We start from the raw sequence: 55,919 nt of genomic DNA, 5'->3' as shown, positions 1-55,919 counted from the left end.
CACGACGACGCGGCCCCCCGTCGCGACACCCTGGCCCGACTCCTCGACGGCGCCCGCCAGGCGGACGTGGTGGTGCCCAAGCTGCTGCAGCCCAAGCGGCGCAACTATCCCGACACGCTGTCTGAGGTGGGCCAGGCGATCACGCCTGGAGGGCTGCGTGTACCGCTGGTGGAGGAGGGCGATGTCGATCAGCAACAGACGGAATCGCGCGACGTGCTGGGCGGCTCCACCGCCGGCCTGCTCGTGCGCGGCGACGTGTGGCGCGAGGTCGGCGGGCTCGCTCCGGAGGTGGAGCGGCACCGCGACGGCGTGGAGTTCGGCTGGCGGGCCAACGCCGTCGGTTACCGGGTCCTCGCCTGGCCGGCGGCCGCCCTCGTGCACCGGCACGCCGGGCGTTCCGGTGAGCGCCCCGCGGAACGCCACCCGCACGAGGTGGACCGCCTGGCCGCCCTCCGCGTCGCCGGGTCCCGCGGCGCGTCCCGCGTCGGCGTCGTCCTGGCGTCGCTGGTCCGGGCGCTCGGGTTCATGCTGGCGAAATCGCCCGCGCACGCCGGGGCGGAGGTCGCCGCGATGCGGCGCTACCTGGCCACGGCCGGCCTGACCGCAGCGCTCGCCGCACGAATGCCCGCCGAGGACCTGACCCCCGACGAGTTGCTGCCGAACCGGTTCTGGCCGGTTCGGCATGCCGTGGACAAGCTGGGCTCCGGCGTGGCGGAGAAGTTCCGCGACCTGCGGGAGGCCGACACCACGCTGGATGATCTCACCGGCGACGACTTCGCCGGCGGCACCGTGCAGGGCCGCGTCCTGTCCCCGGTCACGGTGCTGCTGGTGGTGCTCGTGGTCGCGGCCGCAGCGGCCGGTCGCACCCTGCTCGGCCTGGGCGCCGTCTCCGGCGGCGGGCTCCTCCCGGCCCCCGCGTCGATCGGCGCCGCCTGGCAGGGCTATCTGACCGGCGACGCGCCGTGGATGGGCGTCGCGACCCTCGCATCCCTGGCCGGGCTGGGGAGCCCCGGCTGGTTCGCGTTCCTGGCGTTGCTGGCCACGCCCGCCCTGGCGGGGCTGTCCGCCCTCGCACTGCTGCGCCGCCTGGCGGTGGCCCCCGGTGTCGCGGCAGCGGTCTCGGCAGCCTGGGCGGGCGCGACGATCCTGCTCGGTGTCGTGACCGCGGGCGACGTCAGCGGCATGGTGCTGGCCGTCGTAGCGCCCCTGCTGGCCCGCGCGATGTATGCGGTGGTGCGCAACGAGGCCGCCGGCGCCGAGCGGCTGCGCGCCCCGGCCGGCGCCGCGTTCTGGCTGATCATCGCCTCGCTGGTGTGGCCCGTGCTGCTCGTCGCGCTGACCCTGGCCGGGGTCGTGTGGGCGCTGCGCGCCCGTGATCGGGTCACCGACTCCGCCGTCGTGATCCTGCCCTCGTGGGCGTTCGTGGCGCCGTGGATCCCGCAGCTGTTCGCGCACCCTGGTCGGCTGCTCACCGGCGTGGACCCGCTCGCCTGGCCGGACTTCCCGCCCGCCTCGTTCGCGCTGGTGGTGGGCCGCATCCTGCCCTCCGGTCTTCCCCTGTGGGCCAACGTCGCCTTCTTCGCGCTCCTGGCACTGGTCTCCGTCGCGGCGCTGGCCCGGCTCACCGGGCCGGCCTGGCGGTGGGCCCTCATCGGCATCGCTGCGCCGCTGCTGATCGGCACGCTGCTGTCGCGGCTGGTGGTCACGGTCGACGGGGGGACCGCGCGCGTGCTGCTGTCACCGTGGGCGCTGCTCGTGGTGGCGGCGCTCCTCGCCCCGGTGGTGGCCGCCGAGCGAGCCGGGATCGCCCTCACGCGCTCGGCGCTGGCGCTCGGCCTGAGCGGACTGCTCGCGGCCGGTGTGTGGGGGGTCGTGGGCTTCGCCGGCCCGGTGACCGAACGGGCCTCGGCGCTGCCCGGGTACGTGCGTGACGTCCTGGACTCGAGCCGCGACACCCGGGCCCTCATGATCCAACGGACCACCGACGAGACACTCGGGTGGAACGTGGTGGACTCCCGCCAGCCGCAGTGGGGCACCGGTGAGCGGAACCCGGCGGGCGACTTCTCGGCCGAGTTCCATGCCCTGGTGCAGGCGTTCTCCACCGGCGCGCTCCCGGACGACGTGGCCGGTCAGCTGCGCGGTCTGGGGGTGTCGCACGTGTGGCTGCGCGGTTTCGACCCCGAGCTTCGGGCGCAGCTGGACAACGCCGCCGGCCTCACCAGCGCCGCCGCTGACTCCGACACCGTCGTGTGGACGGTCGTCGGGCTCGTGTCGCGGATCCAGGTAGTCGACGGCGAGGTCGCCGAGCCGCTGCTGCGCGGCACCGTCGAGGCCGGATCCCAGTCGCGCCGCCTCGTCGTGGCGGAGCCGTCCGACGCGCGCTGGGAGGCCACCGTCGACGGGCGTGCGCTGACCCGGATCGACGGCGGCGAACGCCTCACCTTCCAGCTGGGCGCAGAGGCGGGCGAGGTGGTCGTGCGGCCCCGTCCACTGCCCTGGCGGGTCGCGGCGCAACTCGCCGTGGCAGCCATCCTGGCGCTGCTGGCCGCGCCCACGCTGGGCGCCTCCACCGTCGCGCGAAGGGGGCAGGAATGATCCGCAGAGCCGCCATGTCCCTGGCCGCGCTCGCCCTGATCGTGGCAGTAGCCGTCGGCCTGGCGCTCATCAGCCCGCTGCGCAAGCCGCCCACGGACGCGATCGAGCTGCCGCGAAGCACCCGCCTCACCTGCATCCCGGCCGGGTCCGCCCTCATCGGCGGTTCCGGCCCAGTCACGGTCACGGGCCTCGACGGCGCGCAGCGCACGGTGTCCGCGCCGGTGTCCGAGCCGCTGTCCGGGCCGGCGGGGTTGAGCGCGGACGAACGGATCTCCGGCGGCGTCCTGGTCGAGGCGCCACAGCGCGCCCACGCCGCCTGCGCCGTGCCCAGCACGGCCGGCATGGTCCTCGTCCCGGACCCCGCCGCGGTGGAGCTGGTGCTGGTCAACACCGACTCCACCGAGGCGGCAGTGGACCTGACGCTGCTCGGCCCGGACGGCGAAGTCGCGGCGGTGGGCGCCCGCGGCATCGCGCTGGCGCCCGGCGTGAGCCGCAGGGTGGCGCTGTCGGTGCTGGCCCCTGCGGGCCCCGTCGGCGTGGCGTTCACCACCAGCCTGGGCCGGGTGGCCCTGCTGGCAACCGGTGTCGAGGGGCGCCCCACCCAGTTCGCGCCACCCACCACCATCGCCACCGAACACCTGCTCGCCGGCGCCCCCACGGGTGCCACCTCGACGAGGTTGCTGATCAGCAACCCGCACGAGGACCGCGTGGACGTGACGCTGGAGGGCATGGGCCCGGCAGGGCCGTACGTGCCTGCGGTGGCGGAGTCGCTGTCCGTGCCCGCCATGACCACCGTGGCGGTGGACCTCACCCAGCCACTGTCCGGGGAGGCCACCGCGGTGCGCGTCACCGCGCCCGAGGCGGTGGGTGCCTCCCTCGTCACCGGTGCCGGTGGGGCGAAGGCCTCCGTCGTCGCGGCCGAGGCCGGTACTGATCTCGCCGCCCTGGTTCCCGGGGCGGGTCAGCTGCAATTGAGCAACCCTGGCCGCTCAGAGTCCGTCACGGTGGACGTGACGCTGACCCCCGTCGGCGGGGTGGCGGACAGCCGACAGGTGGAGGTGCCGCCCGGCTACACGGTCTCCGTGCCGATCCCGGCGGGGGACCCGGTGGTGGTCTCGGTCAGCGCCACAGGCGACGTGTTGGCCGCCGCCGCGTCCGTAGCCGACGCGGGGACCGTGCTGGTGCCCGTCGGCCCGGCCGCCGACGCGCCGGTGCAGACGCTGCCCGCAGAGCAGCTGCCCGGGCTGCGCTGAACGCGGCGTCAGTCCTCGTCGTCCCAGGGGGCGCCGCCCAGCAGCTCGTCCAGGCTGCGGCCGGTCAGCGTGGAGAGCTGCTCGACGATGGTGCGGTGCACGAGCCGGCGCAGCTGGCTGCGCGACGACGCGCGGTGCTCCAGCGGCCGTTCGAAGATGACGATCTGGGCGGCGCGGCCGCGGCCGGGCTCCAGCGCCGCCGACAGCGGCACGCGGTCCCCGGACCAGGCGACGTTGAGGTGCGGCACTTCCTCCACGCCCACGACGATGCCGTTGAGCGCATCGGGTGCCACCGCTGCGATGTCCGCCATCGCCGAGGTGACGCAGTCGTTGAAGTAGTCCACCCGCGACGGCCGGGTCAGCGGCACCGGCCGCCCCGTCAACGGGTTCGGGGCTGCCAGGGGGCCGCGAATCCCGCGGCCGTGCCGGTCTCGTCTGCGTGGCATGCGGCCACCCTAGCCCTCGTCCGGTACGGTCAGGGCGTGCGCAGATGTTCCCGTACCGCGTGCGTGGCCACCGCCGTCGCCACGCTCACCTACGTCTACGCCGATTCGATGGCCGTCCTCGGGCCCCTTGCGCTCGCCGCAGAGCCGGGCTCCTACGATCTGTGCTCCGTGCACGCCGAGCGGACGAGCGTGCCGAAAGGCTGGGAAGTGATCCGGCTCCCACTGGACGGCCACACGCCCGCGCCGTCGGCCCCCTCGGACGACCTCATGGCGCTGGCGGACGCCGTGCGCGCCATCGGGCTGCGCCACGACGACCCGGTTCCGGACCCGCTTCCCGCGCACGTCACGCCCCAGCCGGGTGCCCGGGGCGGGCACCTCCGGCTGGTCCCCACCGTCGACTGAGCGCGGGCAGGGAAGGCGATACGCTGGCCAGGTGCTAGCACCGCAGATCTTCAAGGCCAACGACATCCGCGGCATCGTCGTGGGGGAGGACCCCGAATGGGACCTCGACGGTGCCCGCGCGCTGGGTGCCGCCTTCGTCGAGCTGATGGGCCCGGTCGAATTCGTCCTCGGCCGCGACATGCGGATACTGGGCCGCGAGCTGTCGCTCGCCTTCGCCGACGGCGCCCGTCGCGCCGGCGCCTCCGTTGTGGATATCGGGCTCAGCTCCACCGATGAGCTGTGGTTCGCCTCGGGCTGGCTCAGCCTCCCCGGCGTCCAGTTCACGGCCAGCCACAATCCGGCCTCCTACAACGGGCTCAAGTTCTGCCTCACCGATGCCAGGCCGGTCCCTGCGGACTTCATGACCAGGCTGCGCGACGCGGCGGCCGGCGTCGAGCTCGGCGCCGAACCCACGGGCGGGTACCGCGAGCTGGACGCGCTCGACGCGTACGCGGACAAGCTCGGGGACCTGGTGCCGGTCACGGGGGAGCGCGAACTCACCGTCGTGGTCGACGCCGGCAACGGCATGGCCGGCCACACGGCCCTCACGGCCCTCGCCGGCCGGGGGCTCGACGTCGTGGGGCTCTACCTCGAGCTCGACGGCACGTTTCCCAATCATCCGGCCAACCCGCTGGAGCCGGAGAACCTCGTCGATGCGCAGGCCGCTGTGCTCGAACACGGCGCGGACCTGGGCCTGGTGTTCGACGGCGACGCGGACCGTTGCTTCATCATCGACGAGCTCGGTGGCGTGGTGGACCCGTCGGTGGTCACCGCGATGATCGCGGTGGCGGAGCTGGCGAAGCACCCTGGCTCGACCATCGTGACCAACACCATCACGTCGTGGTGCGTCGGGGAGGCGGTGGAGGGCCGTGGGGGCCGCGTGGTGCAGTCCACCGTCGGCCACACCTACGTCAAGGCCCTCATGGCTCAGACGGGCGCCGTGTTCGGCGGAGAGCACTCGGCCCACTACTACTTCCGCGACTTCTGGTCTGCGGACACGGGCATGCTCGCCGCCCTGCATGTCGTCGAGCTGGTGCGCCGGGCGGACCGCCCACTGTCCCAGCTGGCCGCCGTCTACGACGGGTACCACCGCTCCGGCGAGCTGAACTCCACCGTCGACGACGCGGACCTGTGCATGGACCGGGTGGCGCGGGAGCTCGAGGGTCGCGGCGAGGCGGACCGGGGCGACGGGCTGACGGTGCGCAACCGGGCCGAGGGATGGTGGATCAACCTGCGGCCCAGCAACACCGAACCGCTGCTGCGCCTCAATGTAGAGTCCCGCGACGAGGCCACCATGCGGGCGCTGCGTGACGAGGTGCTCGGCCTCGTACGGGCCGGGTAGATTCTTTCTTCACAGACTCGAGGAGGTCGACGATGGCAGACAAGACGATGGAGCTCTCGCCCGAATTCATGGCGGTGGCGGCGTGCCCGGCGTGCCACGCGAAGTTCGCCGTGGATTACGACGCGCAGGAGCTGGTGTGCACCAACCAGGCCTGCGGCCTGGCCTACCCGGTGCGCGACGACATCCCGGTGCTCCTGATCGACCAGGCTCGCAGCACGTTGTGAACGGCCAGCTCTTCGACGACTCGCGGCTGGAGGCCCCGGGCCTTGACGCGCATGAGGGCCTGAGGTGGCTGGCAATGACCGGAGCCCGGATCCGCCGCGCGGCGCTCACCGAGCCCGTGGGCCATCTGGAGCGGGCCGACAGGCCGCGCGGCATCCTCGCACTCGGCACGGAGGCGCGCCTGGTACGGGCCGTGCTGGAGGTGGCCTGTCCGGTGCCGTTCATGGCCTGGCCGGGCCCCGGCCTGCCGGCGTGGGTGGGTCCCCTGGACCTCACCGTCGTGCTGGGAGACGACGACACCCCGGAGTGGGTGCTGCAGTGTGCCGTGGAGGCCATGCGGCGCGGCTCCTCGATGATCGTGGCCGCGCCGGAGCATTCGCGTCTGGCGCAGGAGACGGCCTCGCCTGCCACCACCCTGATCCCCACCGTCGAGGCGGACTCGCTGTCGGCGGCCGTGGCAGTCCTGTCGCTGCTGGGTGACCTGGGGCTCGGCCCGTCGGTGCACACCGGTCACGTGGCGGACGCCGCGGACCTGGTGGCGGAGGCGTGCGCGCCCGGCCGGGACCTCTCGGACAATCCCGGCAAGGAGCTGGCGCTCTGCCTGGCGGACACGCTTCCGCTGATCTGGGGCGGTACCGTGCTCGCGGGCCGGGCCTCGCGACGCGTCGCCGAGTCGGTGCGCCGCGCGTGCGGACGCCCGGCCCTCGCCGCCGACGCCGCGGAACTGGACACCCTGCTGTGCGCCGTGAAGCCGCGTGATCCCTTCGCGGACCCCGTCGACGGGCCCACGGACATCCAGCCCTGCCTGGTGCTGCTCGACGACGACAAGCTCACCGACAGGCTCAGCGGGGTCGCGGAGCGGCTGGCGCGGAGGGCGGACTCCGTCGGCGCGCGGGTGGCGCGGGTGTCCTCAGGTGATAAGGACCTGGCGCTGAGCGACGTGGAACGCTACGTCACCCTGCTGCAGCGCGGCCTCTACGGCGCCGCCTACCTTGAGATCGGGCTCGCCGCAGAGTAGGGCCACGGCTGGCAGACTAGGCCGCATGCGCAAGGTCTTCGTCCTCAACGGTCCCAACCTCGGCCGGCTCGGCACCCGCCAGCCGGAGGTCTACGGCGCCACGACCCACGCGGACCTGGCCGAGCACCTCGTCGGTACCGGGCACGGCCTGGGCCTGGAGGTCGAGGTGAGGCAGACCGAACACGAGGGTGAGATGATCGGCTGGCTGCACGAGGCCGCCGATGCCGGCGCTGCCGTGGTGATCAACGCTGGGGCCTGGACGCACTACTCCTACGCCGTCGCCGACGCCGCCGCGCTGGTGCCCAGCTACGTCGAGGTGCACATCTCCAACGTGCACGGCCGCGAGGAGTTCCGGCAGCACAGCGTGTTGTCGGCCAAGGCGCAGGGCATCATCATCGGCTGCGGCGTCGACGGCTACGACCTCGCACTGGCCCACATCGCCGCGTCCGGCAAGACGCCGCCGGCCGGGTAGAGTGGCCGCGTGGATTTTCGCGTAGCTGACCTGTCCCTTGCCGAGTTCGGCCGCAGGGAGATCACCCTCGCCGAGCACGAGATGCCCGGCCTCATGGCCATGCGGGAGCGCTACGGCACCTCCAAGCCGCTGACCGGGGCCAGGATCGCCGGCTCCCTGCACATGACCATCCAGACGGCGGTGCTCATCGAGACCCTCGTGGCCCTCGGCGCCGAGGTGCGCTGGGCGTCGTGCAACATCTTCTCCACCCAGGACCATGCCGCCGCCGCCATCGCCGCCGCCGGCATCCCGGTGTTCGCGTGGAAGGGCGAGACGCTCGAGGAGTACTGGTGGTGCACCCGGCAGATCCTGGCATGGCCGGACGGGGGTCAGCCCAACATGATCCTCGACGACGGCGGCGACGCCACGCTGCTGGTTCACCAGGGTGTCGCGGCTCAGCGCGCCGGGGTCGTGCCCGAGGCGGCCGACGGCGACTCGCACGAGTGGCGCGTCATCCTCGACACGCTGCGCGAAACCCAGGGCGTCGTGGACTGGGAGGCGCTGGCGGCCTCCGTCCAGGGGGTCACCGAGGAGACCACCACGGGCGTGCACCGCCTCTACGAGATGGCCCGCCAGGGCTCGCTGCTCTTCCCGGCGATCAACGTCAACGATTCGGTCACCAAGTCGAAGTTCGACAACAAGTACGGCTGCCGCCATTCGCTCATCGACGGCATCAACCGGGCCACCGACGTGCTGATCGGCGGCAAGGTCGCCGTGGTCTGCGGCTACGGCGACGTGGGCAAGGGCTGCGCGGAGTCGTTGCGCGGCCAGGGCGCCCGCGTCATCGTCACCGAGGTGGACCCCATCTGCGCGCTGCAGGCGGCCATGGACGGCTATCAGGTGGCCGCGCTGGACTCGGTGGTGGACCGCGCGGACATCTTCATCACCGCCACCGGCTGCTGCGATGTCATCACCGCCGACGACATGGCCCGGATGAAGCACCAGGCCATCGTCGGCAACATCGGGCACTTCGACAACGAGATCGACATGGCCGGACTCGAGACCCGGGCCGGCGTCGAGAAGATCGAGATCAAGCCCCAGGTGCATGAGTGGCGCTTCGAGGACGGACACTCGGTCCTCGTGCTCAGTGAGGGACGGCTGCTCAACCTCGGCAACGCCACCGGCCACCCGTCGTTCGTGATGAGCAACTCGTTCACCAACCAGGTGCTCGCCCAGATCGAGCTGTTCACCAGGGCCGATGAGTACCCCGTGGGCGTGCACACGCTGCCGAAGGCACTCGACGAGGAGGTGGCCCGGCTGCACCTGGCCGCCCTCGGCGTCGAACTGTCCACCCTCACGCCCAAGCAGGCCGGCTACCTGGGTGTGGACCCCTCCGGCCCGTACAAGCCGGACAGCTACCGCTACTGAACCTGGCTCATCCGTCCGGGTTCATGGAGTGCCAGACCTCTTTGCACTCCGGGCACACCGGGTACTTCTCGGGGTTCTTGGTGGGCACCCACACCTTCCCGCAGAGCGCGACGACGGGGGTGCCGTTGACCATGGCGGCCACCAGCTTGTCCTTGGGCACGTAGTGGGAGAAGCGGTCCTGGTCGCCGTCCTCGAACGTTTCCGTGCGCTCCTGAGTGACGGTCTGGGATCCGGGGGCGAGCTCAGTCATGCGGCCCATGGTAGTGCTGGTGGAACAATGACGGACGGAGGTGGGGGCATGGCGGGTCCGGGGAGACGGCTGCTCATCGTCGGCATCATGCTGGCGGTGTTCTCGGTGGCATTCCAGTCCATCGGGCTGGCCACGGCCGTCCCCACCATCATGGAGTCCTTCGACGCCTCGCACCTGTACCCGTGGGCGTTCACCACGATGATCTCGGGGATGCTGCTGGCCACCATCATCAGCGGCCGGGTCGCGGACACGCGGGGACCCGCCGCCCCGATGTATGCGGGGTTCGTGCTGTTCGCCGTCGGCCTGCTGCTCGGTTGGTCCGCCGCGTCGGTGTGGATGGTGCTGGCGGCCCGGCTGGTGCAGGGCCTGGGAGCCGGCGCCCTCAACCTCACGCTCGCGGTCACGGTGGCCCACGGATTCGAGCCGCGGGAGCGGCCGCGCGTGATGGCGCTGGTGTCGTTCTGCTGGCTGCTGCCGGCGTTCATCGGACCGCCGTTCGCGGCTTGGCTGACCGGGTACGACTGGCGGCTGGTGTTCGCCACGATGCTGCCGCTGGTGGCCGTGGCGCTGCTGATGACTCTTCCGGGGCTGCGCGGGGTCCAGGCACGCTTCCGGGCAGGTGAGGGCGAGGTGGCGCCCGTCGCGGTCTGGCCCACGGTCGCCGTCACGCTGGGGCCCTCGCTCATCCTGGTGGGCGGCCAGAACCTGGGCTGGTTGAGCGCCGCGTCCGCCGTCGTGGGCGTCGGCGCGCTGCTGTGGGGGCTGCCGCGGATCCTCGCGCCCGGCACCCTGGGCATCGGAGCCGGCATCCCCAGCGTGGTCCTGTCCCGTGCCCTTCAGGCGGGGACGTTCTTCGCCGCCGAGACCATCCTGCTGGTCACCCTGCAACAGTTGCGTGGGCTCAGCCCATTCGAGGTGGGACTGGCGCTCACCGTCGGCAGTGTCGGCTGGTCGGCCGGATCGTGGCTGCAGTCGCAGGCATGGGTGCGCCTGCACCGCGACACCTACGTCACGCTGGGGGCCTCCTTCTCGACGGCGGGCATCGTGGCCATCACCGCGTTCGCCTGGTGGCCGGTGATCCCGCTCTGGGTGGGGTTGGGCGCGTGGATCCTGGGTGGCCTCGGGATGGGCCTGACCATGCCCAGCTCCGCGGTGGCCGTGATGAGCCTGTCGTCGGCGTTCGAGCAGGGGCGCAACCAGTCCTCCATGCAGGTGGCCGAATCCGTGGGCAATTCCGTCATCACGGCCGTGGCGGGGGGACTCTACACAGCGCTGCTGGTGGTGCCGCCGGAGAAGCTCAGCTACTCGGTCGCGCTCGGGGCGCTCAGCGTCGCCTCCGTGGCCGCGATCGTGGTCAGCCGCCGGATCGGGCGCATTCCCAACGAGCTACTCATGGCATCCTTGGACCCATGAGCTACTCCCCGCAGCAGCCGCCCGCAGGGTGGTACCCAGACCCGGCCGGCTCCGACGGCGAGCGCTACTGGGACGGGCTCGCGTGGTCGCAGTCCACTCGGGATCCGCACGTGCCGCCGCCCATGGCCCCTCAGCAGGGCTACGGCGCACCGATGGGCGACCCCCGGTTCCAGCCGCAGTCCGGCCGGCCCTACGCCGGATTCGGCTGGCGCGTGCTGGGTTTCATCATCGACTCCATCCTGCTGGGCATCGTCACCCAGCTCGTCGCGGGTGTCCTGGGACTCACGGTCGCCATCGACACGGCCATGGCCCGCTGGCAGCGCGACGTCATGGTCTACGCGGACAATCCCGTGGGCGAGATCCCCGTCCCGGGAGCGGACCTCTGGACCGCTCTGCTCTACAGCGGCATCGTCGGCGCCGTCCTGATGGCCGCCTACCGCACCGTCCTGTACGGCACCATGAGCGCCACCGTCGGCCAGCTGTTGCTGGGGATGCGGGTGGTCAAGGCCGGCGCACCGGCCGATTCGAAGCTGGACTGGACCACGGCCGCCGTCCGCGGCATCGCCAGCGCCATCCTCTACGAGGTCATCTGGGTGTTCAACGGCCTGTTCGCCGCGTTCACGCGCGAGAAGCAGACTCTGGGTGACATGATCGCCAAGACCCACGTCCTCAAGATCCGCTAGGGCTCTTCATCGTGACTGACCTCAACCACGGCCTGATCCAGCTGGCCGAACGCTTCGGCATAGCCCGGGAGTTCTGGGACTGGAAGGGGCGCCATGTGCCCATTCCCGCCGAGACGATCATCGGCGTCCTGGCCGCGTTCGATGTGGATGCGAGCACCCCCGAGGCCGCGGATGCGTCGCTGACCCGGCTCGAGGACGAGCGCTGGCGCCGCGTGGTGCCCTCGTGCACCGTCCTCGAGGAGGGACAGGGCGCGCACGTGCCCATCCATCTGCCCGCCGGCACCGAGGTGGACGTTCACATCGGCCTCGAATCCGGGGAGACGCGGCGCACCTGGCAGAGCGAGAACGTCGCGCCGGACCGGTGGGTCGACGGCGAGGCCATCGGCGAGGCGTCGTTCTGGGTGGGCGACGACCTGCCCACCGGCTACCACCACATCGTGGCCCGAACGGCTACCGGCGTGCACACGGGCATGCTCATCGTCACGCCATCGGTCGTCGGCTTCCCGGCGGCGATGCGGAACCAGCGGATCTGGGGTTACGGCACGCAGCTGTATTCGGTGACCTCGCGCCAGTCGTGGGGAATCGGGGACCTGGCGGACCTCGCGGACCTCATCACGTGGTCCGGCACCAAGCAGTTCGCCGGTTACGTGCTGATCAACCCCCTGCACGCGGCCCAGCCCGTGCCCCCCATGGAGCCCTCGCCCTACCTCCCGGCCAGCCGCCGCTTCATCAACCCCAGCTACATCCGCCCGGAGGCCATCCCCGAGTACGCCACCCTGGGCCGTGCCGAGCGGCTCCGGATCAAGGCGCTGCGTCGCCAGGCGCAGGCCGCGGCGGACACCTCTGGCATCGTGGACCGCAACGCCATCTGGCCGCTGAAGATCGAGGCGCTGCGTCTCATCCACGAATCGGGCATGCGCTCGGCCCGCCGGATCGCCTACGAGGACTTCCGCCGTCGCGAGGGCATCGGGCTGCGCAACTTCGCGCTCTGGTCCTGCCTGTCGCTCACCCACGGCCAGCTGTGGACGGAATGGCCGGAGGAGCTGCGCCGGCCGTCGTCGCCCGCGGTGGCGGCCTACGCGGAGGAGCACGCAGGGGACGTGGACTTCTTCGAGTGGCTGCAGTGGATCGCACAGACTCAGATCTCCGCCGCCCAGACGGTGGCCGCGGAGGTGAACATGCCGGTGGGCATCGTCACGGATCTCGCCGTCGGCGTGCACCGCCAGGGCGCCGAGACCTGGATGATGCCTGAGGTGTTCGCCTCCGGCATGAGCGTGGGGGCCCCGCCGGACCAGTACAACCAGGCGGGGCAGGACTGGGGTCAGCCCCCGTGGCGCCCGGACAAGCTCGAGGAGCTCGCCTACTCGCCGTTCCGGGCCATGGTGTCGGCCGCGCTGCGGCGGGTGGGCGGCGTACGGATCGACCACATCATCGGCCTCTTCCGGCTGTGGTGGGTGCCGATCGGTGCGGGGCCCACCAACGGGACCTACGTGCGCAACAACCACGAGGCGCTCGTCGGGATCCTGGCGCTGGAGGCGCAGCGGGCCCAGGCACTCATCGTCGGCGAGGACCTCGGCACCGTCGAGCCGTGGGTGCGCGACTATCTGTCCCGCCGGGGCATCCTCGGCACCTCGGTGCTGTGGTTCGAGGCGGGGATGCAGGGCGAGCCGCTGGATGCCCAGTGGTGGCGCCAGTACTGCATGGCCTCGGTCACCACCCACGATCTGCCGCCGACGCTTGGTTACCTCGCTGGGGACCACGTGCGGCTGCGCGACGACCTCGGCCTGCTCACCGAGCCGCTCCAGGAGGAACTCGACGCTGCGCAACGCGAACAGGCCGGCTGGCTGGCCAAGCTCGTCGACGAGGGGCTGCTCGCCGAGGATCAGCGTGATGAGCCCGTCGAGGTGATGCTGGCGCTCCACAAGTTCCTGCTGCGCACCCCGTCGAAGGTGTTGCTCGCGGCGCTCACGGACGCAGTGGGGGAGCGCCGGGCGCAGAACCAGCCGGGCACCGTGGACGAGTACCCAAACTGGCGGGTGCCGCTGGCGGACATGCGTGGCAAGCGGATCTCGCTGGAGGAGATCTTCAAGGCGCCGCTTCCGCGCCGCCTTGCCGCGGTGATGAACGGGCTCGACGAGCAGCCCGAATCCCGCTGGGACCGCTGACGAACGCCGGCGATGGCCACACTCCTGGCCCGGCATCGTGGGCGGCGCTCCTGGGCGAGCGGCCTGTTGCCGCCGCCCGGATCCTAGGCCCCGGGCGGTCCTGACTTGCCAGGTGGACCTGCATCCGCCGCGTCGGCGAGATCACCGGCTTCCGGGTGACCGGATCGAACGTGACTGTCCATTGATCGGCGTCGGCGTTGAATCGTTGGGGCTCGATGACCGCGTGATGATGTGCACAGAGCAGGACCATGTTTCCCAGCGACGTGGGCCCGTCGAGATACCACGGAATCACGTGATGTGCTTCGCACGCCGAATCCGGTGCGGTGCAGTTGGGGAATGCGCAGCCGCCGTCGCGGAGGGACAGTGCCTTGCGGATGCCGGGGTTCACCAGCCGCTTCGTCTGTCCGATGTCCAGGATCTCCGAGGCAGCGCCCAGGACGGCCGGGGTGAGGTCCGCGTCGCAGCAGAGCCGGCGCAGGTCTCCGGGTGCGATCTCCGCACCCGACGCTAGTAAGCCCAATGCCTCCGCGCGACCCCGTAGGTCCGCCTCGCTGATGGTGATCACGATCCGCGGCCGGTCTCCGGCCGCTGTCGGCGCCCCGCGATGCTCGGCCACGATGGTGGTGAACGCGTCGGCCCTGCGTTGGTCGGGCGTGCGGCCCTGATCGGCTGCAGCGTAGCTCCGGAGCAGCTGCGGCCCGGGGCGCAGGGAGCGGACGCCGGCGAGACGGCCCCGCGCCGCTCGTCGATCCGCCTGCACGTACGCCTCCAGGGTGGCGATCAGCGGCGCCGCGTCCACCTCAGGCAGGGAGCCGCGGAACCACACGGAGCCGTCGCCGTCGTCGCCGTAGCTGAACGACCGCTTGGCCCGCGCCCGGCGCGTCTGCGCCTCGATGTCTGCGACCTGCTCCGCCGCGGTGGGCATCAGTTCCGGCGCGACCTCCGCCAGAACGAGCGCCGCCGCCTGCGCCAGCTTGCGGGGCGTGGCGCTGGCAGCGCGCCCGATGAACACTGCCTGCGCCCGCTCCACCTGCTCGGCACTCAACCCGGCCGGGAGTTGCGCCATGCCCTTGCAGATGGCCACCGCATGTCCGGGCGACACGTCGCCCTCGAGAGCCGCCTGCCGGACCTGCGAGTGTGTGGCGAGGTCCCGGGCCTGGAACACCTGCGCGGCGGCCTCCCTCGTGTCACGTTGCTCGCTGACGGCCAGGAAGGACGTCAGCGGAGTGCCTGCGGACTTCATCGACGCCTGGGCCCGGTTGGCCTCGTCAGTGAGGACAAGTGCGAGCGACTCGATCCGCTCGGCGAGCCGCCTGGCCCGCTGCATCAGACGCAGCCTGGCCGTGGGCTCCAGCCCTTCGCGCTCCGCGTGGTCCACCAGCGACAGCGTGGACTCCAGCGCACCGAGCGCCTGGTCCGTGGTGAGCCGTCGTTGAAGCATGAGTCCAGTATAAATAGAACAGGTGTGCGACGCAAGGCGTGGGTGTGAACTGTTGCCGCACTGTGATACTCGCTCTGACAAGGATTGATAGGCGCCTGGGTGTGCCCATCGCCGCCAGCGGGCCGAAGCAGGAGCCGGCCACCCTCGGCCCCGCGGGCAGGAGTTCACGGCCCGGGATCCCGGGCCTGACTCCCTGATTACTCCCCCGCCCACCGGGGACAGCGCACGTCGGAGCGCCCGGTCAGAGGTTCGGCACCAGCGGCGCGGCCTGATACGGGTTGGTGGACTGGTTGCCGGTCTCGTCGAGGATGAGGGTCTCCAGGGCCGGATCGCCCTTCGAGATCCGGTGGGCGCCCACCGGCAGCTCCGCCAGGGACTCGACGTGCCGGCGGCGCGCGTCGTCGAGGGTGGCGCGGTAGACCAGCTCGCCCCCGCGGAACACGGGGACGAGGAGGTCGCGGTCGTTGCCGTCGTTGGCGGGCGGGGTGCCCATCCCGATCACCTCGGACTCGGCCCTGCCGTCGGCCCCGCGGCGGCGCATGGCGAACTTCCGGCCGCCCAGCGTGTTCTTGCCCTTGGACTTCTTCGCCACCGGCGTCATCGGCGCGTTCGGATCGTCCGAGGCGGCGCGCGCCACGAGCTTGTACACGAACCCGCAGGTTGGGTGCCCGGAGCCGGTGACCAGCGCGGTGCCCACGCCGTAGCCGTCCACGGGGGCGCCCTGCAGCGCGGCGATCTGCCATTCGTCGAGGTCCGAGGTGACCATGATCCGGGTGTGGGTGGCGCCGAGGTCGTCGAGGAGATCACGGGCCTCGCGCGCCACCAGCGCCAGGTCGCCGGAGTCCAGCCTGATCGCTCCCAGCCGCCCGCCCGTGAGCTCCACGCCCAGCCGGATGGCGGCGTCGATGTCGTAGGTGTCCACCAGCAGCGTGGTGGCCTCGCCCAGTGTCGCGAGTTGTGCGCGGAAGGCGTCCTCCTCGGTGTCGTGCAGCAGGGTGAAGGAATGCGCCGCGGTGCCGATGGTCGGCACGCCGTAGGTGCGCCCCGCCTCGAGGTTCGACGTGGAGGCGAATCCTGCCACGTACGCGGCCCGGGCAGCGGCCACGGCCGACCACTCCTGCGTGCGCCTCGACCCCATCTCCGCGCACGGCCGGTCGCCGGCCATGGACGTCATCCGCGACGCAGCGGCGGCGATGGCGGAGTCGTGATTGTAGATGGCCAGCAGCACCGTCTCCAGCAGGCACGCCTCGGCGAAGGTGCCCTCGACGGAGAGCACCGGTGAGCCCGGGAAGTAGACCTCGCCCTCGGGGTAGCCCCAGATGTCTCCCGAGAAGTGGTAGTTCGCCAGCCACTCGGCCAGGTTGTCCTGGATGATCCCGCGCTCCAGAAGCCAGCTCAATTCGGCTTCGTCGAAGCGGAAGCGCTCGATGGCCTCGACGGCGCGCCCCAGCCCCGCCACCACGCCGTAGCGACGCCCCTCCGGCAGGCGGCGCGTGAACAGGTCGAAGAGGCTGCGCCGGTTGGCTGTGCCCGCGTTCATCGCGGCCTGCACCATGGTGAGCTCGTAGTGGTCGGTGAGCAGCGCGGTGGTCATGCACGGCACCCTATCCTGGGGCCATGAGCAGTGCAGGCGATGCCGGAGTCGAGGTCCTCGAGGCCCCCACCGAGGCCCCGGGCACGGTGGGCCAGTGGGTGACCATCGTCTGGGACGACCCGGTCAACCTCATGAGCTACGTCACCTACGTGTTCCAGGAGTACTTCAAGTACCCCCTGGAGAAGGCCGAGGAGCTGATGCTGAAGGTGCACCACGACGGGAAGGCGGTGGTCTCCACCGGCAACCGTGAGGCGATGGAGCGCGACGTGCTGGCGATGCAGGGCTACAACCTGTGGGCCTCGATGGAGCAGGCATGACGCTGGAGAACGAGGACATCGTGTGGGCCTTCGACGGCCGCGACGGCCGCGCCGAGGGGCTGCGCAACATGATCGAGCTCTACACCTCCCAGCTGGCCACCCTGCTGCCGGCCGAGAGCGACGACGCGTTCGAGCAGATCGTGGCGGACCTCTCCGACGACCCCACCAACCGCATGCTCGGCAATCCCCGCCTGATCCGGCTGTTCCCGCCCGCGATGCCGGACGCGAAGGGCGCCGACGACTTCTGGCGCGACTCCATCCACAACCAGGCCCGCGCCCGGACGGCGGCCGCGCGCATCGTCGTGGAGGACCTCGAGGGCTGGGACGAGTTCGTGCCGGTGGCGCTGGGGCGCGCCGACGCCTGGGTGAAGGTGCTCGGTGCGGTGCGGCTGTTCTGGTACACGGAACTGGCCGGCCCCGAGCGCCTCGCGGAACCGGACCCCAACGTCGAGGCCAGCGGGCTGCACGACCTCATCGAATGGCTGGGCTACCTGCTGGAGGACCTGCTCGAGTCACGCGCCACCTGCCTGAGGCTGGACGCCAGCCTGGACCCCATGGACTTCGAGCCGGCCGATGAGTGACCTGATCGAGCGGCCCATCGGCGTCTTCGACTCCGGCTTCGGCGGCCTCACCGTGCTGCGTTCCCTCGTGGAGCAGCTGCCCAACGAGGACTTCGTCTACCTGGGCGACACCGCCCGCGCGCCCTACGGCCCCAGATCCATCGCCGAGGTCCGCCGCTTCGCGCTGCAGGGCCTGGACCACCTCGTCGCGCAGGGGGTCAAGGCCCTCGTGATCGCCTGCAACTCCGCCTCGTCGGCCGTGCTGCGCGACGCGCGGGAGCGCTACGACGTGCCCATCACCGAGGTGGTGCTACCCGCCGCCACCCGTGCGGTCGCGGCCACCCGCAACGGTCGCGTGGCGGTGGTGGCCACGGAGTCGACGGTGAACTCGCGCTCCTACGACGACGCCTTCGCCATCGCTCCCCAGATCACCCTCACCGCGCAGGCGTGCCCCCGGTTCGTGGAATTCGTCGAGGCCGGCATCACGGGCGGTGACGAGTTGCTCGACGTGGCCCGTGAATACCTGGAGCCGGTGATCAAGGCGCACGCGGACACGCTGATCCTCGGATGTACGCACTACCCGCTGCTCAGCGGGGTGATCAGCTATGTGCTGGGCACGGGCGTCTCGCTCGTGTCGTCGGCGGAGGCGTGCGCGCAGTCCACCTACGCCCAGCTCACCCAGGCCGGCCTGCTGCACCACCAGCCGCGTGAGGCCGAGCGCAGGTTCCTCACCACAGGAGACGCCTCGGACTTCCAGGGCATCGGGCGGCGCCTGCTGGGCGGGTTCGTCACGAATGTCGAGCACGTGACGATCGACTAAGTTGGGCGCCATGACGTTTCGCCGTGGCGATGGCCGCGCCCCCGATGAACTGCGCGAGGTGCGCATCACCCGCAACTGGCTGGACCACGCGGAGGGGTCGGTGCTCGTGGAGTTCGGCCGCACCCGGGTCCTGATCGCCGCCTCCGTCACCGTCGGCGTGCCCCGGTGGCGGCAGGGCTCCGGCCTGGGCTGGGTCACCGCCGAGTACGCCATGCTGCCCCGGGCCACGCACACCCGGTCGGACAGGGAGTCCGTCAAGGGCAGGCTCGGCGGCCGCACCCATGAGATCTCGCGCCTGATCGGACGCTCGCTGCGCGCCGTCGTCGACTACAAGGCGCTGGGCGAGAACACCATCGTGCTGGACTGCGACGTGCTCCAGGCCGACGGTGGAACCCGCACCGCGGCCATCACCGGCGCCTATGTGGCACTGGCGGACGCCGTCGAGCACCTGCGGCGCCTCGGGGCGCTCAAGGGCGAGCCGCTGAAGGACTCGGTCGCGGCGATCTCCGTGGGGTTCAACGCCAACGGACACGCACTGCTGGATCTCAACTACGACGAGGACTCCGCGGCGGGCACGGACATGAACATCGTCATGACCGGCTCGGGCACGTTCATCGAGGTGCAGGGCACCGCGGAGGGCACGCCGTTCACCCGCGACGAGCTGGGCACGCTCCTGGATCTGGGCACGGCCGGCTGTGCGGAGTTGACCAGCCTGCAGCGCGAGGCACTGGCATGAGGTTGCCCGAGCGGTTGGTGCTGGCCACCAACAACCCGAAGAAGCTCGCCGAGCTGCGCCGCATCCTGGTGAGCGAGGGCGTGCGGGTCGAGGTGCTGGGGCTCGGCGACGTGGCGCGCTACCCCGAGCCGCCGGAGACGGAGCGCACCTTCGAGGGCAACGCGTTCCTCAAGGCCTCGGCCGCCGCCCGGGAGACGGGGCTGATGGCCGTCGCCGACGACTCGGGCCTGGAGGTGGACGAACTCAACGGCATGCCCGGCGTCCGCTCGGCCAGATGGGCCGGGCCGGCGTGCGACGACGAGGACAACAACCAGCTCCTGCTGGCGCAACTCGACGGCGTGCCGGCCGAGCGCCGCACCGCGCGCTTCGTCTGCGCGCTGGCCATGGTGGCGCCCACCGGTGAGCGGAGGGTCTGGCACGGCACGATGCCCGGCCGCATCGCGGAGGCGCCGGACGGGGAGAACGGCTTCGGCTACGACCCCCTGTTCATCCCCGCCGGCCTGGCCGTCTCGTCGGCCGAGCTGACGGCCGAGGAGAAGGACTCGATCAGCCACCGCGGCAACGCCGTGCGCGCCTTCGTCGATTACCTCAAGAGCCTCGAGGCGGAGGGGGCCGCATGAAGCAGTACCTGGACCTGCTGCGCCATGTCACGGACACCGGCGTGGACAAGCCGGACCGCACCGGCACCGGCACCCGGTCCGTGTTCGGTTACCAGATGCGCTTCGATCTGGCCGAGGGCTTCCCGCTGCTCACCACCAAGAAGGTCCACACCCGGTCGGTGTTCGGCGAGCTGCTGTGGTTCCTCCGAGGCAGTACGAACCTGGCCTGGCTGCACGAGAACAAGATCACCATCTGGGACGAATGGGCCGACGCCGACGGCGACCTGGGCCCCATCTACGGCTACCAGTGGCGCTCCTGGCCCACGCCGGACGGTCGCCACATCGACCAGCTGGCGGCCGTCGTCGAGTCCCTTAAGACCAGGCCGGACTCCCGCCGTCACATCGTCTCCGCGTGGAACGTGGCGGACGTGGACGCCATGGCCCTGCCGCCGTGCCACATGATGTTCCAGTTCTACGTGGCGCCGGCGGACGACGGTGGGCCCTCCCTGCTCAGCTGTCAGCTCTACCAGCGCTCGGCGGACGTCTTCCTCGGCGTGCCGTTCAACATCGCCTCCTATGCTCTGCTGACGCACCTCGTCGCGCAGGTGACGGGGCTGCGCGTGGGGGAGTTCGTGCACACGCTGGGCGACGCGCACATCTACTCCAATCACGTGGACCAGGTGGCCGAGCAGCTGACCCGGCAACCGCGGGCACTCCCGAGGCTGCGGCTCAACCCCGAGGTGACCGAGCTGGACGCGTTCACGCTGGCCGACATCGAGGTGGTCGGCTACGACCCGCACCCCGCCATCAAGGCGCCCATCGCCGTGTAGGCGGGCTACCCTAACCCTCATGAGCGAACTGCGGCCCTCCTTCCAGGAGCGGGACCGGTATCTCGAGCTGCTGTCCACGGCGTACGCGGACGGCCGGCTCGACGAGTCCGAGTTCGAGACGCGCAGCAACGCCGTGCTCGCCGCGGTGACCCACCGCGATGCCATGGCCCAGTTCCAGGGCCTGCCGCAGCCCAACATCGTTCCGGTGACGCCGGCGTTTCCGCGCCCCCAACCTGGGCCGCCGCAGGCGTTCCAGCCCTTGCCGGAGGTGTATCGCGGCGTGCCGTCGAGTGACGTGGGCCGCCGCGTCCTGTTGGGCGTCGGGGCGACCGTCGTGGGGCTGGGGGTTCTGGGGGTGATCGGGTTCTCCGGCATGATGATGAGTGAGTCCGTGACGGGGGGTATGAACCCGATGATGCCGGAGCCCGAGTGGGCCGGGGGATCGCTCGAGTTGGACCCGATGTTCTTCGAGGGCTGGGCCGAGACCTCGGCGCTGCTGCTCGATCACGGCCTGGACTCCCTCGTCGAGTTGCGCATCACGGTCGACGAGATCGCCGGCGTCGGGTCGCAGGCCCGGGCGCCCGGCGAGATCACCACCTTCTCCCGTCTGGGCATGGGGCCCATCGAGATGAGCGGATCCACCGTGGCCGGGCCGGTCAACCTCGCGGAGTTGGATCTGGTCAACGGGCTCGTCCCGAAGGCGCTGGAGACGGCTGCGCTCAATCTCACCGGTTCAGTCACTGAGGTGTTGCTGCTGTGGACGGACGCCGGCGATCCCACGGTGCGGGTCACGGCCGTCGACGGCCGTGAGTCCGGGTCGGTCCAGGTCGACGCCGCCGGCGAGACGATCGATGTCCGGCCGATGGAACCGCGATGAGGATCGTCGCGATCGCGGCCGTGGCCGACAACTGGGTGATTGGCTCCGGCGAGGACATGCTGTGGCACATCCCCGAGGACTTCCGCCGCTTCAAGAAGGTGACCACCGGCAACACGGTGATCTTCGGGCGCCGCACGCACGAGCAGATCGGGTTGCTGCCCAACCGTCGGATCATCGTCGTCACCCGCGACCATGGCTGGAGCGACGACGGCGTCGAGGTGGCGCACTCCATCACCGAGGCGCTGGACCTGGCGGCCGAGACCCCGGAGCGGGTGTGTTACGTAGGCGGCGGCGCCCAGGTCTACGAGGCGGCGTGGCCGTACCTCACCGAGCTGGACATCACCCACGTCCACCAGGACCCCGACGGCGGGGCCCGCTTCCCCATGATCTCGCCGCGGGAATGGACCGAGGTCTCCCGCGAGATCAGGCAGGGGTTCGACTTCGCGCAGTACCGGCCCACCCCGGCCGTCGGCTGACGCCCCGATGGCGCGTCGGATCCTGCACCTCGACCTGGACGCCTTCTTCGCCGCAGTCGAGCAGCGCGACAAGCCCAGCCTTCGCGGCAGGCCGGTCGTGGTGGGCGGCGCCGGGCCTCGCGGGGTGGTGGCGACGGCGTCCTACGAGGCGCGCCGCTTCGGGGTGCGTTCCGCGATGTCCGGGGCGGAGGCGCGGAGACGGGCGCCGAACGCCGCGTTCCTGGGCGGGCGGTTCGCGGCCTACCGCGAGTCGTCGAGGATCGTGATGGAGCTCCTGAGGGAGGTGTCGCCGCTGGTGGAGCCCCTCAGCTTCGACGAGGCGTTCGTGGACCTGGCGCCCACAGGGTGGGGCGAGGCTGAGTTGGCTGAGCGCGTGGCCGCGCTGCGTGCCGAGCTGACCGAGCGGACTGAGGGACTGACGGCCTCCGTCGGGGTGGCCACCTCGAAGTTCCTGGCCAAGCTGGCCTCGGAGGCCGCCAAACCCGACGGTGCCCGGATCCTGGACCCCGGGGAGGAGCTCGGCTTCCTGGCGCCCCTCCCGGTGCGGGCCATCCCCGGCGTCGGGCCGGCGACGGAGCAACGCCTGGTGGCCATCGGGGCCTACACCGTCGAGGACCTGCGCGCCGCCGACCCCGCCGAGCTGATCCGCGAGGTGGGGCAGGCCGCAGGCGAAGGGCTGGCCGCGCTGGCGTGGGGCCGTGACGACCGCGTCGTCCACCCGCAGCGCGACCCCAAATCCATCTCGACGGAGGACACGTTCGCCACCGACCTCACGGACCGCACCCAGCTGGAGATGATCCTCCGCCGCGACGCGGCGTCCGTGGCCGGGCGGCTCACCCGCGCCGGCTACTTCGCCCGGACGGTGACGGTCAAGGTGCGGTTCCCGGACTTCACCACCCGCACCGTCGCGCGCAGCCTCGGCGGGGCCACCGACGCCGTCGACGTGATCACCGCCGCGGGGCTCGACCTGCTGGGCGAGGTGGATGTGCGGGCCGGGGTCCGGCTCCTGGGGATCGGGGTGTCCAACTTCGCCACCTCCGCGCAGGAACGGTTGTTCGGCGACGAGGAGGCGGCAGCCTCGGTCACGGAGATCAGCCATGGCGAGGACGTGGGGTTGAGCGGCGTCAGGGGTCGCGGCTTCCATCCCGGGGCGGATGTGGTGCATGACGAGCACGGTCGCGGCTGGGTGTGGGGATCGGGGCTGGGGCGCGTCACGGTGCGGTTCGAGACCCGCCACTCCGGCCCGGGGCCGATCCGGACGTTCGCGCTCGACGACCCGACCCTCCGCCCGGCCGACATCGATCCGCTGCCGCGCGCCGTCCTCGACGACGAGCGCTAGGACTCAGGCCTGGAACGCCCTTCACCAGCCGCGGACCTTCCCATCCCTGCGCGCGGAGGCGCCTCGGTAGGGTTGGCGGCATGGGAGCGCGCATGTTCACCGCCGTCCTTCCGCCCGCCTCATTGGTCGCGGAACTCGGCGCCCTGCTGGAGCCCCGCCGTGACGTGGATCCCACGCTGCGATGGTCGCGGCCGGAGGGCTGGCACCTGACCACGTCGTTCATGGGCGACGTCCCGGCGGACGCCCTGGACCGGCTGGAGGAGAACCTGGCCGGCGTCGCGGCACGGTCGCGGCCTTTCGGGGTGGGCGTCGGGGGCGGGCTGGCGTTCCCGCACGCGGCGAAGGCGAAGGTGCTGGCGCTGGGAGTCCGTGAGGGCCACGACGAGCTGGCCGCGCTGTCGGCGTCGTGCCGTGCCGCCGCGAGCCGGGCAGGGGTGGAGGCCGACGGCGCCCGCTTCGTCGGGCACCTGACCCTGGCGAGGCACGGCCGCGGCGTGGTGGCGGTCCGATGGCTGGAGGTGCTGGATTCCTTTCCCGGTTGGCGTTGGCTTGCTCAGGAGGTATGCCTGGTGGAGTCCCGGGGTTCGGGGGCGCGCTACGGGGTGGTGTCGCGGTTCCCGCTGGGGGAGGCAGGAAGTTGAGCCGGACACGGCTCTCAACGACGTGCGTGGAGCCGGACACGGCTCTCATCGAAGGTGCATGAGCCTGACTCCAGGGTCGACGTCGGCGGCGCCCCTTTTGAGCGTTCAACTCCTCACGAGATCCAGATCCGGCTCATCGCGACGAACGGCAGGGGGCGCCCCGTCGCGCAAGGGCGCAGCTCAGCGATCGAGTGGTCGAGGCGCCGGTGGGTCGCCTAGACTGGACGGGCCCTCCGGGGCGAGCCGAAGTGGTGGAATTGGTAGACACGCAGGACTTAGGATCCTGTGCCTTCGGGCGTGAGGGTTCAAGTCCCTTCTTCGGTACTTCGGGTAATGGCTCTGACTACCCCGGTCATGGACGATCGACGCCGTTCTCGCGTCTCCGTACCCTCCACGTGCGACAACAACGAGATGCGCGGACTTTTGGATGCCCCCGAAGCTTTCGCTGGACTGGTACAACGGCACGAAGCGGGCCTTCGCCGAGGCGCCCGAGGACTGATGCCACCGGTGGCCGCGCACCGAGCGAGTCACGGGAAGTCGTTGCGGGCCCGGATGATCAGGTCCACCATGTGCGACCCGCCGCTGGCGCCGTTGGTCGTGGCGCTCTGCCAGCTCTGATCCGCGACCACCCTCGGCCAAGGCTCCCCGTCCCACCACCCGAACATCGGCCCACCGGACTGGCCGGGGATGACGTCGGCCTGGTGCATGATGGCCTGCGCCGTCTCCGGCTGTGAGTCGTGTCCGTTGAGGCTGAAGTCGCCGACGAAGCAGGGACGGCTTCCACCGGCGATGTCCTGCGGGTAGCCGATGTGGCTCCAGTAGGCGCCGCCGTCCCAGGAGTCCGAGTAGGTGCGCGATCCCATCCAGCCCGTGAGGGCTCCCATGGGGCGATCGAGCACCACCACCACGTAGTCGTGGCGCTCCTCGGTTCCCTCGATGGTGGGCCCGAAGACCTGCTCCTGCCAGTAGATGTGGATGCCCCAGGCGGTGCCGAACGGGGTGCTGCCGTCGAAGTAGCTGGGCATGAACTTGATCCAGCCGGCCACGTACGGGTCCGGGTTGGTGGTCCAGCCGATGGCGTGGCTGCAGGTGAGGAGGTGGCGGGGGCCCACCATGGCGCCCGAGGCCCACCCTCCGTTCGAGGTCTCGACCCGGCCGGCCGTGCACCAGGGGAAGCCGGTGTCGCTGAAGTCGTAGCGGTCGTCGGTACCGAAGACGGTGGTGGCCCATTTGGCGTCCGGATCATCCAGGCGCGGGATACGTCCCTTGAGACGACGGCGCAGCCTGCGATCGAGCTTCTCCGGCTTGACCCGCAGATCCAGGTGGTCCGGGAGGAAGCCGGTGACCGCGTCGACGTGCTCGTCCTCGGTCAACAGGGTTCGGCGGCCCGAGAGCCTGGTGCTCTGCACACCGGGGCCGAACGAGTGGACCCCGATGGCCTGGCGAGGTATGGCCAGATCCACGCGGAACGTCTTCTCGCCGGTCAGGGAGACCGACGGTTCCACCACCTCGACCTGCCGCACCTCGGGGATGGGTTCCCGGCCGGTGAGGAAGAGCGTCTCAGTCACCCCCTCGTCGGGGGCTTCGGTCAAGGCCTCACGCGTAGCGACGACTCGGGCGAGGCGGGCATAGGGGATAGGTTCGTTGCTCATGATGGTTTCCCTCCCAGAGGGCCGCCGTCCGGCGGTCTCATGGTGCAGGAGGATCGCGGCCGGCTCCTGATACCCAGGCAGTGCCGCGTCTATCCGACCCAGCGTTCGCCCGTGGCGACGGGACTCAGCCGACCCGCGGACATCGTCGCCAGGGCCTCGGCAACCTCGGCCTCCCGACCGGCGGGCACAGCCAGCGAGATGTGCGCGCCGTCGGTCCACTCGACGCCGTCGACCACCACCGGCGCGCCGGACGGCAGCACCAGCCCGCGCAACTGGTCCTCGATCGAGCCCGCATCCGCGAAGGCGACGTCCACGCGCAGGACCCGGCACAGCCGAACCTCGCGCACGCCGATGGTGTCGACGGCGGCCGCGACCGCGTCCGAGTAGGCCCGCACGAGGCCGCCGGCGCCCAGCTTGACACCCCCGAAGTACCTGGACACCACGGCCACCACGTCAGTGAGCGAATTCTTCTGCAGGACCTGGAGTATCGGCACCCCGGCGGTCCCGGCGGGCTCGCCGTCGTCCGAGCTCCGCGCGGTGCGGGACTCCGGACCCAGCACGAACGCCGAGCAGTGATGCCGGGCCTCGAAGTGGACCGAGCGCCGGTCCTCGACGACGGCGCGGGCGGCATCCTCCGTCGCCACCCTGCGCAGCCGCGTCAGGAACCGCGACCGCCTCACCTCCAGTTCGACGTCGACGCCCCCACCGGAGTCCGCGTCGATGGTGCGGAAAACGGTGTCAGGCACCAAGCTCGCGGCGAAGCTTCGCCACGTGCCCCGTGGCCTTCACGTTGTACTGGGCCAGGCGCACGGTCCCGACCCCGGCGTCGTCGACGTCGATGACGAACGTGGAACGCAGGACGCCCTCGATCTCCTTGCCGTACAGCTTGCGCGGTCCGTAGGCGCCGTACAGATCGTGCACCGTCTTCTCCGGGTCCGCCAGGAGGGTGAAGCCCACCTCCGAGCTCTGCTTGAACTTGGCCAGCCGCTCCACCGGATCGGGCGAGCAGCCGAGGACCGTGTAACCGGCAGCCGTGAAGGCGTCCAGGGCGGACGAGAAATCCACCGCCTGCGTCGTACAGCCAGGGGTCATGGCGGCGGGATAGAAGTAGAGGATCACCGCGCGTCCGGCGTGGTCCGCCAGCGAGACGTCGTCGCCGTCCTGGTTGGGAAGCGTGAAGGCGGGGGCGGTGGAGCCGGTGGTGAGGCGTGCGGTCATGCGCCACATTCTAGGGGCCTCGACCGAGAGGTGGTCTGGTTGACTAGGCTGGGGCTGTCAGTGGAGGAGAACCGCATGTCTAATGGCTCACAGCGATCCGTCGATGAGATCCGCGCCGATGTTGCCGCGGCCCGGGCGAAGCTCGCCCAGGCCACGTCGGACGCCGTGGAGTCCGTCAAGCCCCAGAACATCGCCCGCGCAGGCGTGGAGCAGGTGAAGGGGTTCGCGAAGGCCGAGTTCGACGCGGCCGCCTCCCAGGTCCGCGACGAGGAGGGCGGCTGGCGCACGGACCGGTTGATGGCCATCGGCGGTGCCCTGCTGGGGCTCGTCGTCTTCGCGGTGACGATCAACACCATCGCCAAGCGTCGCACGTCGCTCGAGGCGCGTGCCCGCCGGGCGATCACCCGGTGAGTGGGGGTTCCCCGGCCCTCCGCACCTTCCTGACGTGGCTGGCTGTGGTCGCCACGTTCCTGACCGGTTGCTCCGCCCCGTCGGGGGTTCAATCCTCCACGTCCCTACCGTCGAATCCGGAGACCACGCCGGCCGCGACCCCGGCGGCGGGCGTGAGCCCCTCACCGGCTGCCTCCGCGTCCCCCTCCCCGTCGCCTTCTCCCACGCCGGTCGACGTTCTGCCCGCCGGTGTGGTGAACGTGCTCTTCTTCGGCACCGACTCGCGCGAACCGACGTCCCTGCAGGGCAATGCGGACGCGATCGTGGTGGCGCAGCTGTCGGCGGACCGGCGCTCGATGACGCTGGTCTCGATCGCACGCGACACCTACGTGCCGTACGCCGGGGGCGGGCGCGGCAAGATCAACGGCAGCTTCGCGGCGGGTGGGACGGACAACCTCAGCGGCAGCGTCTCGGCCCTGCTCGGCGGTCTTCCCATCCACTACGCCGTGCAGTCCAATTTCACGGGCTTCATCAACATCACCCGCTGGCTCGGCGGCTTCGAGGTCCAGAACCAGAAGGCGACGAGGGTGACCGTGCAGAGCACCGGCCGGACGGTGGTGTTCCCGTCGGGGCCCCTCGCGCTGGGTGGCACCGACGCGCTGATCTACAGCCGTGAGCGCAAGACGATGCCGCTGGGCGACCTCGACCGCGCCGAGCGGCATCGGGCCGTGCTCACCGGGATGCTCGCGCGGCTGCAGTCGCGCGTCGCCGAGGATCCGGCAGGCTTCCTGGACCTGTTGGCCAACCTGGTGGGCAACGTCAAGGTCACCGGGAGTCTGGACCCGGACAACCTCGGCGGCCTGATCCCCGCCATCCAGGCGGTGGGGGCGGGCGGCGTCGTGTCGCTGATGGTGCCGATCACGGGGTTCGACACGGTGGGCGGCGCCTCGGTCAACAGGGTGGATGAGAGGCGGACGCGGGAACTGGCGGCCGCCTTGAAGGCGGGCGACGTCTCCGGTTACGTGGAGCGCTACGGCACCGGATACGCGCCGACGGGGGGCTGAACTCCCCGTCGGCCACGTAGAGCGCCGCAGGTCAGACCGCGGTCGGCAGCAGTTCGCTGATCAACTGTTCGACGCGGCGGCGGATCTCGTCGCGGATGGGGCGCACTGCGTCGACGCCTTGGCCGGCCGGGTCGTCGAGAGTCCAGTCCTCGTAGCGCTTGCCAGGGTAGAAGGGGCAGGTGTCGCCGCAGCCCATCGTGACCACCACGTCGGAGACCTCGACCGCCTCGGTGGTGAGGATCTTGGGCTGCTCGGCGGAGATGTCGATGCCTTCCTCCGCCATGGCGGCGACGGCGGCGGGGTTGATGCTGTCCGCCGGTGCGGATCCGGCGGAGCGGACCTCGATGCGGCCCTCGCCGAGGTGGCGCAGATAACCGGCGGCCATCTGGGAACGGCCGGCGTTGTGGATGCAGACGAAGAGGACGCTGGGCTTGTCGGTCATGGGGTGCGTGCCTTTCAGGTGGTGGGGATGCCCAGCTCGACGAGCAGGGTGCGGAGCTTGGCTGAGATCTGGTCGCGGATGGGGCCGACGTCGTCGGTGGATTGGCCGGCGGGGTCGGGCAGTTCCCAGTCCAGGTAGCGCTTGCCTGGGTAGATGGGGCAGGCATCGCCGCAGCCCATGGTGACGACGACGTCCGCCGCGCGCACCACGTCGTCGGTCAGCGGCTTCGGGAACTCCTGGCCGACCTCGAGGCCCACCTCGGCGAGCGACTCGATGACGGCAGGGTTGATCTCGGAGGCCGGCAGCGAGCCGGCGGAGCGCACGTGCACGCGCCCCGGCGCCATGGCGGTGAGGAGGGCGGCGGCCATCTGGGAGCGTCCCGCGTTGTGGGTGCACACGAAGAGCACCTCGGGAACCGACTTGGCCAGACTGCCCCGCGACTGCGCCAGCGCCGTCAATCGCTCCTGGGCGAAGCGGACGGCCAGTACCGGTACGAAGGTCTTGATCCTGGCCGTGCGGTAGAGGGTCTGGAAGGACTCGTGCACGTAGCGGTCCACCGTCTCGCGGGCGAAGATGCCCGTGAAGCGGTAGGCGAGTTCGTCGACGCCGCGGTTGAGCACGTGCTCGACGGTGCCGTCGGAGGGCAGTTCGAGGTGGTGCGACTCGCGGACGGCGGGTGTGGGGCCCTTCGCGAACGCCTCGAGGGCCCTGGCCAGGTCGTCGAGCGTGGAGGGTACGACCCGGTAGTAGACCGAGGTGCCCTCCTTGCGGCGGGACAGGAGCCCAGCCTCGTGGAGGACCTTGAGGTGGTGGCTGACGGTGGGCTGGGCGAGGTCGATGGAGCCGATGAAGTCGAAGGCGGACGCCTCTCCGCGCGGGTCTGAGGCGATCGCGGCGACCATGCTCAACCGCGCCGGGTCGGACAGTGCCTTGAGGGTGGTGGTCAGCTCAGCGGCACGCTCGGGGCTGATCGGCGCGCGGGCGGCAGCGCGCTCATGGATTGACATACATCAATACTGATGAGCGTCGATGTACTTGTCAAGGGGTGGGATTGGCGGGCCCGAATACACGACCAATCCGTACCCCGGGCCGTCGGGCGCGCCTCGCAGGGAGGTTTGGCGGCGTGTCGTGCACGTCGAGAGTGGGGAGGGCCGCGACGCGACGCCGGATGCGACGGCGGTTCCGGGCAACGTGAAAGGGCCGGATCTGTCGATCCGGCCCTTCGTCCATTGGTACACCGCCAGGGACTTGAACCCTGAACCCGCTGATTAAGAGTCAGCTGCTCTGCCAATTGAGCTAGCGGTGCGCGCGAGGACCAACTGTAGTGGCAACGCTTTGGGGAAGTCCAATCGAGGATCGATCGAACGCGACATCGCCGCCGCTTCGCCGAGTCGATGTGGCCCGAGGCCTGGAAAATGTAGCCGTGATCGTCTTGACTGGGACGATGAGTGAGGATCTGTACGCAGTGGACAAGACAGCTCAGGAACTGGCCGGCCCCGAGGGCGGTTTCCCCGAACAGGAGCAGCAGCCGCCCGGCCTGACTCCGCCGATGGATCCCTACCCGGACCATGGCGAGGAATCATGGTCGGGTCGCGGCCGGCTGAAGGGGCTCAAGGCTCTGGTGACCGGCGGAGATTCCGGGATCGGACGCGCGGTCGCCATCGCCTACGCGCGCGAAGGGGCGGACGTCGCGATCAACTACCTCGACGAGGAACAGTCGGACGCCGAGGAGACGCGGAAGTGGGTCGAGGAGGCAGGGCGGACCTGTCTCCTGCTCCCGGGCGACCTCACGGAGGAGTCCGTCGCGCGGCAGATGGTCGACGACGCCGCGGCCGGTCTGGGCGGCCTGGACATCGTGGTCAACAACGCCGGCTACCAGTGGGCCCGGCGCGAGAACGGCCTGGCCGACGTCAAGACCGAAGAGATGGACCGCGTCTTCAAGACCAACCTGTACGCCCTGTTCTGGGTGAGCCAGCAGGCGTTGAAGTACCTGGGAGCGGGATCGAGCACCATCAACGTCAGCTCCATCCAGGCCTATGACCCCTCGGAATCCCTCATCGACTACGCGGCCACCAAGGCGGCCATCAACAATTTCACGGTCAACCTGGCCGCCGACGTCGGCCCGAAGGGGATCAGGGTCAACGCCGTCGCCCCCGGCCCGATCTGGACCCCACTCCAGCCCGCCACCAAACCAGGGGAGGGCATGCCCACCTTCGGAGGCAACACCCCGCTCGGTCGTGCGGGGCAGCCGGCGGAGCTGGCGGGAGCGTTCGTGTTCCTGGCCAGCCCGGCAGAGGCGTCGTACGTCAGCGGCACGGTGCTCGGTGTGACCGGCGGCCGACCCGTCTTCTGACCGGGGGCTTACCCGAGCAACTCGAGGACGGCTCGCTCCAGCCCCGCCTGCCGGGCCTGGGGGGAGCCGTATCTGCGTCGAACTGCCTCGCCGATGGTGACGCCGGCATCGTAGGCGTCGATCACCCGCGGATCGATATACGACGTGCGCGCCACCGTCGGCGTGTTGCCGAGGTAGCGGGCCACCTCCGCCACAGCCTCCCGGATGGCCCGCTTCCGGGACGTGACGCTGCCGCCCGGCTCGTCCGATTCGGCCAGCACTGTCGCGGCGATCACAGTGGCGTGCCAGGTGCGAAAATCCTTGGCGGTGACTGCGCCCCCGAACAGATCCCGCAGGTACGAGTTGACCGCCGTGCTGGTGAGATCGCGCCAGGTGTGGTCCACCCGATAGGCGAGCAGGCGTGGGCTCTCGTCGCGTCGGCGCCGGAGCCTGTCCAGCACCGCGACGGCCGCAGGATCGTCCACCTCGACGGTGTGCTCCACGCCGGACTTGCCGACGAACCGGAACACCAGCGTGTCCCCCCGGCGCCGGACGTGGCGCCGCTCCAGCGTCGTGAGCCCGAAGGACCCGTGGGCGTCGCTGTAGGCGTCGTTGCCGATCCGGAAGTAGCCCACGTCGAGCAACCGCACGGCCGTGGCCGCCGCCCGCTCCAGGGGCATGCCTTCGCGGGCGAGGTCGCGCGTGATGCGGCGTCTGGCGGCGGGAAGCTCCGCGGCGGCGGCCGCCACGCGCTGAAACTTCGACCGGTCCCGACGACGCCGCCATTCCGGGTGGTAGAGATACTGGCGGCGCCCCGCGTCGTCGGTTCCGACGGCCTGAAGGTGTCCGTTGGGGTGCGGGCAGATCCATACCTCGCCCCACGCAGGGGGGATGGCCAGGGCCCGGATCCGCTCCAGCTGCTCCGGGCCGAGTGCCCGCCCCTCCGCATCGCGGTAGCTGAACCCGGTGCCGCGACGGCGGCGCGTATACCCGGGAACCCGGGGGTCAGCGCGACGGAGACGCATCATGGGGGAATGCTACGCGTCGCCCGGGCTCCGCCGCGGTCGCGCACCGTTCCCGCCGCCGCCACGGTGATGGGCCTACCATTGAGGTGGCCCTCCGCGGACATCCGCTGCGCTAACAGCGGCCCAGCGGAAGGCACATCCTGGTTTACGCAAACCAGGAGCGCGACACGCTCAACGGAGCTGAGATGCACGTCATCGAGACGACCAAGCTGACCAAGTCCTACGGCCGGGCGCGAGGCATCGTCGACGTCGACATGTCCGTGCGGGAGGGCGAGATCTACGGATTCATCGGGCCGAACGGCGCGGGCAAGTCCACCACGATCAGGACGCTGCTCGGGCTCATCCACCCCACCAGCGGCTCGGCGACGGTGTTCGGCAAGGACATCACCACGTCCGGCCCGGAGATCCGGCAGGAGGTGGGTTACCTGCCGTCCGAAGTGTTCTACTACGACGACATGCGGGTCATCGACCTGCTGAAGTACTCGGCCAGCTTCTATGCCAGGGACCGGGCGGTCACGGACGCGAGGATCCGCGAACTCGCCGAGATGTTCGACCTCGACCTGAAGAAGAAGATCGACGACCTGTCCTACGGCAACAAGAAGAAGGTCGGGATCATCCAGGGGTTGGCGCACGCACCGAAGCTGATCATCCTCGACGAGCCGACCGGAGGGTTGGACCCCCTGATCCAGCAGCAGTTCTTCCACCGGCTGAGGGTGGAGAACGAGAGGGGCGCCACCATCCTCTTCTCCTCGCACATCCTCGGCGAGGTGCAGCGGCTCTGCGACCGGGTGGCCATCATCAAGGACGGCTCGATCATCAAGGTCGAGGAGATCAGGACGCTGCTCGAGAACCAGACCAAGCGTTTCAGGGTCGAGTTGGCCGGTCCGCCTGATCCGGCGCGTTTCGGGATCGACGGCGTGAGCGACCTGGCCGTGACCAACCACTCGGCGAGCTTCCTCTACCGGGGACGCATCAACGACGTGACCAGGATGCTCGCCGAACAGGACCTCGTCGACCTCCTCGTCGAGGAGCCGGACCTGGAGGAGATCTTCCTGCACTACTACCAGCGGGGGGACGAGCGGTGAACGTGTTCGTCCGGGAGCTACGGGCGCACGGCAGGTCGACCATCACCTGGATCGTCTCGCTCAGCGCGATCCTCGTGGCGTTCATGGCCCTGTATCCCGCGTTCACCGCCGACGTCGCCGTGACCCGGGAGGTGTTCGAGCAGTTCCCCGAGATGGTGATGGACGCCCTGAACATCTCACTGGCGAGCTTCTTCACCATCTACGGATTCTTCGGCTACCTGCTCAGCTTCGCGATCCTCGCGGGATCCATCCAGGCGATGAATCTCGGGACGGGGATCATCTCGAAGGAGACCTCCGGGAAGACCGCGGACTTCCTGCTGTCCAAGCCGGTCACCAGGTCCCGGGTGGTGACGGCCAAGTTGGGGGCCGCGCTGACGTTGCTGGTCGTCACCAACCTCGTGTTCGCCTCCGTCGCCTACACCGTCGCGCGAGTCATGTCCGAGGACGAGTTCTCCGCGCGCACCTTCCTCCTCATGGCGTCGACGCTGTTCCTGGTCCAGCTGTTCTTCCTGGCGTTGGGGGCGCTGTTCGCCGTGACGATTCCCCGGATCAAGTCGGTCGTCGCGGTGTCCCTGCCGACGGTCTTCACCTTCTACATCATCGGTGTGGTGGGCGACGTCCTCGGCAACGACGAGGCGAGGTTCATCACACCCTTCAGGTACTACGAGACGGACCACATCATCGCCAGCGGAAACCTGGAGGCCCCCTCGCTGGTCGTCGAGTTCGCGTTCGTCGTCGTCGCGATCTCACTGAGCTATCTGATCTACGTGCGCAAAGACATCCGCGCGGCGGCCTAGGGGGCAGTGATGAACGTCTTTGTGCGTGAGCTGAAGGTGCAGCGGACCGCGCTGATCTTCTGGTCCCTGGGCATGGTGGCCCTCGTCGGTGCCGGCATGGCGAAGTTCGCCGGGTACGAGGAGGCCGGCCAGTCGGTCGAGCAGTTGATGGCCACGCTGCCGAGGGCGGTCTTGGTGGTGTTCGGGATGACCGGTTTCGACCTGTCGACGGCGGAGGGCTTCTACGGCGTGCTGTTCCTGTACGTCGCGGTGATGGGGGCTGTGCATGCCGTCCTCCTGGGCTCCACCCTCGTGTCGAAGGAGGAGCGCGACAGGACCTCGGAGTTCCTCTTCGCCAAGCCGATCCCCCGGGGGAGGGCACTCACCGGCAAGCTGCTCGCCGGCCTCGTCAACGTCGTGGTGCTCAACCTCGTGACCGCGGTGTCGTCGCTCTACTTCGTGGGCTTCTTCGGCGAGGGGCGGTCGTCCAGCGACGAGATCCAGGTGCTGATGGTCGGCCTGCTCTTCCTGCAGCTGATCTTCCTGGCCGTGGGCGCGGTGGTGGCCGGGGTCTCGAAGCGGCCGAAGTCGGCCCCCTCGCGCGCCACGTCGGTGATGTTCCTGACCTTCCTCGTCTTCTACCTGGTCAACCTCAACGAGGACCTCGCCCCCCTCAGGTTCCTCTCGCCGTTCAAGTACTTCGACGCGGCCACTCTGATGGCCGACGGAACCCTCGACCCGGTCTACGTCGTACTGTCGGTGGCCATCATCGTCCTCGCCGTCGCCGGCACCTACCGGTTCTTCGCGCGGCGCGACCTGACGGTGTGATCCAGCCGGCCTCCGGCGGCGGAGACGCAGAAACCCGCCCCGAGCGAGTGCTCGGGGCGGGTTTCCGCCGGGGTGAGTAACGGGACTTGAACCCGCGGCCCCCTGGACCACAACCAGGTGCTCTACCAGCTGAGCTATACCCACCATTCGTCGTGGACCACGAGGGGTCCGGCGACTGAGAAACAATAGCGCACGCCTAGTTGCCCTGTGAAATCACCTCGACGCCGGCGCCGGTGAGCGCACCCCTGTGACGTGCGGCGATGGCCCGCAGTTCCACCGTCGAGGGCCCGGGTGAGGCGACGAAGACCGCCTCCCGGTAGTACCGCAGCTCCTCGATGGACTCCTGAATGTCAGCCAGCGCCCGGTGATTGCCTCCCTTTGCAGGCGCCTGGTAGTGCACCCGGGGGAACCATCGCTTCGCCAGCTCCTTGATGGTGGACACGTCGACGTTGCGGTAGTGCACCCACTGCTCCAACTCCGGCATGTCCCGGGCGAGGAACGCACGGTCCGTTCCGATGGTGTTGCCGGCCAGCGGCGCCTTGCGCCCGACGGGCACGTGCGTGCGGACGTAGTCCATGACCCGTTCGGTGGCCTCCGCCATGGTGACGCCCGTGGGGAGGACGTCGAGCAGGCCGGACTTCGTGTGCATGGCCCGGACGAAGTCGCCCATCTGCGCCAGGTCCGCTTCGGTGGGCCTGATGAGGATGTCGACGCCGTCGCCGAGGACGTTGAGGTCCCCGTCGGTGACCAGCACCGCAACCTCGATCAGGGCGTCGTGGACCAGATCCAGCCCGGTCATCTCGCAGTCGACCCACACCAGTTTCTCGCTCATGGGAGCCAAATCTAGGCCCTCGGGCCAATCCCGTTACACTCAGGTGACCAGCCCCTGTAGCTCAGCGGATAGAGCATCTGACTTCTAATCAGCCGGTCGCAGGTTCGAGTCCTGCCTGGGGCGCCACCCTCACAGTGACCAGTTGGCCAGCTCGATGAAGTCGAAGGTGCCCAGCTCGGGCCTCACCGTCACGGACACCAGGTGGGCCGTCGTCACGTGGAGGCTGCCTAACTCGGGTGCGCCCTCCAGGCGTGCCCGGAGGGCGTCGTCGGGCACGTCGCCCGTGGCGTAGGCCAGTGTCACGTGCGGCGCATACGGCCTGTCCGGCATCGTCCCGCCGAACGTCGACAGCGCGGCCCGGCGCACGCCGTCGACCAGCGCGTCCCACCCGGGCGTCGCCTCGGCCACACATTCGACGGCGACGTCGTGGACCCGCGGTGGCCCGACGAGCAGCTCGAACGCGGGCACTGACGCGAGTTCCGCGCTCATCGCGCCGCCGAACCGCGTGAGGTCGGCCATCGAGAGGTCGTCGAACTGCGCCAGGCGGTTGACCGTGAAGTGCAGCCACGCGCGCGGCATCGGGGGAAGGTGGTCGACCCCGTCGAGGCGGGCCTGCAGATCCCCGATGCGGTCGGCCACATCGTCGTCGGGCAGGACGTAGACGTGCAGGGAGCCGTCGTTGCGGTCCCAGGGCGTCATGGAGGCGAAGAAGCTCTTCATGGGCTCACCGTAACGGCATCCGCACAGACCGGAAGGTGCGGCCGGGTACGCTAAGCGCCATCATGGCTACCACGGAGATCGCCCACCGGCAGCGCCGGCTCAACGGGCTGCCCGTGCCCGACGCGCGGCCGTGGTTCCGCCGCATGATCGCCAGCCCGTTGTTCTGGATGACTGTGGTCCTGATCCCCGCCTACGTCTACTTCATCTACGCGCAGTACTGGATGCTCGCCCCCGCGCAGACGTTCGAGGACGGCACCGAGACGCTCGGTATCACCGACGAGGCCTTCCGGAAGGCGGCCTTCTGGGCCATGTGGACGGCCCTGGCCTACTCGGCGCTGTTCATCTGGCTGGACCGGTTCCGGGGATCCTCACCGGTGGTGTGGATCCTGACGTTCCTCTGGGGCGCCGCCGCCTCCACCTGGGTCTCCATCCACGTCAACTCGTGGGCCGCGGAGATGATGTCCACCACGCAGGCCAACTCGGACACCGGATCACGCGCCGCCGTCTTCTCGGCACCCTTCATCGAGGAACTGGCCAAGGCCACCATTCTGGTGGTGCTGGTGCTGTTCTGGCGCCGTCGGATGGTGTCGCGGCTCAGCATGGTGGCGCTCGCCGGCCTCTCGGCCGTGGGTTTCGCCTTCGTCGAGAACATCATCTACTACTCGCGCGTGTGGATGCAGGCCACCCATGACATCACGATCGCCAACCCCGACGAGACCATGATCGAGCTGGTGATGCTCCGGGGGGTCTACACCTCCTTCGGTCACCCCCTCTTCACGCTGATGACCGCATCCGGGCTGGTCATCGGGCTCGGGGCCCGCAGCAGAATCGTGCGGGTCCTGGCGCCGGTGGGCGGGTTCCTCCTGGCCAGCGCCGGGCACATGCTGTTCAACGGGCTGGCCTCCACCAACCCGATGGACCAACTGCAGCGCGCCTGGTACCTCGCCCTCGGCCTCGTCGGGGTGATCGTCATCTCGCTGATCGTCAGCGTCGTGGGCAACGGTCAGCTGATCCGGGCCCGCCTCACCGACTACCAGCGCGCCGGGTGGCTCACCGAGCGCGACGTCGCCGTCTTCGGCGGCCCCCTCAAGCGCACCAGGCTGCTGTGGTTCGCCATGTTCCGCGGCCCGCGGGTCTGGTGGCACACCGCGACCCTCGTGCGCCGGGTCACCGAACTGGCCTACCTCCGCAACGCCATGACCCGCGGCCTCGTCGACGCCGCAGGGGACCAGCGGGCACGGGACCTCGTGCACGAGATCGACGTCCTGCGTGCCAAGGCCCTCACGGACACCGCCGGGCTGCGCCTCATCGAGCGTCGGCGACGGCGCCCGCAACCCCCGCCACCGCTGCCCGCCGGCACCGCGCGCGGTCCACTCGCGTCGCACTACCCGCCACCCCAGTCGCCTGGACCCGCCGGCGTGGGCGGGAACTGGCCGCGATGAGCCCCGACGCCCTCGCCAGGGCCTTTCAGCAGCTCGACGACGCGCTCGCCGCGGCGCAGTACCCGCTCCCCCTCGAGGGGGCCGACGAGCTGCGCGCGCTCACCGTCTCCCTCGGCCACCAGGTGCGCGACTACCTCCTCCCACGCGCCGCCCGCCTCGACGCGCCGCTGCTGGCCGTCGTGGGAGGGTCGACGGGGGCCGGCAAGTCCACCCTGGTGAACTCGCTGCTGCGCGCATCCGTGACCCGTCCGGGCGTGCTGCGGCCCACCACCAAATCCCCGGTGCTGGTGTGTCACCCCGACGACGAGGCGTGGTTCCGTTCGGACAACGTGCTGCCTGGCCTGGTCCGCACGGACTCCCAGCTGCACGACTCGCGCGCGCTCCACATCGTCGCGTTCCCGGACCTGCCGCCGGGCCTGGCGCTCCTCGACGCCCCGGACATCGACTCGGTCGACGATGCCAACCGCAGCCTCGCCCGCCAGCTGCTGCTGGCCGCGGACCTGTGGCTGTTCGTCACCTCGGCCGCCCGCTACGCCGACGCCGTGCCGTGGGACTACCTGGCCGCCGCGGCCCAGCGCAACACCGTCGTCGGCGTGGTGGTCAACCGTTGCCCACCCGGGGCCCTCGACGAGGTGGCCGGGCATCTCGCGCAGATGCTGGCGGAGCGTGGGCTCGCGTCCGCCAGGCTGTTCGCCGTCGTGGAGCGGGCACTTCCGCACGACGGCATGCTCCCGGCCGGGGATGTGTCGGGCATCCGGCACTGGCTCGAATCGCTGGCCGACCAGGCAGAAGCCCGCTCCCAGGTGGCGGTGCAGACGCTGGCCGGCTCGGTGCGCTCCATCGACCGGCAGTTGATGGAACTCGGCGACGGCATGGCCCGCCAGGACGCCGCCGTCGGCGAACTGCGTGAGCAGGCCGCGCGGGCATATCGGGACGCCGCCGCGGACGTCAGCCGGGCTGCCGGAGACGGCACCATGCTGCGCGGGGAGATCCTCGCCCGCTGGCAGGACCTGGTGGGCACCGGCGAGTTCATGCGGTCCGTGGAGCAACGCATCGGCGCGCTCCGCGACCGGATCACCGGGTGGTTCAGCGGCGATCAGAGGGTGGAGGCCGTGGAGGTGGCCATCTCCGACAGCCTCGCCGCCGTCGTCAAGGACGCGGGCGAGCAGGCGGCCGAGGCCACGGCTGTCGCGTGGTCGCACACCCGGTGGGGCCGCGACATCATCTCCGCCGAGCCGTCGCTGGCCTCGGCATCCGAGGGGTTCGACGCGGACGCCGCGGCCGCCATCCGCGCGTGGCAGTCCGACGTGCTGCGGCTCGTGGAGGAGCAGGGTCGCGGCAGGCGGATGCGGGCGAGGTTCCTGGCGCTCGGCACCAACGCCGTCGGCGCGGCCCTCATCATCTACGTCTTCACGCTCACCGGAGGTCTCACCGGAGCCGAGGTGGGCATCGCCGGCGGCGCCTCGGTGCTGGCGCAGCGCCTCCTCGAGGCCGTCTTCGGCGAGGATGCCGTCCGGAAGCTGGCCGAACAGGCACGGCGCGAGCTGGAGGCCAGGGTCGACGGGGTGCTGGCCGGAGAGCTGGCCCGCTACACCGGAGTGCTCGACTCGCTGGCCGTGGAGCCCTCGGCAGCATCAGGGCTCGAGGCCGCGCGCGCGGCGCTGCGCACGGCGGCGCGGGACGCCTTCGACGACCTGACGCGCCCGGTGGGGATGGACTGATGGCCTCGGTCGCCACGCAACTCGACGCGCTCCGCGAAGTCCTGGACCTGGTGGCCGGGCGGGTCCCGGCAGAGGTCGAGCAGCGCACCCGAACAGTGTTGGGACGGGCCACCGAGCGGCTGGCGGCCGGGGAGCAGACGGTGGTGGCGTTGGCGGGCGCGACCGGCTCAGGCAAGTCCTCCCTGTTCAACGCGCTCAGCGGAACCCGGCTGGCCGAGCAGGGACCGCGCCGCCCCACGACGTCCACCACACTCGCGGCCAGCTTCGCCGCCACCAACATCGCACTGCTGGACTTCCTCGGCGTGGCACGACGGCACGAGGTCGCGCCACCGGAGCCGCGCATGGCGGATCTGGTGCTGCTGGACCTGCCGGACCACGACTCCACCGCGTCGTCGCATCGCCAGGAGGTGGACCGGATGGTTGGGGTGGTGGACCAGTTCGTCTGGGTGCTCGACCCCCAGAAGTACGCCGACGCGGCCATCCACCGCAACTACCTGCAGCCGTTGGCCAAGCATCGCGCCGTGATCACCGTCGTGCTCAACCAGGCGGACCGGCTCACCGCGCCGCAGCTGCAGGAGTGCATGGCCCACATCCGTCGGCTCCTCGTCGACGACGGGCTGGCAGACGTGCCGCTGCTGTCCACCAGCGCGGTGACGGGTGCCGGCATCGCAGAGTTGCGCGAGCACCTGTCCCGTGTGGCCGCGGGCAAGCGTTCGGCGGCGGCCCGGCTGGCCGCCGACGTGAGGGTCGCGGCGGGGGAGCTCGACGAGGCCGTCGGGCGGGGACGTGTGGCCGCGGCCGACAAGGGCACCATCAGCCGCCTCACCGCGCACCTGTCGGTCGCCGCCGGGGTGCCTGTGGTGGTCGAGGCCGTGCGCGGCTCGGTGCGCCACCGGGGCCAGCTGGCCACGGGGTGGCCGCTCGTCAAGTGGCTCGGGACGCTGCGTCCTGACCCGCTCAAGCGGCTGCGTCTGGGCGCCCCGCCCGAGCGGAACCAGCTCGAGGGTCCGTCCCTGACGCGCAGCTCCCTGCCCGCCCGCTCGGCCGCGGCGGGAGCGCAACAGTCCTCCGGACTGCGTGCGGTCGCGGCGGAGCTGGGAGAAGGCATGCCGACGGTGTGGCAGGAGGCGATCTTCCGTGCCGTCCGTAGCAACGAGCACACGCTGGCCGATCAACTGGACCGCGCCGTCGTCGGCACGGACCTGAAGGTGGCCCGGACACCCGTGTGGTGGCAGCTCATGCGGGTCCTGCAGTGGCTGCTGATCGGCGCCGTGGTGGTGGGGCTCGGCTGGCTCACCGTCAACGTGGTGCTCGGCTATTTCGGCCTCGGACAGCTCACGACCATGCCCGTCGGCCCGGCGGACGGGCCACAGGTGCCGCTGCCCACCCTGCTCGCGCTGGGGGGTGTCGCGGCGGGGATTCTGCTCTCCGGAGGCTCCCAGCTGGCCATCGGCGTCTCCGCCGACCGCTCGGCCAGGAGGGCCAGGAAGGCCCTCGACGCTTCGGTCGCGGCGGTGGCCCGGGCGCTGGTGCTCGCCCCCGCCGAGGGCGAGGTACAGCGCTACGCCGCCGCGCGCGCCGCCCTCGACCGCCTGCGCTGACCGCGCCCCCGTCGAATCGGGTCTGTCGGCGAATGCTGGCATACTGGCCTGCGGTCAATTCGAAAGGTCCCACGTGGCTGAGTTCATCTACACCATGCACAACGTCCGCAAGGCGGTGGGCGACAAGGTGATCCTCGACAACGTCACCCTGTCCTTCTACCCCGGCGCGAAGATCGGCGTCGTCGGCCCCAACGGCGCGGGCAAGTCCACCCTCCTGAAGCTGATGGCCGGCATGGACCGCCCCAACAACGGAGACGCGCAGCTCTCCAAGGGCTCCTCGGTCGGCATCCTGCTGCAGGAGCCGCCCCTCACCGAGGGGAAGACTGTCCAGGAGAACGTGGAGGAGGCGGTCGCGGAGATCAAGTCGAAGATGAACCGCTTCGAGGCCATCGGCATGGAGATGGCCGAGCCGGATGCGGACTTCGACGCGCTGCTGGCCGAGATGGGAGATCTGCAGACCTTCCTTGACGCGCACGAGGCGTGGGACATCGACGCCCGCCTGGACCAGGCGATGGATGCGCTGCAGTGCCCTCCGCCGGACGCGATCGTCGACGTGCTCTCGGGTGGTGAGCGCCGCCGCGTGGCGCTCTGCAAGCTGCTGCTCCAGCAGCCGGACCTGCTGCTCCTCGACGAGCCCACCAACCACCTCGACGCCGAATCCGTCAACTGGCTGGAGGGTCACCTCAAGGCATACCCGGGCGCCGTGCTGGCGGTCACGCACGACCGTTACTTCCTGGACAACGTGGCCCAGTGGATCTGCGAGGTGGACCGCGGCAAGCTCCACCCCTACGAGGGCAACTACTCCACCTACCTGGACACCAAGCGCCAGCGGCTCCAGATCGAGGGCAAGAAGGACGCCAAGCGCGCCAAGATCCTCGAGAAGGAACTCGAGTGGGTCCGCTCCTCGCCCAAGGCCCGTCAGGCCAAGAGCAAGGCGCGTCTTCAGCGGTACGAGGAGATGGCTGCCGAGGCGGAGCGCGATCGCAAGCTCGACACCGGGGAGATCAACATCCCTCCGGGTCCGCGCCTGGGCGCGATCGTGCTCGAGGTGAAGAAGCTCACCAAGGGCTTCGGGGATCGGGTCCTGATCAAGGATCTGTCCTTCACACTGCCGCGCGCCGGCATCGTCGGCATCATCGGCCCCAACGGCGTCGGTAAGACGACGCTGTTCAAGACCATCACAGGCCAGGAGGAGCCCGATTCGGGCGTCGTGAAGATCGGCGAGACGGTCTCCTTCAGCTACGTGGATCAGAACCGCTCCGGCATCGCGCCGGAGGACAACGTCTGGCAGGTGGTCTCGGACGGGCTCGACTTCATCAAGGTGGCCAACTTCGAGGTGCCCTCACGGGCCTACGTCGCCTCCTTCGGCTTCAAGGGGCCGGACCAGCAGAAGAAGGCCGGCGTGCTCTCCGGCGGCGAGCGCAACCGGCTCAACCTGGCGCTGACGCTCAAGCAGGGCGGCAACGTGCTGCTGCTCGACGAGCCCACCAACGACCTGGACGTGGAGACGCTGTCCAGCCTCGAGGACGCGCTGCTGGACTTCCCGGGCTGCGCCGTCGTGATCTCCCACGACCGCTGGTTCCTGGACCGCGTCGCCACCCACATGCTCGCCTGGGAGGGCGAGGACGAGGACGGCACCCCGCGGTGGTTCTGGTTCGAGGGCAACTTCGCGGACTACGAGGAGAACAAGATCGAGCGGCTCGGTCCGGAGGCGGCCCGCCCGCATCGCTCGAAGCACCGTCGGCTCACACGCTGACCCGCACACGCAAGCGCTCCCCGGTCTCGACCGGGGAGCGCTGCCGTGTGGGGCTACTTGACCAGAAGCTCGAGCACCTCCGGCATCGACTTGGCGAAGGAGCACTGAATGGCGTCGTTGTCGGGAAGCACGGAGCAGTTGTTGTCCATGCCCTCGAACGTGGTGAGGAGCCACACCACGCGCTCACCGGCCTGCATGACCAGGGTGTCGTTGAAGACGCCGACCTCCTCGCCCTCCTTGACGGCCATGCCGAAGAAATAGGCGGCCCGGGCGGGCTCCTCCTCCACGGTGGACCCGTCGAACGGCAACTGGGTGTCCTCGGCGCTGCTGACCCGGTCCCAACCTTCGGCCCGCATCTGGTCCTCACAGTCCCGGGCCGCGTCGGCAAGGAGGTCGTAACCCTTGGAAGCCGCCTCGGCGTCGTCGTAGCCGAACACGACCGCGACGGCTGGCGTCTCACCGGCGACGCCGTACTCACGTGTGAGGATGGTGCTCGGGTCGCCGTACGTGCCCGGATCACACAGGCCCTTTCCGGTGCGACCGATGCCCTCGTACTCGTCGAGCACGCCCACCACTGACGCGTCGTAGGGGAACATCATCTCGACGGTGGGCACGTTGGCCCAGGTGGGCTGCGCCGGCGCCGCTGGGGCGGAGGGTGACGGCGCGCTCGTCGGGCTGGGCGAGGAGCTGGGGTCCGGGCTGGACGTCGGCGTCGGGCTGTTGGCCCAGTCCGGCTGGTTGGCGCCGCGGAGAATCGGCGTGGCGGCCCACACTCCGGCGCCGAGGCTGGCGACGACGCCGACTGCGGCGACGGACAGACCGACTCGCCGGGTGGTGCGGCGCCGATCGCCGCGTCGACGGACTTCATGAGCTGGGAGCATGGGGGCCTCCTTTGCCGTGGCCGCGAGATCGTCCAGTTGGGGGAAGTGCTCAGGCATGACGGACCTCCAGATCGGTGGTGAGTAGGCGGGCGAGGGTCTGCCGTCCGCGAGCGAGACGGGCCTTGACGGTCCCCGTGGGGGAGCCGACCTCCTGTGCGATCTCGCCGACGGTGAGGTCGCACAGGTGGTAGAGCACGATGGCTCGACGCTGAGCGTCAGGAAGCTGGGCAAGTGCCCGGTCGATGGCCACCCTGTCGGGGCCGGGTTCGACGGAGCGCTCAGGTTCCAGCGCCCGGTCGGGTTGGCGGAAGGCTCGGCGCGCCTTGCGCCAGCGGCTCACCGCCAGGCGGTATGCGGTGGTGCGGACCCAGGCCTCCGGGCTGCGGGACGCATCGAGGTCGCTGCGATGGTCCCAGGCCCGGATGAAGGCCTCCTGAACGCAGTCCTGCGCTTCGGCCATGTTGCCGCACATCGCGTAGACCTGACCGACCAGCTTGGTGTACGAGTTCGTATAGAACCGGTCGAACTGGGTTTCGTCCACGTGCCTCTCCCTCCTTTTCGGCGTTGTGGTGTGTCTCGCCCTGTCTACGCCTCGGCGGAGGGTGCCGGTTGCATGCGGCGTCGGCGCGTCGTCTCAGTGGGTGGCGAGCAGTTCCGCCAGCGACATCGAGGACCGGCCCGCGAGCGAGGTCAGCTGGGTCTGGCAGCTGAAGCCGTCGGCCAGCACGATCGCCTCCGGATGGGCCTCCACGGCGGGGCCGAGATCGTGCTCGAACACTTTCACGCTGATGTCGTGGTGGCCGCGTTCGACGCCGAAGTTGCCGGCCAACCCGCAGCATCCGCCCACGGCGATGAGCGTGGCGCCCGTGGACTCCAGGAGCGCCCTGTCCTTCGCCCACCCGATCACGGAGGCGTGATGACAGTGCGGCTGGGCGACGAGGGTGTGGCCGCTGAGGTCGGGCGCCACGAAGTCGGGGTCCGTGGACAGGAACTCGGCGAGCGTGAGTACCTTCCCCTCGAGCGCGCGGACGTTGCTGTCATGGGGGAGCAGTTCGGGGGCGTCGCTGCGCCACACCGCGGTGCATGACGGCTCGACGCCGACGATGGGCACGCCGTCGCGCACGTACGGGGCGAGGACGGAGGCCGCGTTGGTCAGCTGGCGGCGTGCGCCGTCGAGCTGGCCGGTGGAGATCCACGTCAGGCCGCAGCAGGCGTTCTCGTCGAGCACCTCGGGCTCGTAGCCGAGGCGCACCAGCACCTGCGCCATGGCGGCGAAGGAGGTGGACTCGAAGCAGTCGGAGAACGAGTCCACCCAGATGAGGACGCGACCCTTGGAGCCGGGAAGGGCCGGGGCGTCGCGGAAGCGGGCCCGGGCGCTCTTCGAGGCGAAGCGGGGGATGTCGCGGCGGACGTCGACCCCCGCGCCCCAGCGCAGCAGGCGGCCCAGCACCGGGGCCCTGCCCACCACGTTGATGAGGCCCCCCAGCCCGGGGACGGAGGTGATGAGCCGCCCCCAGCGCGGAAGCCAGCCCAGTGCGTAGTGGTTGCGGGGCCGCAGCCTGCCCTTGAACCGCTCGTGCGTGACGCGCGCCTTGTAGGCGGCCATGTCGATGCCCGTGGGGCAGTCGCGCGCGCAGCCCTTGCAGGACAGGCAGAGGTCCAGCGCAGCGTGCACCTCGGGCGAGTGCCAACCCCGGGTGATCAGTGAGCCGTTGACCATCTCCTGCAGCGCGCGGGCACGGCCCCGGGTGGAGTCCTTCTCGTTGCGGGTGGCCTGGAAGCTGGGGCACATCACACCCCCTGAGGTCGTCATGTCGGCCAGGCACTTGCCGACGCCGCTGCACTGGTGCACCTGCTCGACGAAGTCGGCGTCCGACAGCGAGAGGGGTGAGCGGCTCGCCGCGACCATCCGCAGGTTCGCCTCGACAGGGGCGGGGTCGACCAGCACGCCGGGGTTGAGCAGGTTGCGGGGGTCGAAGATGTGTTTGACGCCGGCGAACAGGTCCAGGGCGGCGGGGGAGTACATGTGCGGCAGCAGGGCGGACCGCGCCCGGCCGTCGCCGTGCTCGCCGGACATCGAGCCGCCGAAGCCGGCCACCAGCTGCGCGGCCTCCTCGACGAAGGCGCGGTACCGCGCCGCGCCTTCGGGCTCGGTGAGCGGGAAGTCGATGCGGCAGTGGACGCAGCCGTCGCCGAAGTGGCCGTACGGCAGGCCGTGGAGGCCGAACTTCCCCAGCAGCGCGTCGAACGCCCGCAGGTAGTCGCCGAGGTGCTGCGGCGGCACGGCCGCGTCTTCCCAGCCTCCGTAGGCGGGCTTGGCCAGGCTGACGCCGGCCAGGCCCGCGCCGTCGGCTCGGATCTTCCACAGCCGGGCGGCGAGGGCAGGGTCGTCCACCACCCATCCTTCGCCCGCGCTCGCGGCTGCCGCCAGGTCCTCCGCGCGGACGCGGACCTCGGCGGCGTTGTCGCCGACCACCTCGAGGAACATCCAGCCGTCACCGGCGGGGAGCGCGGGGACCGAGGCCGCGCCGAACTTCGCCACCACGACGTCGACGATCCGACGGTCCAGTCCCTCGCAGGCGGTGGGCCGGAAGCGCAGCAGGTTGGCGATGTCGTCGCCCGCGTCAGCCATCGTGGGATAGCCGAGCGCCACCATCAGACGCTCGGGGGCGTCGGCGACGAGCTGCACGGTGGCGCGCACGATGATCCCGAGGGTCCCCTCGGTGCCGGCGAAGAACTTCGCCAGGTCGAACTTCCGCTCCGGGAGCAGGTGCTCCAGCGAGTAACCGGAGACCTGTCGCGTGAACCGGCCGAACTCGGTGCGGATGGTGCCCAGGTTGGCCGCGACCAGGGCGCGCAGTTCCGGCACGTCGTCGACGCCGAGCGTGAGGAGTTCCCCGGTGCCCGTGACGATGTCCAGCGAGACCACGTTGTCCGCCATCCGGCCGTACCCGAGGGCGCGGGGGCCGCAGGCGTTGTTGCCGATCATGCCGCCGACGGTGCACCGGTTGGAGGTGGACGGATCGGGCCCCAGCCGGAGCCCGTACGGCCGCGCCGCGATCTGTAGCTGGTCCTGCACCACGCCCGGATCGATCACCGCGGTGCGGGTCACCGGATCGATGGAGTGGATGCGGTTCAGGTGCCTGGACACGTCGATCACGAGCCCGGGGCCGACGGCGTTGCCCGCGCAGGACGTCCCCGCTCCCCGGGCGGTGACGGGTGTGCCGCTGTCCAGCGCGGCCCGCACCAGGGCGACCAGTTCATCCGGAGTGCGCGGATGGGCCACGGCCTCCGGCGCGACGCGGTAGAGCGAGGAGTCGCTGGAGTACAGGGCCCGGGTGAGCGTGGAGGTGTCGACGATCTCCGCGAGTTCCCCGAGGCGGTCGATCAGGAGTGCATGGGGCGCGGAGGTGGTGGTCACCCGGACTAGTCTGCCACCGCCAGGACGGCAGTCATCGCGCGCCCAAGGGCAAGATAGTCCTCGGGATCGATCGCGTCGACGAAGACCCGGCGCACGGAATCCACGTGCGCGGGGGCGGCGCGCTTGAGCAGGTCGTACCCGGTCTCGGTCATGACCGCCTGGACACCGCGACCATCGGCCACACACGACGTCCGGGTCACATACCCGGCCTGCTCCATCCGCTTGATGGTGTGCGTGAGGCGCGAGCGAGAGTGGCCGACGGAGGCCGCCAGCTCGCCCATCCGGATGGTATGGTCCGGACTCTCGGAGAGCCGGACGAGCAACTCGTACTCGGCCAGGCTGAGGCCGAAGTCGCCTAGGGCCTCGTCGAGGTAGTCGTCGATGTGCGTCTTGGCCAGCAGATAGCTCCGCCAGACGCGCTGCTGGCTCTCGGTGAGCCACCCGTTCACTGGTTCGGACATGCCCCCATCATAGCAAATGCTTTAGCTTTCAAGTAAATTGGGCGGAGTTACCCCTCCCGCGCGACGCGTCGTCACCAGTAGGCTGGTTGAAACGCGAAAGGGGTACCACCGGTGGGTATTCGAGAAGACATCCTGGCCCAGGCAGCAGACAGCGTCGGTCATCAGTTCAGGCGAAGGGTCCGCGCGACGCCGGACAAGCTGGCCTTCATGTATCCCGAGGGCGCGGCTGAGGGTCCGACGTCGTGGACGAAGCTCTCATGGCGGGAGACCAGCGACGTGGTGGACCGGCTCGCCGCCGGCCTCCTGTCGCGCGGCCTGCAGTACGAGGAGCGGGTGGCCATCTGCTCGAGCACGCGAGTCGAGTGGATCCTCACGGACCTCGCCATCGCGCTGGCCGCGGGCGCCACCACGACGGTGTATCCAAACACACAGCCCGGCGACGTGCACTTCATCGTCAAGGACTCCGGCTCGGTGATCTTCGTGGCTGAGGACGCCAAGCAGGTGGCCAAGCTCACGGACTCGGCCGAGTTCAACGATCAGGTGCACACCATCGTCGTGTTCGACACCACCGGGCTCACGCTCGATGACCGGATCATCTCCTTCGAGCACCTCAAGCAGGCAGGTGAGCGCTACCTGGAGGAGCATCCCACCGCCGTCGATGACGCCATCGCCAAGACCAGCCGGGATTCGCTCTCCACCCTCATCTACACCTCCGGTACCACCGGACAACCCAAAGGCGTGCGGCTCAACCACCTGTCCTGGGTGTACCAGGGCGCGGCGACGAAATACCTGGACATCATCGGTCCCGATGAGCTGCAGTACCTGTGGCTGCCGCTCAGCCATGTGTTCGGCAAGGCGCTGATCGCCGTCCAGCTCGACTACGGCTTCGCCTCCGCGGTCGACGGACGCATCGACAAGATCGTCGAGAACCTCGGGATCGTGAAGCCTTCGTTCATGTGCGGCGCCCCCCGCATCTTCGAGAAGGTGCGCGCGGCCGTCATGACCGGGTCCACCGGCCTCAAGGGGAAGATCGCGCGCTGGGCCTTCCACGTGGGCTACCAGTCCATCGACGACAGGCTGGCGGGCCGCCCCCTCACCGGAGCGCTCGCGCTCAAGTACAAGGTGGCGGACAAGCTGGTCTTCTCCAAGCTCAAGGAGAAGCTGGGCGGCAACATCAAGTTCATGATCTCCGGCGCCGCCAAGCTCTCACCGCAGGTCCAGCAGTGGTTCTACGGGGCGGGCATCCTCATCGTGGAGGGCTACGGCGCCACGGAGACCAGCGCCATCGCGGGCGTCGACCTCCCGAGGGATCCGCATTTCGGCACCGTCGGACCCGTCCTTCCCGGCATCGAGACCAAGTTCGCCGAGGACGGCGAGCTCCTGCTGCGCGGCCCGATCATCACCCCCGGGTACCACAACCTTCCCGAGGAGACGGCGGAAGCGCTGGACGCGGACGGCTGGTATCACACCGGCGACATCGCCGAGATGACACCGACCGGCCACATCAAGATCACAGACCGCAAGAAGGACCTGTTCAAGACGTCGGGCGGCAAGTTCGTCGCGCCGCAGAAGGTCGAGAGCGCCATCCAGGCCAACATCCCCTACGTGGCGCAGTCGGTGGCCATCGGGGAGGGGCGCAAGTATGTCTCCGCTCTGTTGGTGCTGGATCCCGTCATGCTCGCCAAGTGGGCGGACAAGCGCGGCCTGTCGTCGTTGAGTTACGCAGAACTCACGCAGCGCCCCGAGATCAAGGCATCGATCGGGCGCTGGATGGAGCGGGTCAACTCCAAGCTCGAGCGGTGGGAGACGGTCAAGCAGTTCGCCATCCTCGATCATGAGCTGACGGTCGACAACGCGGGCGTCACGCCCAACATGAAGATCCGCCGCTCCATCGTGACGGAGAAGTACTCGGACCTCGTGGAGTCCATGTATCCCCAGGAAGACTGAGTGTTCCACGTCCGCTGCCCCCTGCGCTGGTCAGACCTCGACGCGCAGGGGCATGTCAACAACGCCATCATCGTGGATTACCTGCAGGAGGCCCGCGTGGCCTTCCTGCGCAGCGGCCCGGCGTCGGACCTGCTCGACGCCGGGGTGGTGGTGGTCGGTCACGAGGTGGAGTACCGGCGGGCCATCGACTACTCCGACGACGGGGTGGACGTCCAGCTCGGCGTGGCTGGGCTAGGTGCGGCTCGGATCGTCGTGTCCTACGAGCTGCGTCAGGCGGGGGAGCTGGCCGTCGCGGCGCGGACGCTGCTGTGCCCGTTCGACTTCGACGCTCAGGCGCCCACGCGGATCCCGGCGCCGTACCGGGCCTTCTTCGAGGCGCACCGGGTGGAGGCGGAGCCCCTTCGGGAGCTGACCGCGCCGCCCCTGGAGGGGCGTGGCACGGCCGTGCCGCTGCGGGTGCGCTGGTCGGACCTGGACTCCTACGGCCATGTCAACAACGCCAAGGTCTTCGACTACCTGCAACAGGCACGCATCACCGCCACCACGTCATGGGATCCGACGATGGCGCGCGCCGGGTCGTCGGGGAGCCGCCACCTGTGGCTGGTGGCCCGCCAGGACGTCGACTACGTGGCCCAGATGGACCACCGGATGGAGCCGTACGAGGTCCGCGTGGCTCCCGTGGCGCTCGGGTCGTCGTCGATCACACTGGCCGCGGAGATCGTGGACCCTGCCGACGGCACCCTGTTCGTGCGAGGGCGCACCATCCTGGTCTGCGCGGATCTCGACGGCAGGAAGACCCCGCTCGATGACGGAACGAGAGGCCGCCTGGAGCGCCACCTCGTCCCTCCCGCCGACTGACGATCGTCGAGCCGGACACGGCTCTTGCGGGGCTCGGTTGAGCCGGACACGGCTTTCGGCGGAGGGCCTCGAGCCGGATCTGGGGCTCAACTCCGAAGTGGCCCTGATTGAACGATCCAAGCCTCGCGACATCCAGATCCGGCTCAACGCCGTGGGCAGCAAGGGCTGGACACGAACCCCGAGATCCTCTAGGGTGTGAACGTTCACATTGGTTCGAGTGCCATCGCCGGCTGACTTGGGCCGAAGAGAGATCCCCTCAAGGAGAACCCATGGAAAGCCCCTTCGTCGGCAAGGAGATCTGGTTCCTCACCGGATCGCAGGACCTCTACGGACCCGAGACCCTGGAGCAGGTCACCGCGCAGTCCCAGGAGGTCGCGGCACTGCTCGACGGCGCCGAGGGCATCCCGGTGTCGATCGTGCACCGCCCCACGCTGAAGGACCGCGACGCCATCCGCGCCGAGATGCTGGCCGCCAACGCCGACCCCAACTGCATAGGCGTGATCACCTGGATGCACACCTTCTCCCCGGCGAAGATGTGGATCCTCGGCCTGGCCGCCCTGGACAAGCCGATGCTGCACCTCCACACCCAGGCCTCGATGGGCCTGCCGTGGGACACCATCGACATGGACTACATGAACCTCAACCAGTCCGCGCACGGGGACCGCGAGTTCGCCTACATCGCCTCCAGGCTCGGCAAGGCCCGCCGCACCGTCGTCGGGCACGCCTCCACCGAACCTGTGCAGGCAAAGATCGGCACTTGGGCGCGCGCGGCCGCAGGCTGGGCCTCGCTCCACAACACCAAGCTGGCACGCTTCGGCGACAACATGCGCAACGTGGCGGTCACCGAGGGTGACAAGACCGAGGCCGAGCTGCGGCTCGGGGTCTCCGTCAACACCTGGGGCGTCAACGACCTCGTCGCGGCCGTGGACGCGGTCTCCGATGAGGCCATCGACGCCCTCGTGGACCAGTACGAAGAGCTCTACGACGTCGTGCCCGAGCTCCGCAAGGGCGGCGACCGTCACGAGGCGCTGCGCTACGGGGCCCGCCAGGAGCTCGGCATGCGCAGCTTCCTCGAGGCCGGCAAGTTCGGCGCCTTCACCACCAACTTCGAGGACCTGGGCGGGCTCAAGCAGCTCCCGGGCCTGGCGGTGCAGCGCCTAATGGCCGACGGCTACGGCTTCGGCGCCGAGGGCGACTGGAAGACCGCCATCCTGGTGCGGCTGGCCAAGGTGATGGGCTACGGCCTCCCCGGCGGCGCATCGCTGATGGAGGACTACTGCTACGAAATGACCCCCGGCAAGGAGAAGATCCTCGGGGCCCACATGCTCGAGGTCTGCCCGTCGTTGACCACGGCCAAGCCCAAGCTGGAGATCCACCCGCTGGGCATCGGTGGCCGTGAAGACCCTGTGCGCCTCGTCTTCGACGCGGACCAGGGCCCGGCCCTCGTCGTGGCCATGGCGGACATGCGCGAGCGGTTCCGCCTGACCATGAACATGGTCACCAACGTGGCGCCCGACGCCCCGCTGCCCAACCTGCCTGTGGCCCGGGCCGTCTGGGAGCCGGCGCCGGACTTCGCCACGTCGGCCGAGTGCTGGCTGATCTCCGGCGCCGCGCACCACACGGCCATGTCCACCGCCACCACCCGTGAGATGTGGGAGGACTTCGCCGAGATCGCGGGCATGGAGCTCGCGATCATCGACGAGCACACCACCGCCCGCGGCTTCGCGCAGGAGCGCCGCCTTGAGCAGGTCTACCACCGGCTCACCCAGGGCGTCTGAGCCCACCTCCCGTGGGGGTCGGGCCGTTGGCCGGCCCCCCGGGATGATGGCCGTGGCCCGACTGGCCGGTGTGTCCCACCAGACGGTGTCGCGGGTCATCAACTCTCCGGACACGGTGCGCCCCGAGACGAGGCAGCGCGTCGAGGAGGCCATCCGGGAGCTCGGGTACGTCCGCAATCTGGCCGCTCGCTCGCTGATCACGCAGCAGACGGCCCTGCTGGGGGTGGCCTGGACCGGCGCCGGCTACTTCGGGCCCTCCAGCACAGTGGCCGGCATCGAGGTCGCGGCCAGGGCCGCCGGCTACGCCACGCTGGTGGCGGCCCTCGAGAACCCTGACGACGACGAGGTGGCGCAGGTGTTCAAGGGCTTTCGGGATCGTGGTGTGGAGGGCATTGCCATCGTCGCCCCGCATGAGCGGATGGCGAGGCTCGCCCGCGAGCACAGCACCGGCATCCCGACCGTGCTCGTGGCAGACACCTCACCGGACGACGGCTGCCACGTGGTGACGGTTGATCAGCGCCTCGGCGGCCGGTTGGCGACCTCCCACCTCATTGAGCGCGGCTGCCACCGCGTCGCGCACATATCCGGTCCCTTGGACTGGTTCGACGCTCGGGAGAGGGTTTCCGGATGGCGCGACGCCCTCGTGGAAGCAGGGCTGCCCGTGCCCGAGGTGATCGTGGGGGACTGGTCCGCCGAGTCCGGATATGCCGCCGCCCAGCGGATGCTGGCTGACGGCGACCTTGCCGATGCCGTGTTCTGCGGCAACGACGCCACCGCCCTGGGTCTGATGGCGGGACTGCGGGATGCCGGGATAGACGTGCCTGGCCAGGTGAGCGTGGTGGGGTACGACGATTCGATCGGCGCGGCCTACTTCGCGCCGCCGCTCACCACGGTGGCGCAGCCCTTCACCGAGTTGGGCGGCGCGTGCCTGGAGGTGCTGGTAGCGGCCATCAACGGAGGTGCTCCGGCGCGCACGCAGCTGGCCCCGCGGCTGCGCGTGCGCCGGAGCGTCCGCTGACCACTAGTTGGCAGGCACCGCCCAGACGGCGGTGGAGCCCGAGGTCAGGCCGCTCAGCGTGGTCACCCACTCCTGGCTCGCCTCGTCCCACTGGCGGAAGGTCTCGGCGGACACCTCCTCGCCGTCGAGGGTGATGGTCAGCCGGGTGTCGCCCTCGAGCTCCCACGCGCCTCTCCTGGCGCCCGCGACCGCGCCGTCGTCGGTCAGAGTGATCTCCTCGGGCTCGCTCAGCCTCGGGCCGATGGTGCGGGGGCCGTGGTCCACCAGCGTGTACCTGCCGGGTAGGTCCTCGGCCTGGGGATCGCGGTCCGGTTCCCCGGCGTAGCGCAGCGGGGCGATCACCGGCCATCCGTCGGCATCCTTGGCCCACTCGTGCACGCGCACCTGGTGGGCCTCTCCACGGCCGGGGAAGCGGGTGTGGAATGTGATCAGGCGTCGCCCGTCCTCGTCGATGAAGGGCGAGCTGCCACCGGGAGACACATAGCCCAGCGCGGGCATGCCGTCGGTGGCGGGGGCCAGCACGTGGTTGCCCATGAGCTTGATCGCGGACCCGGCGATAGTCACGTCGTCGAACAGGGGCAACGTGGGATCGGACTTCACCTCCGCCATGTCGCGACCCTCGGCGTCGACGAACGGGCCGTCGGGGTTCTCGGAGCGGGCCACTCGGATGTTGTACCCGCCGCCGGCGTCGAGGCCGCCGTAGGTGACGAACAGGTAGTAGTAACCCGTCTCCTCGTCGTAGACCATGGCGGGGCCCTCGATCCGGGAGTGGTTGCCGCCCCACAGGTGCTTGCCGTACCCCTGGTCGGGGAACGGGAAGCCGGTCGCGGGGTCGAGCTCCAGGATGAACAGGCCGCCGGAGAAGCTGCCGTAGACCATCCACAGCCTGCCGTCGGCGTCGTAGAACACGTCCGGGTCGATGACGTTGGGATGGACGCGGGCGTCGAACGGGGTGCCGTCCTCGCTCTCGCCGGCCATACCGGACTTGAGGATGAGGCCCAGATCCTCGTAGGGCCCCGTGACTTCGTCGGCCACCGCGATCCCCATCGCAGACAGCGGGGAGTCACCGCGACACGCGTCGTAGTAGAGGTGGAACCGTCCGTCGGCGAGCTGGATGATGTCGGGTGCCCACAGCGTGTCGGTCTCGGCCCACTCCAGGGCTTCGGAGAGCTCCCGGGTGACGTCCTCGAACAGCGGGTTCTCGGGGTTCACGCCCTCGGCCACCTGGGTCCAGCTGATCAGGTCCGGGCTGGATGCGGCCTGCAGGTGGGAGCCGATCACGTAGTGCGTGCCGTCGACTTCGATGTGGTCGGGGTCGTGCACGGTGGCGTCGGCGAACTCGGGCGCGGTGCCCCCGGCCTGACACCCCGTCAGGCCGAGGACAACGGCGAGGGCGAGCCCTGCGAGACGGGTCGGCACCTCAGCCCAGCGTCAGGGTGAGGGTGACGAAGCTGTGCGGGGGGAGTTCGACTTCCAGCACGCCGTCGACGGGGGTGCCGACTGGGAGATCGGCGGGGGCGACGGCCTCTGGTGTGGTGGCGGTGTTGTGCTCCGCGATGGCGCTGGCGGTGAGGATCCTTCCGCTCACGCGGGCCACGGTGCGGCCGCGTAGGTCGAGGCGGAGGGTCCGGGGGGTTTCGAGGTCGAGGTTGGACAGTGAGATCAGGGCCGTGCCGTCTTTCGTGCTGGCGGAGGCGGACACGAGCGGCACGGTGCTGGGGCCGACCTGGCGGGTGGGCAGCGGTTCGCCGGTCCAGGCGATGGTGAGGGTGTCGGCGTCGTGGTGGCCTTTGTTCATCTCGAACACGTGGTAGGTGGGCGTTTTGATGAGGGTGTCGCCGTCGGTGAGGAGGACGGCCTGGAGCACGTTGACGGTCTGGGCGATGTTGGCCATGACGAGCCGGTCGGCGTGGCGGTGGAAGGAGTCGAAGTGCACCGAGGCGACGAGGGCGTCGCGCATGGTGTTCTGCTGGTAGAGGAAGCCGGGGTTGGTGCCGGGTTCGACGGCGAACCAGGTGCCCCATTCGTCGAGGACCAGCCCGATGCGCTTGGTGGGGTCGTAGACGTCCATGACGTTGCCGTGGCGGGTGAGGAGTTCGTCGATTCGCCATGCTGCTGCCATGGTGGCGTAGTAGGTGTCGGTGTCGAAGTCGGTGGCGGACTTTTTGTCGTCGAAGCCGGTGGGCATTGTGTAGTAGTGCAGGGAGATGGCGTCGAAGAAGTGGCGGGGGTTGCAGCCGCAGCCGAGGTCGCCGAGGGTTTTCATGAGTGTTTCGGTCCAGTGGTAGTCGTCGACGTTGGCGCCGCCGGCGATCTTGTAGAGCGTGTTGCCGTCGTGGTCGCGGCAGTAGGTGGAGTATTGGCGGGCGAGGTCGGTGTAGTACTCGGCGCGCATGTTGCCGCCGCAGCCCCAGGATTCGTTGCCGATGCCGAAGTATGTGACCTTCCACGGCTCGTCGCGACCGTTCTGTCGGCGGAGCTCGGACATGGGTGCGGCGCCGGAGCGGGTGAGGTATTCGATCCAGTCGGCCATCTCGCGGACGGTGCCGGAGCCGACGTTGCCGCAGATGTAGGGCTCGGTGCCGAGCTGGTCGACGAGGTCCATGAATTCGTGGGTGCCGAAGGAGTTGTCTTCGACGACGTTGCCCCAGTGGGTGTTGACCACGGAGGGGCGGTCTTCGCGAGGGCCGACGCCGTCTTGCCAGTGGTATTCGTCGGCGAAGCAGCCTCCGGG

General features: G+C 70.1%; 53 protein-coding genes and 4 tRNA genes (2 of these 57 cut by a window edge). 37 read left to right on the top strand and 20 right to left on the bottom strand.

The features are described 5' to 3' along the window. Positions 1-2,595: the 3' portion of a glycosyltransferase family 2 protein gene (locus ACZK5N_RS06110; RefSeq protein WP_459019188.1), read on the top strand. 357 nt of this gene lie to the left of the window's left edge; the window shows 2,595 of its 2,952 coding nt (coding positions 358-2,952); its start codon lies beyond the left edge, outside the window; it ends in the stop codon at positions 2,593-2,595. Then, complete coding sequence (locus ACZK5N_RS06105; RefSeq protein WP_459019189.1) at positions 2,592-3,848, top strand: DUF5719 family protein; 1,257 nt, start codon at positions 2,592-2,594, stop codon at positions 3,846-3,848. Before ACZK5N_RS06110 ends, ACZK5N_RS06105 begins: the two co-directional genes overlap by 4 nt. A gap of 8 nt (positions 3,849-3,856) precedes the next feature. On the opposite strand, the gene ACZK5N_RS06100 is transcribed toward ACZK5N_RS06105, so the two are convergent. Beyond that, the gene (locus ACZK5N_RS06100) at positions 3,857-4,294 is read right to left on the bottom strand and encodes a metallopeptidase family protein (protein WP_459019190.1); all 438 of its coding nucleotides are present in this window, start codon (positions 4,292-4,294) and stop codon (positions 3,857-3,859) included. A gap of 36 nt (positions 4,295-4,330) precedes the next feature. Between ACZK5N_RS06100 and ACZK5N_RS06095 the strand changes: the two genes are divergently transcribed. The 6 genes from ACZK5N_RS06095 to ahcY all read left to right on the top strand — a co-directional run bounded on the left by ACZK5N_RS06095 (position 4,331) and on the right by ahcY (position 9,196). Further along, positions 4,331-4,696: a DUF3499 domain-containing protein gene (locus ACZK5N_RS06095; protein WP_459019191.1), complete on the top strand. Its 366-nt coding sequence runs from the start codon at positions 4,331-4,333 to the stop codon at positions 4,694-4,696. A gap of 31 nt (positions 4,697-4,727) precedes the next feature. Then, positions 4,728-6,077, top strand: a complete 1,350-nt coding sequence (locus ACZK5N_RS06090) for a phosphohexomutase domain-containing protein (protein ID WP_459019192.1) — start codon at positions 4,728-4,730, stop codon at positions 6,075-6,077. Positions 6,078-6,109: 32 nt separating this feature from the next. Next, positions 6,110-6,301, top strand: coding sequence for a Trm112 family protein (locus tag ACZK5N_RS06085; protein WP_459019193.1), 192 nt, complete (start codon positions 6,110-6,112; stop codon positions 6,299-6,301). 74 nt (positions 6,302-6,375) lie between these two features. Then, positions 6,376-7,317, top strand: coding sequence for an SIS domain-containing protein (locus ACZK5N_RS06080; RefSeq protein WP_459019194.1), 942 nt, complete (start codon positions 6,376-6,378; stop codon positions 7,315-7,317). A gap of 25 nt (positions 7,318-7,342) precedes the next feature. Then, positions 7,343-7,789, top strand: a complete 447-nt coding sequence (locus ACZK5N_RS06075; protein ID WP_459019195.1) for a type II 3-dehydroquinate dehydratase — start codon at positions 7,343-7,345, stop codon at positions 7,787-7,789. Positions 7,790-7,798: 9 nt separating this feature from the next. Further along, positions 7,799-9,196, top strand: a complete 1,398-nt coding sequence (gene ahcY / locus ACZK5N_RS06070; RefSeq protein ID WP_459019196.1) for an adenosylhomocysteinase — start codon at positions 7,799-7,801, stop codon at positions 9,194-9,196. A gap of 7 nt (positions 9,197-9,203) precedes the next feature. Here ahcY and ACZK5N_RS06065 read toward each other — a convergent pair whose 3' ends face one another. Further along, positions 9,204-9,446, bottom strand: coding sequence for a DUF3039 domain-containing protein (locus ACZK5N_RS06065; RefSeq protein WP_459019197.1), 243 nt, complete (start codon positions 9,444-9,446; stop codon positions 9,204-9,206). 48 nt (positions 9,447-9,494) lie between these two features. On the opposite strand from ACZK5N_RS06065, the gene ACZK5N_RS06060 reads away from it, so the two are divergent. Genes ACZK5N_RS06060 through malQ form a run of 3 tightly spaced genes read left to right on the top strand, consistent with a single transcriptional unit; the run spans position 9,495 to position 13,707 of the window. Further along, the gene (locus tag ACZK5N_RS06060) at positions 9,495-10,859 is read left to right on the top strand and encodes an MFS transporter (RefSeq protein WP_459019198.1); all 1,365 of its coding nucleotides are present in this window, start codon (positions 9,495-9,497) and stop codon (positions 10,857-10,859) included. Beyond that, positions 10,856-11,542, top strand: a complete 687-nt coding sequence (locus tag ACZK5N_RS06055) for an RDD family protein (RefSeq protein ID WP_459019199.1) — start codon at positions 10,856-10,858, stop codon at positions 11,540-11,542. The genes ACZK5N_RS06060 and ACZK5N_RS06055 overlap by 4 nt, the downstream gene beginning before the upstream one ends. A gap of 11 nt (positions 11,543-11,553) precedes the next feature. After that, the gene (gene malQ / locus ACZK5N_RS06050; protein WP_459019200.1) at positions 11,554-13,707 is read left to right on the top strand and encodes a 4-alpha-glucanotransferase; all 2,154 of its coding nucleotides are present in this window, start codon (positions 11,554-11,556) and stop codon (positions 13,705-13,707) included. Here the strand turns inward: malQ and ACZK5N_RS06045 are convergent. After that, complete coding sequence (locus tag ACZK5N_RS06045; RefSeq protein WP_459019201.1) at positions 13,628-15,148, bottom strand: HNH endonuclease signature motif containing protein; 1,521 nt, start codon at positions 15,146-15,148, stop codon at positions 13,628-13,630. The two genes, malQ and ACZK5N_RS06045, sit on opposite strands and share 80 nt — an antisense overlap. A 241-nt stretch (positions 15,149-15,389) precedes the next feature. Then, positions 15,390-16,742, bottom strand: coding sequence for a nicotinate phosphoribosyltransferase (locus ACZK5N_RS06040; protein WP_459019202.1), 1,353 nt, complete (start codon positions 16,740-16,742; stop codon positions 15,390-15,392). A gap of 23 nt (positions 16,743-16,765) precedes the next feature. On the opposite strand from ACZK5N_RS06040, the gene clpS reads away from it, so the two are divergent. The 11 genes from clpS to ACZK5N_RS05985 all read left to right on the top strand — a co-directional run bounded on the left by clpS (position 16,766) and on the right by ACZK5N_RS05985 (position 24,261). Then, positions 16,766-17,059 (top strand): ATP-dependent Clp protease adapter ClpS, encoded by a 294-nt coding sequence (gene clpS / locus ACZK5N_RS06035; RefSeq protein ID WP_459019203.1) that lies wholly within the window; start codon positions 16,766-16,768, stop codon positions 17,057-17,059. Next, positions 17,056-17,640, top strand: coding sequence for a DUF2017 family protein (locus ACZK5N_RS06030; RefSeq protein WP_459019204.1), 585 nt, complete (start codon positions 17,056-17,058; stop codon positions 17,638-17,640). Before clpS ends, ACZK5N_RS06030 begins: the two co-directional genes overlap by 4 nt. Continuing rightward, positions 17,633-18,439, top strand: coding sequence for a glutamate racemase (gene murI / locus ACZK5N_RS06025; RefSeq protein WP_459019205.1), 807 nt, complete (start codon positions 17,633-17,635; stop codon positions 18,437-18,439). Before ACZK5N_RS06030 ends, murI begins: the two co-directional genes overlap by 8 nt. Positions 18,440-18,449: 10 nt before the next feature. Then, positions 18,450-19,175, top strand: coding sequence for a ribonuclease PH (gene rph / locus ACZK5N_RS06020; RefSeq protein ID WP_459019206.1), 726 nt, complete (start codon positions 18,450-18,452; stop codon positions 19,173-19,175). Next, on the top strand, positions 19,172-19,795 hold the full coding sequence (gene rdgB / locus ACZK5N_RS06015) for an RdgB/HAM1 family non-canonical purine NTP pyrophosphatase (protein ID WP_459019207.1): 624 nt from the start codon (positions 19,172-19,174) through the stop codon (positions 19,793-19,795). Before rph ends, rdgB begins: the two co-directional genes overlap by 4 nt. After that, complete coding sequence (locus ACZK5N_RS06010) at positions 19,792-20,604, top strand: thymidylate synthase (protein ID WP_459019208.1); 813 nt, start codon at positions 19,792-19,794, stop codon at positions 20,602-20,604. The genes rdgB and ACZK5N_RS06010 overlap by 4 nt, the downstream gene beginning before the upstream one ends. 19 nt (positions 20,605-20,623) lie before the next feature. Then, complete coding sequence (locus tag ACZK5N_RS06005; protein ID WP_459019209.1) at positions 20,624-21,481, top strand: DUF1707 SHOCT-like domain-containing protein; 858 nt, start codon at positions 20,624-20,626, stop codon at positions 21,479-21,481. Continuing rightward, positions 21,478-21,957, top strand: a complete 480-nt coding sequence (locus tag ACZK5N_RS06000; protein ID WP_459019210.1) for a dihydrofolate reductase — start codon at positions 21,478-21,480, stop codon at positions 21,955-21,957. The genes ACZK5N_RS06005 and ACZK5N_RS06000 overlap by 4 nt, the downstream gene beginning before the upstream one ends. A gap of 7 nt (positions 21,958-21,964) precedes the next feature. Continuing rightward, a complete protein-coding gene (locus tag ACZK5N_RS05995) occupies positions 21,965-23,296 on the top strand; it encodes a DNA polymerase IV (RefSeq protein WP_459019211.1) in 1,332 nt (443 codons plus the stop codon). Positions 23,297-23,376: 80 nt separating this feature from the next. Beyond that, the gene (gene thpR, locus ACZK5N_RS05990; RefSeq protein ID WP_459019212.1) at positions 23,377-23,937 is read left to right on the top strand and encodes an RNA 2',3'-cyclic phosphodiesterase; all 561 of its coding nucleotides are present in this window, start codon (positions 23,377-23,379) and stop codon (positions 23,935-23,937) included. Positions 23,938-24,179: 242 nt separating this feature from the next. Beyond that, positions 24,180-24,261 (top strand) — tRNA-Leu (locus ACZK5N_RS05985). A gap of 203 nt (positions 24,262-24,464) precedes the next feature. On the opposite strand, the gene ACZK5N_RS05980 is transcribed toward ACZK5N_RS05985, so the two are convergent. The 3 genes from ACZK5N_RS05980 to ACZK5N_RS05970 form a co-directional block, all read right to left on the bottom strand. Beyond that, positions 24,465-25,589 (bottom strand): trypsin-like serine peptidase, encoded by a 1,125-nt coding sequence (locus tag ACZK5N_RS05980; protein WP_459019213.1) that lies wholly within the window; start codon positions 25,587-25,589, stop codon positions 24,465-24,467. Between the two features lie 89 nt (positions 25,590-25,678). Next, the gene (locus tag ACZK5N_RS05975) at positions 25,679-26,335 is read right to left on the bottom strand and encodes an IMPACT family protein (protein WP_459019214.1); all 657 of its coding nucleotides are present in this window, start codon (positions 26,333-26,335) and stop codon (positions 25,679-25,681) included. Next, on the bottom strand, positions 26,328-26,807 hold the full coding sequence (locus ACZK5N_RS05970) for a peroxiredoxin (protein ID WP_459019215.1): 480 nt from the start codon (positions 26,805-26,807) through the stop codon (positions 26,328-26,330). The genes ACZK5N_RS05975 and ACZK5N_RS05970 overlap by 8 nt, the downstream gene beginning before the upstream one ends. A 75-nt stretch (positions 26,808-26,882) precedes the next feature. On the opposite strand from ACZK5N_RS05970, the gene ACZK5N_RS05965 reads away from it, so the two are divergent. Next, on the top strand, positions 26,883-27,218 hold the full coding sequence (locus ACZK5N_RS05965) for a DUF3618 domain-containing protein (RefSeq protein WP_459019216.1): 336 nt from the start codon (positions 26,883-26,885) through the stop codon (positions 27,216-27,218). 152 nt (positions 27,219-27,370) lie between these two features. Beyond that, the gene (locus tag ACZK5N_RS05960; protein WP_463624698.1) at positions 27,371-28,261 is read left to right on the top strand and encodes an LCP family protein; all 891 of its coding nucleotides are present in this window, start codon (positions 27,371-27,373) and stop codon (positions 28,259-28,261) included. Between the two features lie 31 nt (positions 28,262-28,292). On the opposite strand, the gene ACZK5N_RS05955 is transcribed toward ACZK5N_RS05960, so the two are convergent. The 3 genes from ACZK5N_RS05955 to ACZK5N_RS05945 all read right to left on the bottom strand — a co-directional run bounded on the left by ACZK5N_RS05955 (position 28,293) and on the right by ACZK5N_RS05945 (position 30,009). After that, entirely contained in the window at positions 28,293-28,703 is a 411-nt protein-coding gene (locus tag ACZK5N_RS05955; protein WP_459019218.1) for an arsenate reductase ArsC, read from the bottom strand. A gap of 14 nt (positions 28,704-28,717) precedes the next feature. After that, on the bottom strand, positions 28,718-29,710 hold the full coding sequence (locus tag ACZK5N_RS05950; protein WP_463624697.1) for a metalloregulator ArsR/SmtB family transcription factor: 993 nt from the start codon (positions 29,708-29,710) through the stop codon (positions 28,718-28,720). Positions 29,711-29,933: 223 nt separating this feature from the next. Then, positions 29,934-30,009: transfer RNA gene (locus tag ACZK5N_RS05945), tRNA-Lys, on the bottom strand. A gap of 138 nt (positions 30,010-30,147) precedes the next feature. Here ACZK5N_RS05945 and ACZK5N_RS05940 point away from each other — a divergent pair. Continuing rightward, a complete protein-coding gene (locus tag ACZK5N_RS05940; RefSeq protein ID WP_459019220.1) occupies positions 30,148-31,056 on the top strand; it encodes an SDR family oxidoreductase in 909 nt (302 codons plus the stop codon). Positions 31,057-31,064: 8 nt separating this feature from the next. Here ACZK5N_RS05940 and ACZK5N_RS05935 read toward each other — a convergent pair whose 3' ends face one another. After that, on the bottom strand, positions 31,065-32,063 hold the full coding sequence (locus tag ACZK5N_RS05935; protein WP_459019221.1) for a DNA topoisomerase IB: 999 nt from the start codon (positions 32,061-32,063) through the stop codon (positions 31,065-31,067). A gap of 182 nt (positions 32,064-32,245) precedes the next feature. Here ACZK5N_RS05935 and ACZK5N_RS05930 point away from each other — a divergent pair, with 182 nt between their 5' ends. From ACZK5N_RS05930 to ACZK5N_RS05920, 3 genes are read left to right on the top strand one after another with little or no spacing between them, the layout of a single operon-like run. Beyond that, positions 32,246-33,145, top strand: a complete 900-nt coding sequence (locus tag ACZK5N_RS05930) for an ABC transporter ATP-binding protein (RefSeq protein WP_459019222.1) — start codon at positions 32,246-32,248, stop codon at positions 33,143-33,145. After that, positions 33,142-33,942, top strand: coding sequence for an ABC transporter permease subunit (locus tag ACZK5N_RS05925; RefSeq protein ID WP_459019223.1), 801 nt, complete (start codon positions 33,142-33,144; stop codon positions 33,940-33,942). The genes ACZK5N_RS05930 and ACZK5N_RS05925 overlap by 4 nt, the downstream gene beginning before the upstream one ends. A gap of 9 nt (positions 33,943-33,951) precedes the next feature. Then, on the top strand, positions 33,952-34,749 hold the full coding sequence (locus ACZK5N_RS05920) for an ABC transporter permease subunit (RefSeq protein WP_459019224.1): 798 nt from the start codon (positions 33,952-33,954) through the stop codon (positions 34,747-34,749). A gap of 71 nt (positions 34,750-34,820) precedes the next feature. On the opposite strand, the gene ACZK5N_RS05915 is transcribed toward ACZK5N_RS05920, so the two are convergent. Further along, a tRNA-His gene (locus tag ACZK5N_RS05915) sits at positions 34,821-34,893 on the bottom strand. A gap of 52 nt (positions 34,894-34,945) precedes the next feature. Next, positions 34,946-35,581: an oligoribonuclease gene (orn, locus tag ACZK5N_RS05910; protein WP_459019225.1), complete on the bottom strand. Its 636-nt coding sequence runs from the start codon at positions 35,579-35,581 to the stop codon at positions 34,946-34,948. A 50-nt stretch (positions 35,582-35,631) separates the two neighbouring features. On the opposite strand from orn, the gene ACZK5N_RS05905 reads away from it, so the two are divergent. After that, positions 35,632-35,707 (top strand) — tRNA-Arg (locus ACZK5N_RS05905). Positions 35,708-35,710: 3 nt separating this feature from the next. Here ACZK5N_RS05905 and ACZK5N_RS05900 read toward each other — a convergent pair. Beyond that, a complete protein-coding gene (locus ACZK5N_RS05900) occupies positions 35,711-36,301 on the bottom strand; it encodes a 2'-5' RNA ligase family protein (protein ID WP_459019226.1) in 591 nt (196 codons plus the stop codon). Positions 36,302-36,363: 62 nt separating this feature from the next. Between ACZK5N_RS05900 and ACZK5N_RS05895 the strand changes: the two genes are divergently transcribed. From ACZK5N_RS05895 to ettA, 4 genes are all read left to right on the top strand, one after another. Then, positions 36,364-37,743, top strand: a complete 1,380-nt coding sequence (locus ACZK5N_RS05895) for a PrsW family intramembrane metalloprotease (protein ID WP_459019227.1) — start codon at positions 36,364-36,366, stop codon at positions 37,741-37,743. Continuing rightward, positions 37,740-39,464, top strand: coding sequence for a GTPase family protein (locus tag ACZK5N_RS05890; protein ID WP_459019228.1), 1,725 nt, complete (start codon positions 37,740-37,742; stop codon positions 39,462-39,464). Before ACZK5N_RS05895 ends, ACZK5N_RS05890 begins: the two co-directional genes overlap by 4 nt. Next, positions 39,464-41,065: a GTPase gene (locus tag ACZK5N_RS05885; protein WP_459019229.1), complete on the top strand. Its 1,602-nt coding sequence runs from the start codon at positions 39,464-39,466 to the stop codon at positions 41,063-41,065. Before ACZK5N_RS05890 ends, ACZK5N_RS05885 begins: the two co-directional genes overlap by 1 nt. 73 nt (positions 41,066-41,138) lie before the next feature. Continuing rightward, complete coding sequence (gene ettA / locus ACZK5N_RS05880; protein WP_459019230.1) at positions 41,139-42,821, top strand: energy-dependent translational throttle protein EttA; 1,683 nt, start codon at positions 41,139-41,141, stop codon at positions 42,819-42,821. A 53-nt stretch (positions 42,822-42,874) separates the two neighbouring features. On the opposite strand, the gene ACZK5N_RS05875 is transcribed toward ettA, so the two are convergent. The 4 genes from ACZK5N_RS05875 to ACZK5N_RS05860 all read right to left on the bottom strand — a co-directional run bounded on the left by ACZK5N_RS05875 (position 42,875) and on the right by ACZK5N_RS05860 (position 47,584). Then, positions 42,875-43,702: a hypothetical protein gene (locus ACZK5N_RS05875; protein WP_459019231.1), complete on the bottom strand. Its 828-nt coding sequence runs from the start codon at positions 43,700-43,702 to the stop codon at positions 42,875-42,877. A gap of 49 nt (positions 43,703-43,751) precedes the next feature. Continuing rightward, positions 43,752-44,243: an RNA polymerase sigma factor gene (locus ACZK5N_RS05870; RefSeq protein WP_459019232.1), complete on the bottom strand. Its 492-nt coding sequence runs from the start codon at positions 44,241-44,243 to the stop codon at positions 43,752-43,754. 93 nt (positions 44,244-44,336) lie between these two features. Further along, the gene (locus tag ACZK5N_RS05865; protein WP_459019233.1) at positions 44,337-47,123 is read right to left on the bottom strand and encodes an FAD-binding and (Fe-S)-binding domain-containing protein; all 2,787 of its coding nucleotides are present in this window, start codon (positions 47,121-47,123) and stop codon (positions 44,337-44,339) included. 5 nt (positions 47,124-47,128) lie between these two features. Beyond that, entirely contained in the window at positions 47,129-47,584 is a 456-nt protein-coding gene (locus ACZK5N_RS05860) for a MarR family winged helix-turn-helix transcriptional regulator (RefSeq protein WP_459019234.1), read from the bottom strand. A gap of 111 nt (positions 47,585-47,695) precedes the next feature. Here ACZK5N_RS05860 and ACZK5N_RS05855 point away from each other — a divergent pair, with 111 nt between their 5' ends. From ACZK5N_RS05855 to ACZK5N_RS05840, 4 genes are all read left to right on the top strand, one after another. Beyond that, on the top strand, positions 47,696-49,531 hold the full coding sequence (locus ACZK5N_RS05855; RefSeq protein WP_459019235.1) for an AMP-dependent synthetase/ligase: 1,836 nt from the start codon (positions 47,696-47,698) through the stop codon (positions 49,529-49,531). Next, complete coding sequence (locus ACZK5N_RS05850; RefSeq protein ID WP_459019236.1) at positions 49,532-50,389, top strand: acyl-CoA thioesterase; 858 nt, start codon at positions 49,532-49,534, stop codon at positions 50,387-50,389. Between the two features lie 269 nt (positions 50,390-50,658). Next, positions 50,659-52,167 (top strand): L-arabinose isomerase, encoded by a 1,509-nt coding sequence (araA, locus tag ACZK5N_RS05845; RefSeq protein ID WP_459019237.1) that lies wholly within the window; start codon positions 50,659-50,661, stop codon positions 52,165-52,167. Between the two features lie 46 nt (positions 52,168-52,213). After that, a complete protein-coding gene (locus tag ACZK5N_RS05840; RefSeq protein ID WP_459019238.1) occupies positions 52,214-53,185 on the top strand; it encodes a LacI family DNA-binding transcriptional regulator in 972 nt (323 codons plus the stop codon). A 3-nt stretch (positions 53,186-53,188) separates the two neighbouring features. Here ACZK5N_RS05840 and ACZK5N_RS05835 read toward each other — a convergent pair whose 3' ends face one another. Next, the gene (locus tag ACZK5N_RS05835) at positions 53,189-54,604 is read right to left on the bottom strand and encodes a glycoside hydrolase family 43 protein (protein WP_459019239.1); all 1,416 of its coding nucleotides are present in this window, start codon (positions 54,602-54,604) and stop codon (positions 53,189-53,191) included. A gap of 1 nt (position 54,605) precedes the next feature. Further along, positions 54,606-55,919, bottom strand: the 3' portion of a protein-coding gene (locus tag ACZK5N_RS05830) for an alpha-N-arabinofuranosidase (protein ID WP_459019240.1). The gene runs 210 nt beyond the window's last position; the window shows 1,314 of its 1,524 coding nt (coding positions 211-1,524); the start codon falls outside the window, past its right edge; the stop codon is at positions 54,606-54,608.

This window comes from Tessaracoccus pujii (genome assembly GCF_055326215.1).
Note: the sequence above shows the minus strand (reverse complement) of the source record. Positions and strands in the feature narration are given on the sequence as shown.

Coding starts and splice junctions, on each gene's coding strand:
- ACZK5N_RS06105 (WP_459019189.1), top strand. CDS start 2,592: ATGATCCGCAGAGCCGCCATGTCCCTGGCCGCGCTCGCCCTGATCGTG.
- ACZK5N_RS06100 (WP_459019190.1), bottom strand. CDS start 4,294: ATGCCACGCAGACGAGACCGGCACGGCCGCGGGATTCGCGGCCCCCTG.
- ACZK5N_RS06085 (WP_459019193.1), top strand. CDS start 6,110: ATGGCAGACAAGACGATGGAGCTCTCGCCCGAATTCATGGCGGTGGCG.
- ACZK5N_RS06080 (WP_459019194.1), top strand. CDS start 6,376: ATGACCGGAGCCCGGATCCGCCGCGCGGCGCTCACCGAGCCCGTGGGC.
- ACZK5N_RS06075 (WP_459019195.1), top strand. CDS start 7,343: ATGCGCAAGGTCTTCGTCCTCAACGGTCCCAACCTCGGCCGGCTCGGC.
- ACZK5N_RS06065 (WP_459019197.1), bottom strand. CDS start 9,446: ATGACTGAGCTCGCCCCCGGATCCCAGACCGTCACTCAGGAGCGCACG.
- ACZK5N_RS06060 (WP_459019198.1), top strand. CDS start 9,495: ATGGCGGGTCCGGGGAGACGGCTGCTCATCGTCGGCATCATGCTGGCG.
- ACZK5N_RS06055 (WP_459019199.1), top strand. CDS start 10,856: ATGAGCTACTCCCCGCAGCAGCCGCCCGCAGGGTGGTACCCAGACCCG.
- ACZK5N_RS06045 (WP_459019201.1), bottom strand. CDS start 15,148: ATGCTTCAACGACGGCTCACCACGGACCAGGCGCTCGGTGCGCTGGAG.
- ACZK5N_RS06040 (WP_459019202.1), bottom strand. CDS start 16,742: ATGACCACCGCGCTGCTCACCGACCACTACGAGCTCACCATGGTGCAG.
- clpS (WP_459019203.1), top strand. CDS start 16,766: ATGAGCAGTGCAGGCGATGCCGGAGTCGAGGTCCTCGAGGCCCCCACC.
- ACZK5N_RS06030 (WP_459019204.1), top strand. CDS start 17,056: ATGACGCTGGAGAACGAGGACATCGTGTGGGCCTTCGACGGCCGCGAC.
- murI (WP_459019205.1), top strand. CDS start 17,633: ATGAGTGACCTGATCGAGCGGCCCATCGGCGTCTTCGACTCCGGCTTC.
- rph (WP_459019206.1), top strand. CDS start 18,450: ATGACGTTTCGCCGTGGCGATGGCCGCGCCCCCGATGAACTGCGCGAG.
- rdgB (WP_459019207.1), top strand. CDS start 19,172: ATGAGGTTGCCCGAGCGGTTGGTGCTGGCCACCAACAACCCGAAGAAG.
- ACZK5N_RS06010 (WP_459019208.1), top strand. CDS start 19,792: ATGAAGCAGTACCTGGACCTGCTGCGCCATGTCACGGACACCGGCGTG.
- ACZK5N_RS06005 (WP_459019209.1), top strand. CDS start 20,624: ATGAGCGAACTGCGGCCCTCCTTCCAGGAGCGGGACCGGTATCTCGAG.
- ACZK5N_RS06000 (WP_459019210.1), top strand. CDS start 21,478: ATGAGGATCGTCGCGATCGCGGCCGTGGCCGACAACTGGGTGATTGGC.
- ACZK5N_RS05995 (WP_459019211.1), top strand. CDS start 21,965: ATGGCGCGTCGGATCCTGCACCTCGACCTGGACGCCTTCTTCGCCGCA.
- thpR (WP_459019212.1), top strand. CDS start 23,377: ATGGGAGCGCGCATGTTCACCGCCGTCCTTCCGCCCGCCTCATTGGTC.
- ACZK5N_RS05980 (WP_459019213.1), bottom strand. CDS start 25,589: ATGAGCAACGAACCTATCCCCTATGCCCGCCTCGCCCGAGTCGTCGCT.
- ACZK5N_RS05970 (WP_459019215.1), bottom strand. CDS start 26,807: ATGACCGCACGCCTCACCACCGGCTCCACCGCCCCCGCCTTCACGCTT.
- ACZK5N_RS05965 (WP_459019216.1), top strand. CDS start 26,883: ATGTCTAATGGCTCACAGCGATCCGTCGATGAGATCCGCGCCGATGTT.
- ACZK5N_RS05955 (WP_459019218.1), bottom strand. CDS start 28,703: ATGACCGACAAGCCCAGCGTCCTCTTCGTCTGCATCCACAACGCCGGC.
- ACZK5N_RS05950 (WP_463624697.1), bottom strand. CDS start 29,710: ATGTCAATCCATGAGCGCGCTGCCGCCCGCGCGCCGATCAGCCCCGAG.
- ACZK5N_RS05940 (WP_459019220.1), top strand. CDS start 30,148: ATGAGTGAGGATCTGTACGCAGTGGACAAGACAGCTCAGGAACTGGCC.
- ACZK5N_RS05935 (WP_459019221.1), bottom strand. CDS start 32,063: ATGATGCGTCTCCGTCGCGCTGACCCCCGGGTTCCCGGGTATACGCGC.
- ACZK5N_RS05930 (WP_459019222.1), top strand. CDS start 32,246: ATGCACGTCATCGAGACGACCAAGCTGACCAAGTCCTACGGCCGGGCG.
- ACZK5N_RS05920 (WP_459019224.1), top strand. CDS start 33,952: ATGAACGTCTTTGTGCGTGAGCTGAAGGTGCAGCGGACCGCGCTGATC.
- orn (WP_459019225.1), bottom strand. CDS start 35,581: ATGAGCGAGAAACTGGTGTGGGTCGACTGCGAGATGACCGGGCTGGAT.
- ACZK5N_RS05900 (WP_459019226.1), bottom strand. CDS start 36,301: ATGAAGAGCTTCTTCGCCTCCATGACGCCCTGGGACCGCAACGACGGC.
- ACZK5N_RS05895 (WP_459019227.1), top strand. CDS start 36,364: ATGGCTACCACGGAGATCGCCCACCGGCAGCGCCGGCTCAACGGGCTG.
- ACZK5N_RS05890 (WP_459019228.1), top strand. CDS start 37,740: ATGAGCCCCGACGCCCTCGCCAGGGCCTTTCAGCAGCTCGACGACGCG.
- ACZK5N_RS05885 (WP_459019229.1), top strand. CDS start 39,464: ATGGCCTCGGTCGCCACGCAACTCGACGCGCTCCGCGAAGTCCTGGAC.
- ACZK5N_RS05875 (WP_459019231.1), bottom strand. CDS start 43,702: ATGCTCCCAGCTCATGAAGTCCGTCGACGCGGCGATCGGCGCCGCACC.
- ACZK5N_RS05860 (WP_459019234.1), bottom strand. CDS start 47,584: ATGTCCGAACCAGTGAACGGGTGGCTCACCGAGAGCCAGCAGCGCGTC.
- araA (WP_459019237.1), top strand. CDS start 50,659: ATGGAAAGCCCCTTCGTCGGCAAGGAGATCTGGTTCCTCACCGGATCG.
- ACZK5N_RS05840 (WP_459019238.1), top strand. CDS start 52,214: ATGGCCGTGGCCCGACTGGCCGGTGTGTCCCACCAGACGGTGTCGCGG.